Consider the following 57,671-nt stretch of genomic DNA (forward strand, 5'->3'; position numbering starts at 1 on the left):
ATTTGGAACGCTTTTACGAATTGTCGCGTAAAGTTCTTTCGCCTCTGCTATTTCTTCTTTTGTTAAAGATGCAAAAATTGGTTCATCAATTTGGATGAATTTTGCACCAGCTTCGTGTAATTCAGTTAATAGCTGTACATAAGGAACAACTAGTTGATTTAAAATAGTAGCAAATTGCTCTTGTTTATATCCTTTTGCTAATTTTAAGAATGTATAAGGTCCTAATATAACTGGTTTTCCATCAACGCCTAATTCTTGTTTTGCTTCTTCGTATAAGCGAAGTGGTCGATTGTCTTTTAAAGAAATCTTCAATCCTTCTTCATATTCTGGAACAATATAATGATAGTTTGTGTTAAACCATTTTGTCATTTCGGAAGCAACGTGATCTTTAGAGCCACGTGCCATTGCAAAATATACATCAAGATAAGAAGTGAACTCTGAAAAACGAGATGGAATAAAGCCAAGCATGTAGGCTGTGTCCAGCACATGATCATAATATGTAAAGTCGCCAATTGGAACTAAATTGATTCCTTTTTCTTGCTGAGCTTTCACATGTTGAAGACGAATTTCTTTCATTGTTGTTGAAAAGTGCTGCTCATCAATCTTATTTGACCAAAAAGCTTCCAACGTTTTTTTCCATTCTCTGTGTAACCCAATTCGTGGATACCCTAAATTACTTGTTTGAATTGCCATTTAAAATTCCTCCCTAATTGAAAGTAAGCATTTCCGTTTACTCGGAAATGCATGTAACGAAAAGTATAAAGGTACAGAAAATAGCCCTCTCTTCTCGTTCATAACACCTAATCATCATCCGTGAGTCTATCAGTGTTGTTAAAATAGGCAGGTCTCCTGGCTTATGCTTCATATGACTTCTTTCACCTTCCCGTTTTCACAGTGGTATAGAAAAGAAGTCTCTGCACTTACAGTGGCGGGACCGCGTTGGAATTTCACCAAACTTCCCTTTTCAACACGAACTCAGAAATGTCGTGTACCTATTTTCCTTTTGAAAGGAATTTAACAAGCGAATATGATATTGAAACAAATTCTAACATAATTTTTTGAATTTTGTCTACTGTTTTAAAATAAGAATATTTATAAAATCATAATTTTCACCATTATGAAAATTATGATTTTATAAATGGGATGGAATCAAAGGTTCTATGTTTGTTTTCAACATGAATGATGAGGATTTATGTCTAAATAAGAGAGAAGAAATAATAAAGGGCATAAGGCGGTGGATGGTAGGGAGAATGATCAGTGAGGAAAATCCCCACTGATAAAGTGTCAATTTACATTCATTCCTATTTCTGAAAGGCGACCAGCACTTGCATCTTTATGGAGTTCATTTAACCAACGTAATTCAACAGTAATATGTTCAATAACACTGTTTAAAATATAAAGCTGTGCACGTGGAACATTTTCCTTGCTATGTTCGTATATGGATTGCATCGTATGTAAATATTGAATTGTGTCATCTCTCTTTTTTTCTAAAATAGGAATGATTGTTTTTTCATCACCAAAGTGAGAGAAGGATAGTGCTGAATAGATTGGTTTATATATTTGGTTTTTTGCCTCGAATTGCTTTAAAAGCAGTGTATGGAAAAATTCTCTTCCAGTTTCAGTTATATGGAAAATTGTCTTATCTGGTCGATTGGTATCTCGTACAACATTTGTAACCGCAATTGCCCCTTGTTTCTCCAATTGTTCAAAGGCGTAATAGAGGGATCCTTTTGCGTATTTAATATAACAATTCATTTGTCGTTCTTTCATTATATGCTGCACTTCATATGGATGTTTATCTCCTTCGAGTAGCAAGCCGAGAATGACTAATTTCATGCTCACGCTGTCTCAACTCCTGTAATATAAACTTTATACATATTATAAACGGTATATCTCTTTATCGAAAGAGATATACCGTTTCATTTTGGTGTGTATTAACTTACCTGTTTCTGTTTTTTATTTGTTCCCGTTAAGAGACGTTCTTTACCCATCAGTATAATACAGATAATACTTAGAACAGCTGGGATAAGCGCCCAGCAAAATGTATCGGCAATAGATGTCCCAAGTGCTTGTTTAATTCCATCCAATATTTGAGGTGGAATTTTTTCAGTAGCATGTGGTGACAATAAAAAGCTTGTGTCTCCACCTGTTGGTACCATTTTTTCTAATTCTGGAGGGAAAACAGCTTTTAATTTATCAGTGAAAATCTGATTTTGAATCGTACCGAAAATTGTCACACCAAGAGTCATTCCAAGAGAACGGAAGAAAGAGTTTGTTGATGTAGCAGAGCCGCGATCTCTCATTTCTAAATTGTGAATAGAAGACATACTTAAAATAGAGAATGAGAAGCCAACTCCAAGCCCAGTTAGAATCATAAAGGTTGTTACGAGTGTACGTGATGTTTCTAGTGTTAATGTGCCAAGTGAATAAATCCCAAGTACAAAGAAAATTCCAGATACGATCATAATGTTACGGTAACTTGTTCGAGACGCCAATTGTCCACCTACTTGACTTCCGACTACAGAACCGACCATCATTGGTGTTAAAATTAATCCTGCATTAGATGCTGAACCGCCAAGAACGCCTTGGACAAAGATTGGAATGTAAACTGTACAAATAATAAAAGTTGCTCCATAGAAAAAGGCAACACCTTGGCTCGCTGCAAATAAGCGCTTTTTAAATAAATGGAAAGAAATAATTGGCTCTGTTGCTCGTCTTTCTACGAAGAAGAAGATAATAAGCATAATAGCAAAAGTAGCAAATAAGCCAAGAATCATATTAGAATTCCAAGCATATTCCTTACCACCAAGTTCTAGAGCAAACATTAAGCAAACAATGCTTATTACAAGTGTAATGGCACCAGCCCAATCGATTTTTTGTTTTCTATATTGTAGAGATTCTTTGTAGTACTTCGAGATGAAGAAGAAGGAAATAAGCCCTAATGGAATATTGATATAAAAGACCCAGTGCCAACTTATATAATCAGTAATATAAGCCCCTAATAAAGGACCGAATACGCTTGATGTTCCAAAAACTGCTCCAAATAGTCCAGTCATTTTCCCTCGTTTTTCCGGCGGGAATATATCATACATGATTGTGAATGCAATTGGCATTAAAGCGCCGCCACCAATTCCTTGAATCGCTCTATAGATACTTAACTGTTCAATACTTGCTGCTGTACCGCAAAGAATAGAACCAAGCAAAAAGAGAAGCAATCCACCGATATAAAAACGTTTACGTCCATACATATCAGATAATTTCCCGAAAATCGGCATCCCTGCCATTGTTGCTACCATATAAGCTGATGTGACCCAAACAAATTTATCAAATCCTCCTAGGTCTCCAACAATTGTCGCCATGGCAGTGGCAACGATTGTATTATCCATTGCTGCCATTAAAATACCAAGTAACAATCCAGCAACAACAAACTTTGTTTTACTTCCTTTGTTTTGAGATGCTTGTTCTTGCAAACATACCCCTCCTTTTATATAAGATCAACTGTTCTGTAGGAAAATCTTATTAGTAGTTCGTACTTTAGCATGTCTTTATGTAGGACTATAATTTCACTATTCCTTTTATAAGAGAAGATAGTGCCATAAAGAATAGAAAGCATAAATCATATTATAGTCAAATTTGACTAAAAGGCAAATTTTTTTATTTTATCCCGCTATTTTGGGGCAGTAATATTCCCACCTCAAGATTTAGCGAAAGCTCAGAGGTTAGGTGAGAGCTAATAATCAGTGGGGATGAAGAAAATCTCTACTGAATTAAAGTTTCACTTTATAGCTTTTAATATTGAAGAAACAAAAGGAATCTAGCGAATGAAGGAGTGTATAGCTATTTAAAATGGTTTTTTAATCACGTCGTCGAATAAGATAAAGAAGAAAGATAAAAATGTTGAAGACGTGTATTTTTATTGGAATAAATAGGGGAATGTTTTAAGGTGAACGAATTGGAGAAGGGTAGTTTATTATTTAGGAGAGCAGAATAAATTTGTACAGATAATACCATCTGGAATGAGGTGAATTGTGATTGTGAAAATGTGGGAAATAAGTCTAGATAAAGAATTGTTTCCGTTATCTTTACAACCTGTTATGTGGATGGAAGGTGGTTCTAAAGAAGTTACGAGCAAACAGTCCAATCCAAATGTAGCGGTAACATTACAAATTCGCAGTAAAAAAGAAAAGTGTTTTTCACAAGAAGTTGTTTATGATGTACATGAAATTCTTTTTATTCAATTAGAAGTTGAAAACATAGGAAGCGAAGAAATTTCTCGCGTAATCGTTAGTCATATGATTCGTGATCATTTTGCATATATCCCTAATACATTACAAACGAGTAAAGGGACGGGAGAGTTTTTATTCCAACTTGTAAGGTGGAGGATTGATGAATTACTACCAGGTGAAAAAGCTCAATTAATCTGTCAGGTGAAAGCATCACGTATACAAATCCCGTCTCATATTTCGTTACGTGCTACATACACATTTCAGCAGAAGGGCCGATTATATGGACCACTTCAAACAAAAGAAGCAATATTGATACAACAATAAAAAGGAGCCCCGGGAAGTGGGTTCCTTTTTTAATGCAAATTATGCTTCTTTAGTAATTCTTTTTGTTCCAGGCCTTTTTTTCCTACATAGTTATTTTTATATCCGAAGTATAAAATAAATAAGAAAGAAGCAACATTTATGATAGCATCAATTTGGTCATTTGTAATAAAAGAAAGCCCGAATGATTCAAATAATAGTTTTAATGATAAGAGAAATCCGGCTAAAAAACGAATGACGTCTGAAATATTTTCTCTTTGTAACATCTTTTTCTCCTTTCGGTAATGGATATATATTATATAAATACAAATTGAAAGACCGACATAAAACCTTTTTTTAGGTGGTAGAGAGCATCTGGCCATGCAGACCCTTTTCCTGCCCCATGCCAATTTAAAACAAAGAGAGAAAACAAGTAGCGGTCACTTTTCGTTCTTCATAGCATCGATTTATATGTTGGAAAATCAAAATAGATATATACTATATATATGAAATAGAAAAGAAAATGAATACAAGTTTAAGAGAGAAAATGTACGAAAAATACGTACATTTTTGTTTTGTAAAAAAATATTATTGATATAGAAGCATACAGTATGATTAGTAATGCAAGATGTATAGATGCTCAATCCTTTTTGCTTTACTTATAATTTATATTATATAAAAGGTATTCAGTTATTATTTTAGACGGTAACTTATCCAGGAGAGCGAAAATCATTAGAAGAGCTATGAAATAAAGTGAGAACTCAATCGTATAACATAGAGATTTAAAAAATAGAGAATTATAAAAGTTTCTTCGTAACAATTTCATCTCTTTTGTTACAAAAAAATGATATTTTGTAACAAAAGTCTTTAAAAATAGATTTAAACATCATATAATTGTAATGGATGTGTCAATACATTTTGCACAATGTCTTTTTATTTAAAAGTGTAGGGAAAACAATCTCTACACTTTTCCTTTTGAGGGAACAAAAAGAATATTTGTAAATTGTTGCAAGTAAACCTTTACACTGTGTAAAATGAACAAGAAAAGATTGATAGAAAGAGAGAAGGGGAATGGTAGAATGATAGACGTGAGGAGCCGACGATCACCTTTGATCAGGTGGCTAGTTATAATTGCTATTGCAATTAGTGCTATCGCGGCGGGGTTTTTCATATTTCAATCCTTTACATCACCTGCAAGAGCTGTAGCCACTCAGGTAAACCCAATCCAGCTTGCTAGTGAACAGGTAAAAGTTGAGTTGGATAAAAAAGCACCGGTGAAATTTAATGGGGAAGTACGCAAAGTTGCATACTTAACTTTTGATGATGGGCCGAGTGAATTTCAAAAAGAAATTTTAGATATCTTAAAGAAAAATGAAATAAAAGGAACATTTTTTATGATTGGTGGAAACATCCCTTCTCATACAGAGAGTGTGAAACGTTTAGTAAAGGAAGGACATTATCCAGGTGTTCATAGCATGACACATGATTATGCCAAACTGTATAAACAAGGACAGTTTGTAGAAGAGATGAAACAAGCGCAGAAAATTGTGAAAGATGTTACAGGGATGGAACCTAAGCTTGTTCGTTGCCCGTACGGAAGTATGCCAGGGCTTAATCAAGCATTGCGGGACCAAATGGCAACAGTAAATATGAAAGAATGGGACTGGACTATTGATTCTTTAGATTGGAAATTACCAGGGAATCCGAATGGTGTAGTACAAAATGTCATTTCAGGGGCTAAACAAGAACGTGAAGTCATTTTAATGCATGAAAAAAAACAAACTGTACAAGCATTGCAAACAATTATTGATGATCTTCGTAAAAAAGGGTATGAGTTTGAAGTGTATGAAGAAGCTGCTCATTTTCCATTAAATTTTTGGCATGATGATCGTATATAAGTAGGAGGAAAAAAAGTTGAAATATAATAAAATAGCAATTGTAGCGGCTTTATCTATGACATTATTAGCTGGTTGTTTCGGACCAAAACCAGAAGAGGAATTATATGTAGCATTTGAAAATGCTGCGAAGCAAGAAAAGCCAATGTTTGAAGACGCGAAAAAATTAGAGGCATTAGAAAAAGAAGGCCAAACATTATACGGTCAAATCGTGCAAGAAGGAAAAGATAATAATCAAGCTGCGAAAGAAAAATTAGATCAAGCAATGAAAAATACAGCAGAACGTGGAAAAGTAATTGATAAAGAAAAAGAAGCATTAAACAAAGCACAAGAAGAAGTGAAATCGGTTGATAAATATGTGAAAAAAATCGAGAATGGTAAGTTAAAAGAACAAGCAGACAAAGTAAAGAATACTTACGAAAAACGATATGAGTCTTTTAAGAAGATGTATGACAACTATAGTAAATCATTAAAGTTAGAAAAAGAATTATTCACAATGCTTCAAGATAAAGGAGCAAAATTAAAAGATATTAGTGAGAAAGTAAAAACGGTGAACCAATCTTATAAAGATATTGATGCTGAAAAAGATAAGTTCAACGAATATACAAAATCATATAATACAGAAAAAGTAGCATTTTATAAACAAGCGAACATTAAAATAAAAGAAGAGAAGAAATAAAGCAGGTTGGCCATTATGGCCAAGCCTGCTTTATTTCTTTGTATACGTACGCCGATACCAAGGAATTGGTTCGCTTAATTTTTTTTCCTGTTTTAGCGCTTCCGGCCCAATAAAATCTTGAAGCGTTTTTTTTGCTACTACTAAAGAAAGAGTTGTTTTGGGGTTTCTATAGGAAGATTCAAGGCTACCGAGATGTGGGAGAGTACTGAAATCATCTTTTGTAGGAGGGATATGGAAAAAATAGTCACCTAACCGAACGAGAACATCTGATTGTTGCTGACTAAAACGTGGATTCCTAGAGAAATGTAATCCTTCTTTTATTGCTTTCTTTTCACTAATTAAACGTTCTAAAGCAATCTTTTTCAACCAATATAAATATTTAGGATTTGTAGCAGCTTTGGCATGCCGGTTCACAATGAAAATAGATTGAGCTAATTGATCAATAGAATATTGTTTGTGTGATTGAGACTGTGGTTGTGAAGGTTTCATAGTGGGACCCCTTTCTAGTTTTTCAATATTATAGCATAAATAAAAGTAGTTTTTATTATATACAAAAAATGATTGTATACATTTTCAATATTAAAGCAATATTGTTACAAAAAACAACTATTTTGTATAATAGTGATAGGAATGATTTCTAGAAATTTGATAATGAAAGAGTGAGAAGTGTGAAAGATATATTGAAACAGCAATATGCCATTATTGATATTGGTTCAAATACAATGCGATTGGTGATTTATGAAAAACAAAATGGAGGCTTTTATAAGGAAGTTGAAAATACAAAGGTTGTTGCACGATTAAGAAATTATCTAATAGATGGTGTGTTAATACAAGAAGGGATGGATATACTGCTGCAAACATTACTTCAATTTCAAGAAAGTACAAGGTTTCACGGATTACATAATGTGCTTTGTGTTGCGACAGCAACAATTAGACAAGCAAAGAATCAAGAAGAAATAAAAAAACTTGTAGAAGGAAAAACTGATTTTGTGCTTAGGGTATTATCTGAATATGAAGAAGCACGCTATGGTTACTTAGCTGTGATGAATTCAACTTCTTTTACAGAAGGAGTTACTGTCGACATAGGTGGGGGAAGTACAGAGGTTACATATTTTCGGGACCGAGAAATTGTAGAATATTATAGCTTTCCTTTTGGAGCGCTTTCTTTAAAACAACAATTTATTCATCGTGAGACACCAACCACAGAAGAATTAGAAGAATTAAGAAGATATCTATGGTATCAATTTCAAACGTTACCTTGGTTAAAGGAAAAAAGACTACCCCTTATTGCTATAGGTGGGAGTGCTCGAAATATGGTGAAAATTCATCAAAATGCAATTTCTTATCCGATAGCAGGTTTGCATTTATATAAAATGAAGGAAGCAGATATAAGGGATGTAAGAGAGGAACTAGAAAGTCTTTCTTTTACAGAATTACAGAAGTTAGATGGGTTAGCAAAAGATCGAGCTGATACAATTATTCCAGCGATAGAAGTATTTTATATGCTAACAAATATTATACAAGCCCCATCATTTGTATTAAGCAGAAAAGGGTTACGAGAAGGTGTTTTCTATGAGGAACTTACAAAAAAATTAGGTATTTCTTATTATCCAAATGTAGTAGAGGAAAGTTTACACTTATTGTCCTATGAATATGAAATGGATATGAAATTTGTCGTTCAACTTATTAAGCAAGGAACGTTAATTTGTACACAACTTGAAGAGTCTGAAATTATTTCTTTTTCAGAAAAAGATTGGGGTATATTTTATCAAGCTGCCAAAGTATTTAATATCGGGAAATACATAGATACAGAAGCAAGCCGTCTGCATACATTCTATTTATTGGCGAATAAAACAATCGACGGCATGATGCATAAAGAACGTATTAGACTTGCACTCATCGCATCTTATAAGTCGAAAATGCTATTTAAACAGCACTTAACACCATTTGAAGGTTGGTTTGATAAGAGTGAACAGAAAAAAATTCGATTGTTAGGGGCAGTTTTACAATTTTCAGCTGCTTTAAATGTGAGACAAAGGGCGCTTATTGAAAAGATTAACGTAGAAAAAAATAAAGAGAAGCTTGTATTCCACATTGTTTGTAAACAATCAGCTTTAGCAGAAAAGGTACAAGCAGAAAAGCAGAAAAAGCAGTTAGAAAAAGCATTGAAGATGAATATTGATTTAATATTTGAAGAGGAATATTAAGTTGTACGGATGTCTTTACAAAAGTTTTACACTTCGATAAATTGGAATTTGTTACAATAAATGTAACTAAATTATATTGAAAAAGTTTCAAGGGAAGTGTGAGGGGAAATGGAATTGGAATTGGAATTGATGAAGGAAAGCTTTGTAAATTTGAATGATACTGCTTACTATAATAACCGTGAATTAAGCTGGCTTGCTTTTAATGAACGTGTGTTACAAGAGGCACAAGATGAAAGTAATCCACTTTTAGAAAGATTAAAGTTTATTAGTATTTTCAGTTCAAATTTGGATGAATTTTTTATGGTACGTGTTGCTGGATTAAAAGATCAAGTAAAAGCGGGCTTCAATCAACCAGAAAATAAGGCTGGATTAACACCAAAACAGCAGCTAAATAAAATTGCTACGAAAGCTCATGAATTGATGACAGTTCAGTATAATACATTTAAAAATACTGTGCTGCCAGCGCTTGGAATGGAAGGTATTGAGCCGTTAACATTTCAAGATTTAACGAAAGAGCAACGTGAGTTTATTGAAGAATATTTTGATGAACAAATTTTTCCAGTCTTAACACCTGTAGCGATAGATGCATATCGTCCGTTTCCGATGCTTTTAAATAAAAGTTTAAACTTAGCTACTATTCTCTATGATGAGAAACAGGTAGAGGAAGAGAACAGAACAAAGCTTGGTATTGTCCAAGTGCCTTCATTACTCGAGCGTTTTATTTTTTTGCCAAGTGAAGATCAAAAACATAAATTTATTTTATTAGAAGACGTAATTAGTAGTTTTACTCATAAATTATTTACAGGATATAAAGTATCCTCGGTCACTCGTTTTCGTATTACGCGTAATGCGGATTTGACAATACATGAAGAGGGTGCACGTGATTTATTGAAAGTAATTGAAAAAGAGTTAAAAAAACGTAAGTGGGGGACGGCTGTTCGTTTGGAAATTGGAAAAGAACACGTAGATGAAAGAGTTTTAGCTTTATTATATGAAGTGTTAGAGGTAAAGGATGAAGATGTATATATGATGGAGGGACCATTAGATTTAACATGTTTATTTTCCTTATACAAAAAATTAGCACCTTTATATGAACATCTTGTTTATCCAGCTCTTATTCCGCAACCGCCTCAAGATTTAGACGATGAAGAAGATGTATTTGAGAAAGCAATTGAGCACGATATTTTATTGCATCATCCATTTGAATCTTTTCAGCCAGTTGTTGATTTTGTGCGTGATGCGGCAGATGACCCGAATGTGCTGGCTATAAAACAAACGTTATATCGTGTAAGTGGAGATTCTCCGATTATTCAGGCATTAAAGACCGCAGCAGAGAAGGGGAAACAAGTAACAGTGCTTGTTGAATTAAAGGCTCGTTTTGATGAAGAAAATAATGTCCATTGGGCAAAGGAACTTGAACAAGCGGGTTGCCACGTTATTTATGGTGTAAGTCATTTGAAAACACATAGTAAAATTACACTTGTTGTACGAAGAAAAAACGGAAAAATCGAAAGATTTGTACATTTAGGGACAGGAAACTATAATGATGCGACTGCAAAGCTATATACGGATTTTGGCTATATTACATCCCGGAAAGATTTTGGAGTAGATGCAACAAATTTCTTTAATTATTTGAGCGGTTATACAACGAAACCTCATTTTCATCATTTGTCAGTGGCACCTTTTGATATACGCCAGCAATTTATGGAGCTAATAGATGAAGAGATTCGCTATCATAAGCAATATGGTAATGGACACATTATTGCTAAGATGAATTCATTAACAGATAAACCGTTGATTCAAAAGTTGTATGAGGCATCGCAGGCTGGAGTGAAGGTGGAACTTATCGTGAGAGGAACATGTTGCTTACGCCCTGGTATTCAAAATGTAAGTGAAAATATTAGGGTGATTAGTCTCGTTGGGCGCTACTTAGAACACAGCCGTATTTATTATTTCCATCATAATGGAGATGAAAAAATTTATTTATCTTCCGCTGACTGGATGACAAGGAATATGGAAAAGCGAGTAGAAATATCTTTTCCAATTCTAGGCCTTGAAATGAAGGCAAGAATAAACGCAATATTACAGCTTGTTTTAGCAGATAATGTAAAAACGCGTGAACAAAACAAAGATGGTGAATACTATTATGTAATCAATAATAGTTCGCAAGAGATTGATAGCCAAGTGAAATTATTTAAGATGGCTTATCAAAATACTGATGTAGAGTGATGTTTTGTATATATGAAATAGTTAATAATAACTTATGAGTAAGTACCTAGTACTAAGATTATAAGGATATTATATATGAATACAAATTGAAAAAAACGACATAACTCCTTTTTTTAGGTGGGAGAGAGCATCCAGCTATGCATAGGAGCGGTCAATCCCACTTCCTGCTCCGTGCAACGGTAAAACAAAGAGAGAAAACGAATGCAGATCACTTTTTGTTCTGTATAGTAGCGGATTATATATTGGAAAATCAAAATGGGTTCATATAGAAAAATGATCAAATAAAATTTCAATTAATAGAAATGAATGAAAAAAGCCTCTTATATAAATAAGGGGCCTTTTCATAGTTTTTGTTTATATCAATAATAATACGGCTGGCATGGCCCTCCGTAACAAGGAAACGGTGTTGGCGGATATGGAGGATAGTAAGATGGTCTAGGGCCGAATGCTAATGCTCCGCCAAGTAAGCCGCCAGCAAGTCCTGCTAAGAATGGAACACCGAAGAAGGGTAAGAAGCGTGAGTCACTTACTGGGCCAATGGGTCCTGAACGAACTAGATAGGGCTGAGGATATGGGTACATGTAAAAACCTCCTTTATTGGACTCATTGTTATCATATGGTGAAAAAGCATGGATGAGCGAGTACAAGAAAGGATATATGAGAAAATAGGCAATTATAGGTTACAGGTGCTGAAGGGTGAATACTGTAATTTCAGGCCTGGACAAAAAACGAAATGGAACACGTGTCCTTCCAAGACCGCGATTTACATAAAGGAGTAATTCTTGAATATGATAAAATCCCTCAATGTAATGTTTTGCTAGTGCTGGGGTAATGATCGCTCCTAAAAAGGGAAGTTGTACTTGTCCACCATGACTATGTCCAGAAAGTTGGAGGTTTACTGGGAAGTTTGCAATTTTAGGTGCTATATCAGGTTCATGTACGAGCACAATTGTATATAGCTCTTTTTGCACATGGTGTAATGTTACCTCGATTTCTGGTTTGCCAAGAAGCATGTCATCGATTCCGAAAATAGAAATTTCACTATTATCGAATAAACGAATACGTTTTTCGGTATTTTGTAATACTTCAAAACCTGCATCACTCATAATTTGACTATAGTATTCGGTTCCATACCCACCATGATCATGGTTTCCATAGATTGCAAATTTACCAAAGGGTGCACGAATATTTCGCAAAATTGAAGAAACAAAAGGAGTTTCGCTATATGTTTGGTAGTCATCGATTAAATCACCAGTAAAAAGGACAATATCAGGCGCAGCACTATTTATTTTTGAAACGATTGTTGAAAGGTGCTGGAGAGAAAAATAGTATCCTAAATGTAAATCACTAAATTGGACGATTTTCATACCGTGAAAGTTTTTGGGAATAAGTGGAGAACGAAGGGTATGATGTGTGAAAGAAAGAAAGTTCGGCTCTATATATTTTGCATAGTAATAGCCGAGACCAGCTGTAATACAAGTATAGAGACAAGTGCGTATTCCTGTTTTTATAAAGTTTCTTCTCGTTATTTGTTTCATAGGAATATGAGCGAACCTATAGTATACAAAAGGAAGTTTATAAGATATACAGGCAAATCATTATAGGTCACTTGGCTCTCCTTTCCATTTATTTCTTGTTCTAGAATTATATTTTGAGATATCGAAAAGTAGTATATATAAATACAAATTGAAAAACCGACAAAAACCTAATCTTTAGGTGGGAGAGAGCATCCGGCCATGCATAGAGGCAGTCAGATTTTTTTCCTGCCCCATGCTAAGTGAAAACAAAGAGAGAAAACAAGTGCGGGTCACTTTTTGTTCTGCATAGCAGTGGATTATATGTCGAAAAACCAAAATGGATTTATATAGATTATAAGAAATATGGCAATGAAAGTGATTTACTTATCTAAAGATATCAGAAAAATTTAAAAATATAAAGATTTCTATGAAATAAAGTGGTAAAATGAATGTGTATTCATTTTTAGGGAGGGGAAATTTTGAAAGAAAAAGTAGCGATTATAACAGGTGGTTCAAGCGGAATGGGAAAAGGGATGGCAGCTCGTTTTGCAAAGGAAGGAGCACGCGTTGTTATTACAGGGCGTACACAAGAAAAGCTGGAAGAAGCGAAAAAGGAGATTGAGCAATTTTCAGGACAAGTATTGACAGTACAAATGGATGTTCGAAATATAGAAGATATAAAAAATATGATTGAATATGTTGATGAAAAATTTGGACGCATTGATATTTTAGTAAATAATGCAGCAGGTAATTTTATTTGTCCTGCGGAAGATTTATCGATTAATGGTTGGAATGCGGTTATTAATATTGTGCTTAACGGAACTTTTTATTGTAGTCAAGCAGTAGGGAAGTATTGGATTGAGAAGGGCATAAAAGGAAATATCATTAATATGGTAGCAACGTATGCATGGGATGCAGGACCGGGTGTCATTCATTCTGCTGCGGCGAAAGCAGGTGTGTTGGCAATGACAAAAACGCTCGCTGTTGAGTGGGGGCGTAAATATGGTATTCGCGTCAATGCAATTGCTCCTGGACCAATTGAACGAACAGGTGGTGCGGATAAATTATGGATTTCAGAAGAGGCAGCCAATCGTACACTGCAAAGCGTCCCGCTTGGTCGGCTTGGTACGCCAGAAGAAATTGCGGGTTTAGCTTTTTATTTATGCTCTGATGAGGCAGCGTACATAAATGGAACGTGTATGACAATGGATGGTGGACAGCATTTGCATCAGTATCCATTTTAAAGGGATTATATAAAGTGAAACGTGGGGATTACTGCCCATGAATGTGAGGTAAAATGTGACGGATTTGTGACATATGAAAGAAAAGTGTTTACAACAGGTGTTTTATAAGGTATATTTAAGACCTCTTTTTTCTTCATAGTAGAATTGCTAATTCCCCTTAGCATTTTACCCCTCTAATCCCTTCAGGAAAACTGAAGGGATTTTTTATTATTTTTCTATACATACCGTGTTATAATTTTTGAAAAGTAAAGGGAGGGAAACATTTTGGTAGATGCATTAGATGTGATGAGTAATTTAGATAAAGTCCTTCCTTATTATCAAGCTATTTTTAGTGCTGATGAGCATACAGTAATTGGATATGAGGTAGTAGGACGTATCCAAACGGAAGAAGGGATACAAAGTCTTTCTTCTTTTTTTCATGATGATTCCATTCCAGGTGAATTTCAACTAGAGGCGGATAATGTCATAGTAGAAAAAGCATTAGAACGTTACTTGGAAACAGATCAAAAATTTTTATTGTTTATACATCGGGGTGCGAACATATTAATGAATGATGAAGATGAAAGTTTACTTCATTTGCTGTTAATGTATGAAAAAAAAGGATTGAACTTAGGGAATATCGTTTTAGAAATAACAGAGCATGATTGTAAGGAAGATATAGAACAATTTAATCACTTACTTATGTATTACCGTACATATGGCATTCAAATTTCAATTAATAAAGTAGGGACAGGTACGAGTAATCTAGAACGAATTAGTGTGCTGGCACCTGATATTTTAAAGGTGGACTTAACGAATTTAAGACAAACTGCACTTTTACAATCTTATCAAGATATTTTATATTCTTTGTCTTTATTAGCAAGAAGAATTGGTGCGACATTATTATATGAAGAAATTGATGCTTTTTACCAACTGCAATACGCTTGGAAAAATGGTGGAAGATATTATCAAGGGGATTATTTAAAAAAATGTTTACCTGATTTTATTGAAGCGGATATTTTAAAAGAACGTCTTGGTAATGAATGTCATCAATTTATTCAACATGAAAAGAAAAAACTACAAAAAATTTATCAATTAACGGAAACATTGCGTAATCAAGTTGGGAATGTTTTATCTAAGCAGAAAAAGAATGAAGACGTTAATGATTGGTTATTGCATTTTAGTCAACATGTATCGCATTATAGTTTTCGAATCTTTATTTGTAATGAAGACGGCTTTCAGCAATCAGGAAACATTATGAAAAAAGATGGTGAATGGATTGTTATGCCAGAGTATTATATGAAAAATTGGAGCTGGCGTCCGTATTTTTTAGAAAATATAATGAAAATGAGATTTGAAAATAAAGCAAGACTCTCTGATTTATATGCAGATATAGAAACAGGAGAGATGGTACGAACGTTTTCCTTTCCAATTGACGATGAACATTTTTTATTTATTGATTTGTCCTATGAATTTTTATACGAAGAAGATGTTTTATTTTAATGCACGAAGCAATTCGTGCATTTTTTTGTTTGTTTTTAGCATAAATTGGTAATAGTGAAAAAGATGGCAAAAATGCTGTCTATCATTGTAAAGATTTTACGAACGAAACCATCCCTTTCTTTACATAATCATTGTTACAATGAATACTACAAAGACAAGCTCTGTTAAAGGAAGGTGAGAAAATGAGAAAATATGGAATTTGGTTTGTTCTATTTTTATGTGTTGCCTTTCTAGTTGGGTATAGTGTTACAACGGTTCTTGGTAAAGAAGAAATAAAAGTGGATCGAAAAGAAGTGTTTACAACCATTCAAAAGGGATATGAGGTACAATTTTCAATTCGTGGGAAGCATTTATCAATGGGGAAGATGTATGATGCACTATCACCTTATTTTACAAATAACTTTCTTCAAGTTTTTACAGATGAAAATAGTAACGGTGACAAACAAAGTGGTGAACATTTACTTCCTACAAAAGAAGCTCCTTTTTCTTTTACTTCTCAAACAAAGTTAGCATTTGACGAAGAACATGGGCTTTTATACGTATATGAATGGGTGAAAAATGAACAATATCAAATTATCACGTTGCAAAAGGAAGAAGGGAAATGGAAATTAGCTGGTTATCATGAGAGTCAGGAGCTTTTAATAGAAATGAAAAAATTACAAGAGTTGAAAGAACAGGAATAGGTGAATCATTGCCTATTCCTGTTCTAGATTTAGTAACTGTTGTAATTTTTCAATTTGAAAACCAGAGACAACTTCCCCATCAATGACAACGGTTGGAGTTGAGTATGAGTTATAGTCATATAAAAGACGGTCGCGAGCAGCGGTATCCTTTTTGACATCAAATTCTTTGTATGTTATGTTGTTGTGTTTTAAGAATTCTTTTACAATGGTACATGGTGGGCAATCTGGTTGTGTATAAACCTCTATTTTTTTCATTATAAATCCTCCTCTTTTTCTGCTTTTTATTATATTCCGCAGCTACAAAAACCGCAATAAAGGAAAAAAAAGATTTCCTTTCCGCTTTTTACTTCTTTTTTCGACAAATTTTAGTTGAGTTTCTCGTCAAGAAGCTTTATCCTAGAGTGTGGAACATTTTTTCTGTTATGACGGATAGAATGAGTATAGCTGTAAAACCTATTGGTAGGAAGATTAGAGAAAGGGGAGATTTCATGTCTCTACTCCAAGGAATTTTAACTCGACTTGTTAGTCTACAAGAACAAGCTGAAAGCGGTGAAGTAGCACAACGCTATTTTGAAGTGAACGGTGAACGCAAATGTAGCGTGAAATTTTTCGATAAAAGTGAAATGTATGAGTTAGAAGTGTATCAGCAAGGCGAAAAGCCACAAGTGTATCAATTCGATAACATTGATATGGTTGCAATTGAGATCTACGATATTATTTCTTGATACATACAAAAAAGGTACCGCGAGAAGCGGTACCTTTTTTGGTGATTTTAATAATAACTTCATTCTTCATTAATGGGTAGTAAGAGGATAAGGAATTAAAGAAGATATGTGGAGATAACGATTTGTAAAAGCTTGATGGAAGTTTCACTTTATATGTATAAGATTTTTTGGTTCTTCCTACACTGGTATTAAAAGTTTGAAGGGAATGTGGAGTGTGGAACGATTACCAATTGTTGTTTGTCCAAAATGTCATATGTCATTTGAAATTGATCATGTGCTAACAGCTCAGTCTAATCAGAATGTAATTTATACTTGTCCAGCATGTAAGTATTCCATCCGAAATATAGAAACAAGTAAAGGATAATAAAGTCATATTTTCCTCTTTTGTCCCATACAATGAGAATGCAAAAAGTCTGTCTAATCGAAGGGACGTGACTATGTGGACGGTGAGCATCCATTTTATAATGTATCAGAGAGAAATATGAATTTTGAAACGGTTTTCTCACGCATCTGTAATTTTATTAAAAGAGATCCACGCAATTTATATCGACTGTCTATTGGAACTGATTCACAAGCACATCAAAAAGATACTCGTTTTATTACGGCAGTGCACATTCATCGTGTTGGGAAAGGAGCATGGGGATGTTTAAAACATAAAGCAGTACATAAAAGACCACCTACCTTACGTGAGAAAATATATTTAGAAACACAGTTTAGTCAAGAAGTCGCCTGTTTGTTTACACCGGAACATATAAGGCGGATATGGGAGATTTTACATCCATACGCTCATGAAGGAGCTGGATTTGTAATGGAAATTCACTTGGATATAGGAAATAATGGATTAACAAAAGAATTTATTTCGGATATGACAATGAAGGTGAAGGCGATGGGGCTGACTGCAAAAATTAAACCTGATGCTTATGCAGCTTTTAGTTATGCAAATCGATATACAAAGTGAAAAACTGAATTTTTTATCTATTAAACTAAGCGAATATTTTATATAATAAATAATAAGAAAAAAGCATAAGGAGAGGAGTATATGCAGACGGAAGTTACTTTAACAAACGAAGAAAAAAGCTTGCTGTTAGATATTTTATTTCGTCAAAACTACGCTACTGAAATTCTAGCTGTTGAGCTTACAGATATTGAAATTGGTTTAAAAAAAGCTGATATTTCCCAATATAGAAGAATTACAAGGTTATTTAATCGATTAAAAAATGAAGGATACTAAGAGCTACCAGAAAGGTAGTCTTTTTTTTGTGTTCTATGGTAAAATGAACTGTGTATCATTATTTTTTGTTGTAATAAATAAGGACAAAATAATAATATGAAAACGCTATCATAAGATATGAGTAGAAATGGGAAATAAAGTGAAACTTTTAGCCGTGGATATGATTAACTTCGAACAGTAAGGTTCTTATGAATAGTCTATTGGAGATCATGTTAGCAGGAAAAAGGGAGAAAAAGTGGGGGATATAAAATGATTAGTATTCCGAAAGATGAGTTTCAACAAGTTCTTGTAAAGGATTTAATGATTTCATCAGAAAAAGTTGCACATGTTCAAATTGGAAATAGCTTAGAACATGCTTTACTTGTTCTTGTAAAGTCTGGATATTCTGCGATTCCTGTTTTAGATCCCATGTATAAATTGCATGGATTAATAAGTACTGCGATGATTTTGGATGGTATTTTAGGGTTAGAACGCATTGAATTTGAAAAGCTTGAGGATATGAAAGTGGAGAATGTAATGAAAAAGGACATTCCGAATCTTGGACTTGAAGATTCATTTGCTAAAGCGTTAGAAATGACAATTGATCATCCATTTATTTGTGCTGTAAACAATGACGGGTACTTTGAAGGAATTTTAACAAGGCGTGCTATTTTAAAATTGTTGAACAAAAAAGTAAGACAGTATAATCGATAAAGAAGGGTAAGCGACTTCGAATAAAAAAGAAGTCGCTTTTTTATCATGCGTCTCTTTTCCATTGTGTATAGGGAACAGCGTCAACAAGTATAAAAGGTTAAGTGAAATGTCAATTTATCCAAGCTTCTTGAAAATAAAAATTAAATATCGCATGTTAGAGAATAGTGCAACATATATATTGAGCTTAGATGTAAGATAAGGAAAGAGGGAGAAAGTTGCAAATTGATGATTTTCAAATGATGGTTGTTTTAGCACAGGAATCCAATATGAGAAAAGCTGCGGAGCGCTTATTCGTTTCACAACCTGCACTCAGTCAACGATTACAATCAATGGAAAAACAGTGGGGAATGAAATTTTTTATCCGTTCTCAAAAAGGCCTGACAATTACACCAGAAGGGGAAAAAGTGGCCAATTATGCGAAAGATATGTTGCAAAGGGAAGAGGCAATTAAAAGTGAATTAGCAATCTATCGTACGGAAACATATGGGACATTAAAGATAGCTGTGGCATCTGTGATTGGACAATATTGGTTACCACCTGTTTTAAAGCGGTTTGTACAAAAATATCCATTTGTTAAAATTTCCCTTTTCACGGGATGGAGTAGTGAAGTACAGAAGCAATTCTATGAAGGGGATGTTCATGTAGCTATACTACGAGGGAAACAAGAATATAAAGGGTATAAACAGCAATTATTTGAGGATGAGCTGTATTTAGTTGACACAGAAATTAAAGATATTTCTATGTTGAAAGATACAAACAGACCGTTTATACAATTTAAAAGCGATTCCACATACTATGGACAAATACAAAATTGGTGGTATAGTTTATTTTCTAATCCTCCTAAACGAACGATTGTAGTTGATCAAATTGAAACATGTAAGCAGCTCGTTTTAAATGGAATTGGTTATGCGCTGTTGCCTTCTACTGTGTTAAAAGAAGTAAGAGAAAAGACATATAAAACGCCTGTTCAATTGACTCGAGAAACGTGGTTATTGACAAGCGATTCTGCAAGGCAACTTAAGCAAGTGCAAGCATTTTTAGATATTATAGAAGAAATTCAAATGGAAAAATAAGATTATTGTCTTGCTAGTAGCTCTTTCGTTTGGTAGAGTAACATTATAAATGGATTTAGGAGGCAACAAGCATGAAAATGATGGATGCAAACGAAATTATTTCGTTTATTCAAAAAAGCGAGAAGAAAACTCCTGTAAAGGTATACATAAAAGGGGATTTAAAAGAAGTAACATTCCCTGAAACAGTACAAGCATTTGTAAATAAAAAATCTGGTGTTTTATTTGGAGAATGGTCTGAGATTAAGACAATTCTTGAAGACAATAAAAAGCACGTTGTAGATTACGTTGTTGAAAACGACCGTCGTAATTCTGCTATTCCAATGCTTGATTTAAAAGGTATTAAAGCTCGTATTGAACCAGGTGCAATTATTCGTGACCATGTTGAAATCGGTGATAATGCAGTTATTATGATGAATGCAACGATTAATATCGGTGCAGTAATCGGTGAAGGTTCAATGATTGATATGAATGCAGTGCTTGGCGGACGTGCTACAGTAGGTAAAAACTGTCACGTTGGTGCTGGGGCAGTACTTGCAGGTGTGATCGAACCACCTTCTGCAAAACCAGTTATCGTTGAAGATGACGTTGTAATTGGTGCAAATGTAGTTGTCCTAGAAGGTGTTACAGTTGGTAAAGGCGCGGTTGTTGCAGCAGGTGCAGTTGTAACGGAAGATGTACCGCCATATACAGTGGTTGCAGGAACACCAGCTCGTGTTATTAAAGAAATTGATGAGAAGACAAAAGCAAAAACAGAAATTAAACAAGAACTTCGTCAATTAAACCCAGAAAAATAAAGTACAAAAGCGTAAGGGCAAATAGGCTCTTACGCTTTTTATAAAGTGAAACTTTTACGGGCAGTTGATCACCCACCTAACTTCTTTGCTTTCGCTGAATTTTGAGTTGGAGGTCTTACTGCCCGCGAATAGCGAGATAAATGGTGGTGGAGACATGACAGTCAGTAAATTTGTACAAATTCGTAGGGATTTACATAAGATTCCGGAGTTAGGGTTTAAGGAATGGAAAACACAACAATATATTTTAGATTATATTTATACTCTTCCTAAGGAATATATTGAAGTTAAAACATGGAAAACGGGCGTAATCGTTAAAGTGAATGGCAGAAATCCAAGGAAAACGATTGGTTATCGTGCAGATATTGATGGTTTACCGATTTCAGAGGAAACTGGGTATGAATTCGCTTCTATTCATGAAGGAATGATGCATGCATGTGGTCATGATGTGCATGCTACAATCGGCTTAGGACTCTTAACAGCGGTTGTAAATGACAGGATAGATGATAACCTTGTAGTTATTTTTCAACCGGCGGAGGAAGGACCAGGTGGCGCTTTACCTATGTTAGGAAGCGAAGAACTACAAGAGTGGAAGCCTGATATCATTCTAGGTCTTCATATCGCACCAGAGTATCCAGTGGGGACAATCGCAACAAAAGAAGGATTACTATTTGCAAATACATCGGAACTATATATTGATTTAAAAGGAAAAGGTGGACATGCAGCATATCCACATACTGCGAACGATATGATCGTTGCGGCAAGTCATCTTGTTACACAGCTTCAATCGGTTGTTAGTCGTAATGTGAATCCACTTGATAGTGCGGTTATTACAATTGGTAAAATTACAGGTGGTACAGTCCAAAACATTATTGCAGAAAAGTCTCGCCTAGAAGGGACAATTCGAACACTATCAGTTGAATCGATGAGACGAGTGAAGAGCAGAATAGAAGCGATTGTCACAGGTATCGAAGCAGCATTTCAATGTGAAGCTGTTATTGATTATGGAGCAATGTATCATCAAGTATATAATCATGAAGAGTTAACGCAAGAGTTTATGATGTTTGCATCTGAGCAAACGAATATGAATGTTGTTACATGTACAGAGGCGATGACAGGAGAAGATTTCGGGTATATGCTTCGTGATATCCCAGGATTTATGTTTTGGCTTGGGGTAGACTCAGAATATGGTTTACATCATGCAAAGCTACAACCGAAAGAAGAGGCAATCGAACAAACCATTTCGTTTTTAAATCAATATGTAAAATGGAAAGGGAACAGGGGTTAAAGCCTGTTCTTTTTATGTGGAAAATTATAATTTATGATGCATTTTTTTTGTAATTCTAACACAATACTTTATAATGGTAGGTGGAGGAACAAGTTGTTAGTAAGTTATTTTATAATAATTATCAAATAAAATTGACTAAAAACTAATTCCTCTTATATAATACAAGAGTAGACAATATATGATAAAAAATTTACGGAGGTTGATACATATGGCAGAACGTATGGTAGCAAAACAAGCGCCACGCTTTGAAATGGACGCTGTTATGCCAAACAAAGAATTTGGTAAAGTAAGTCTTGAAGAGGTTATGAAACAGGACAAATGGACGGTACTTTTCTTCTATCCAATGGACTTCACTTTCGTATGTCCAACAGAAATTATCGCACTTTCTGATCGTTATGATGAGTTCGAAGATTTAGATGCAGAAGTAATTGGTGTATCTACTGATACAATTCACACTCACTTAGCTTGGATTAACACTGACCGTACGAAAAACGGTTTAGGTGAATTAAAATACCCTCTAGCTGCTGATACAAACCATGTAGTATCTCGTGACTACGGTGTATTACTTGAAGAAGAAGGTATCGCACTTCGTGGTTTATTCATCATTAGCCCAGAAGGCGAATTAATGTACCAAGTTGTACATCACAACAACATTGGCCGTGAAGTTGACGAAGTAATTCGTGTTCTTCAAGCTCTTCAAACTGGTGGACTTTGCCCAGCAAACTGGAAACCAGGTCAAGCAACTTTAAACGTTTAATTTTATTGTGAAATATAGCAGGGTCTAACAATATTTTGTTAGGCCTTTCTCTACATTCGTAAGGGGGGAAAATCATGAAATTACGTCAACCAATGCCTTCTTTAGACGGTGCAACAACAGTGTTAAATGGAGAAGTAGTACGTGAATCACTAATTGGCGAAAAGCCAACACTTATTCATTTCTGGTCAGTTAGTTGTCACTTATGTAAAGAAGCAATGCCAGATATTAATAAATTCCGTGATGAATATAAAGAGCAATTAAATGTTGTTGCAGTTCATATGCCACGTTCAGAAGAAGATTTAAATCTTGAGCAAGTGGAAGCAGTTGCAAAAGAGCACGGAATATCCCAACCGATTTTGGTGGATAACCAACACAAGATTGCCGATGCATTTGAAAATCAATATGTACCAGCGTATTATGTATTTGATAAAAATGGTGTGCTTCGTCATTTCCAAGCAGGTGGAAGTGGAATGAAAATGCTAACAAAACGAGTAAATCGTGTGTTAGATGAAGCGAAAAAAGAAGCTGAATAAGATGGGAAGCTTTCTCTTTACATGCTAGATGACTTGGAAGGAGAAGTTTCTTTTGATATGTGCAAAGCCTCCTTTTCATTAGGAGGTTTTTGTTTTATTACGCTATTCATGGGTGGTAAGAGCTCCACCTCAACATGCAGCGAAAGTAAAGAAGGTAGGTGGGGGGGAGAAACCTCCATTGATTAAAATTTCACTTTATAAATAGTAGGATAAATGAGAAATGGGACGTGTACATACTAATTTAGAAATAAAAATCTTACTGAAGGAAATGGAACTGTATGTTTTAGTTTACTTTTTATGCGATAAATGTGTAAAATCAATGTGATATATAGAAAAAAGGGTGGGGAATCAGGTGCAGATTGGCAGTGCAATCTTGTGTTTCTTTTTATACGCATATGTTATTATTGCAGCAGTTTATTTCGGGATAAGTTTTTACGCATATCGCTTAACGAATAAACGAGGATATGAAGAAACATATAAATGGGTGAAAGGTTATTTATCACCAGTATTAGAGATTATGAATGGATTCGTTCTTTTTTTATTTATTGGTCTAATTGCCTTTTCGACAAGTCTAGTTGGAAATAAGACAACATTATTTGTAATTGGCGTCACTATTTTTATGCTTTTAGGAATTCGAATAGGAAATGCTGTGTTTTGGAATGAAAGGAAAATTGACGGATGGACAGGTATGCTGATTCCAAGTATGTTAGCAGCTATTGTTACGAATATAGAACATGAATATAATCAGTTACATTTTTGGTTAATCATCGTATTAACAATTCTTTCTGTCCTGTATATAAGTACAGCATTTTTAACGTATTGCGCAAATGAAAAAGGTGATTTTAATGGGATTCGATTTTTTCGGAGTCGAGCGTTATTTTGGAGTGTTCCCACGATGTTAGTCATTGGAATTATTGCACTTGTTGTAAATGGATATAACTTTGCAGGATGGCAAGTGTTTTTAGAGACCTGGTGGATATTTATTATTTCATTTTGTGCATTTTTAGGAGCAACTCATTATTTATTTCATCAACAGCATTATAAATGGGCGCTCTTATTTGCTTTTACACAGCTCTTATTTGCCTTTTTTGGTCAAGAAACATTATTATTTGTGTTTCAAACGTTTAGTTCGTTTGGAAATATTTTTGTTTTTGGTATGCTCATTTGTATTATTGCATTTTATTTGCAGCAGTATTTCTATATACAAAAGCAAAAATAAGTATACGTTGATTACTAGTCTTTGTGGCGAATATAAAGTATGCTACAATAAAAGTAGACAGGACTTGATGTTATTGGAGGAATTCATGTGAGTGAGAAAGAGAAAGAATTTGCTGTCATCGGACTTGGACGTTTTGGAGGCAGTATTTGTCGTGAATTAGCTCAATTAGGTATGGAAGTAATGGCAATTGATTCTGATGAAGACAAGATAAATGAATTTGCAAATATTGCTTCGCATGCAGTGATTGCAGATTCAACAGATGAAATGGTCTTAAAGAGCCTTGGAATTCGCAATTTCGATCATGTAGTTGTTGCGATTGGTGACAATTTAAATGCGAGTATTTTAACGACTCTTATTTTAAAAGAATTAGGCGTAAAAAATATTACTGTTAAGGCTCAAAATGATTATCATGAAAAAGTGTTAACTAAAATAGGGGCAGATCATATTGTCCATCCTGAACGCGATATGGGAAAACGAATTGCGAATAATATTGCTTCAAGTAACGTATTAGATTACTTAGAGCTTTCAGATGAGCATAGTATTGTAGAAATTATCGCAAATAAAAAAATTGATGGCCACTCTTTAATTGAACTAGATATTCGTGCGAAGTTTGGATTAAACATTGTGGCAATTAAGCGAGGGAAGGAAGTTATTGTTTCTCCTCGAGCTACAGAAAATATTCAATCAGGAGATATTTTAATTGTAATTGGTCATGATGATGAAGTGAATCGCTTTAAGCACTTCTTACGATAGGATATAATGTGAAATAAAAAAGGACAATGCTCGCAGCAAGCATTGTCCTTTTTTTATATTTCCATAATGATTGGTAAAATCATTGGACGGCGTTTTGTTTTTTCATACAAGAATGGTGCTAATGTATCTGTAATCTCATTTTTAATTTCAGACCATTGTGTTGTCTTTCGCTCCATTACTTTTTCTAAATGAGTAGTAATTAAAGTTTGTGCATCGTTGATTAAATCGCTACTCTCACGCATATAAACGAATCCACGAGAGATAATATCAGGTCCTGCTGCAACTTTAAATTCTTTCATATCAATGCTGACAACTACGATAACAAGTCCTTCTTCAGAAAGAATACGACGGTCGCGTAATACAATGTTACCAATATCACCAATGCCGTTTCCATCAATATAAACAGAGCCGGATGGGATTTTTCCAGCAACGTTTGCTTCATCTGAACGTAAGGCAAGAACATCACCATTGTCCATAATGAAGCAATTTTCTTCTGGAATACCACAATCGTTTGCCAATTTCATATGCATACGTTGCATGCGAAATTCACCATGAATTGGCATAAAGTATTTAGGTTTAATGAGACGTAGCATTAACTTCTGTTCTTCTTGTCCACCATGTCCACTTGTGTGAATGTTTGAAAGTTTACCATGAATAACATCAGCACCAGCACGGTATAACATATTAATTGTACGGCTTACGCTAACTGTATTCCCTGGAATTGGTGAAGAAGAGAAAACAACTGTATCACCAGGGATAATTTGAATTTGACGATGTGTACCGTTAGCAATACGAGAGAGTGCTGCCATTGGTTCCCCTTGACTACCTGTGCATAAAATAACAACTTTATTAGCTGGTAGGCGATTTAGTTGAGACGCTTCTATAAATGTATCTTTTGGACAACGAATATAACCAAGATTATGACCAATCTCAATTGCTGCTTCCATGCTTCGGCCAAATACAGCTACTTTACGATTGTTTTCAACAGCAGCTTCTACAACTTGTTGTAAACGATGAATATTGGACGCGAAGGTTGCAAAGATAATACGTCCTTCCACTTTGCGGAAAATATCTTGAATGCTATCACCGACGCGGCGTTCAGACATTGTAAAGTTAGGTACTTCACTATTGGTACTATCAGATAAGAGACAAAGGACACCGTCTTTACCGATTTCTGCCATTTTCGTTAAATCTGCTGGTTCCCCTACTGGTGTGAAATCAAATTTAAAGTCTCCCGTATGAACAATTTGCCCTTGCGGTGTTTTCACAACAACTCCATATGAATCTGGAATACTGTGCGTCGTACGGAAGAAGGAAACAGATGTCTTTTTGAATTTAATAACATCGTCTTCTTGAATTTCGTAAAGTTTTGCTTTACGAAGTAATCCGTGCTCTTCTAACTTGTTTTTAATTAAGGCGATTGCCAATTTCCCACCATAAATTGGGATGTTCACTTGGCGTAATAAATAAGGGATTCCACCGATATGATCTTCGTGACCATGTGTGATAAATAACCCTTTAATTTTATCTTCGTTTCGTACAAAATAAGTGTAATCAGGAATCACGTAATCGATTCCGAGAAGTTCGTCTTCTGGAAATTTAATTCCAGCATCAATTATAATAATTTCATCTTGAAATTGGACAGCATATGTATTTTTGCCGATTTCACCGAGTCCACCAAGAGCAAAAACGGCCGCCTGATCATTTTTTAGGAATTTCATAAATTATACGATCTCCGTTAATGTTAAATCAGCATTTTGCTTTTCGTATTCAAGATGAGCGCCAGTAACAGATTGGACAAACTCAATATTATATGCGAACTTTTGTAATTTTGTACGAACGTCTCTTTCAGATTCCGCTTCTAAATATAAAACTTTTGTATTTTCACGTACTGGAACCTCAGTCATTTTTTCTTGATAGAATACTTTAAAAATCATTGGGAAAACCTCTCCTTGTCTATGTTTTGCATTATCTGTTACCTATTATAAAGCAAATAGTCATGATTTTCATGTTTTTTCGAATGAGAATGAAGAAAAAGCCCGAAATGGGCACGATTTAAGCCATGGTCTTTTTACGGACTAAATCGTTTAAATATCGTTTTAACTTTTTCTTCAGCTTCTTCAGCATGATTACTCCTTCCTTTCCTTATTTCAAATATGCATACTTATTTTTTGTTTAGTCAGTAGTAACTCTTCATCTCTACATACTAGGAAATCATAGAAGAGAAATGAGGGAAGTGCTGTCCGGATATTCAAGGGTTTTATTGACTCGTGCAGATGTAATCTTATGTTACGTTTTTGGCTCTCACAGGCAGTATGCCCCCCAGTTATGAATATAGTATGAGATAGATTAGAAAAGAAAATTCATTCAAACAAACATCAATGTTCTTTTGATAGTATATGCATATTGTGCGAATAAGGTTAGGAAGTGAACGCTTTCTTCACAGATGTTTAATATGTTATACTTTTTTTTAGGATTTGAAAAGAAATAGTCAAGGTAGGAACATAGAAGGGCTAGAAAGGGTTTTGAAAATGAATGATAAAATCGTCTTTTTTGATATTGATGGAACATTACTAGATCATGATAAAAAAATTCCGCAATCTACAAGAGAAGCCGTGCGTATGTTGCAGGAAAAAGGAGTACATGTGGCAATTGCGACAGGGCGTGCGCCTTTCATGTTTGAAGATATTCGTAATGAACTTAATATTCATAATTATGTTAGTTTTAATGGCCAATATGTTGTATTTGAAGATGAGGTTATATTTAAAAATCCGCTACATTCTAATACGTTACATACATTTACAAGATTTGCAAAGCAAGAGGGATACCCGCTTGTTTATTTAGATCATAAGGATATGAAGGCAACAGTAGAATATCATGATTATGTAAAAGAAAGTTTCGGAAGTTTGGAGTTTGAACATCCAGTATATGAACCGGGTTTTTATGAAAAACGTGATATTTATCAAACGCTTCTTTTTTGCCAAGCAGGTGAAGAAGAAAAGTTTCTTCATGATTATCCAGATTTTCACTTTATTCGTTGGCATGCATATTCGATGGACATTATCCCAAATGGTGGTTCAAAAGCAAAGGGAATTGAAAAGTTTATTGAGAAATTAGGATTTAAACGTGAACAGGTCTATGCTTTTGGAGATGGGTTAAATGATTTAGAGATGATTGAAGCGGTAGGAACAGGTATTGTGATGGGGAATGGTCATGAGGATTTGAAAAAACTTGCTAATTATGTGACGAAAGATGTTAGTGAAGATGGGATTCTTCACGGCTTACAGTGGGCTCATTTATTGTAACAAAAGAGTATGGGAACCATTTCATTATAAAAAAAGCAGGAGCTAAAGCTTCTGCTTTTTTGTTATTTTATCTTTCGAATGGTTTTGCATCATCAGGGGATGCAAAAGGGTTTTCTTGATTAATGTGGTCATAGAACATTACGCCGTTTAAATGATCAATTTCATGTTGAAATACAATCGCTGGTAACCCTTTTAAACGTAATTTTACTTCTTCACCATCGATAGTAGTCGCTTTAACTGTGATTCGTGTGTAACGCGGAACGTAGCCGGGAACTTCACGATCTACAGATAGGCACCCTTCGCCGCCCGATAAGTATGTACGTTCAACGGAGTGACTAATAATTTTTGGATTGAATAAAGCATAGCTGTATAATGTCTCATTTGTATCAGTAACATGAACAGCAATCATTCTTTTTGAAATGCCAATTTGTGGTGCAGCAATCCCGATTCCTGGACGTAAATTATATTTTTCAACCATTTCAGGGTGTTGACTGTTTATTACAAGTTCGATCATTTCTTTAAGAGTACGTATATCTTCTTCACTTGCTGGCAGAGGTACTTCTTCTGCTACTGCTCGTAGAATGGGATTTCCTTCACGAATTACATCATTCATTGTAAGCATTCACAATCTCTCCTTTCTCCTTTAGTCTACCAAAGGAGCTGAAAAAAGTCATGATAAAGTACATAGCCTCTATATATAATTGGAGAGAATTAAGAGTATGCCGGGTGCGGCACTTTCTTCATCAGAGTTCGTTTAGTAAAAAGAAAAGACGGCATAGCCGCCTGTTTCTTTCTATAGTTGTTTTGTTTTACATTAACGAATGCAAGCAGCACCAACGATAATTAAAAGGATAAACAATACAACGATTAAGGCAAAGCCGCGTCCGGATCCTCCTCCGCAAGAACCTCCATAGCCATAGGAAGGATATGAACAAGTTGGATAGCAATATGTGTATCCGTACATGAGATGACCTCCTTTATCATTTCCCGCTAACACTGCGGTTATTATAATGTATGGGAGAGTGATTAGGAGTGTATAGACATTCGCCTAGAAAAGGAAGAAGCGATTGCATATTTTTGTTGTAAAGAGAGAAAAACTAAGAAGAATTAATCGTTTACATATTATTCTACGATGAAAAGATGGTTAAAAAGGGAATAATATAACAGTAGGTTATTGCTTACTAATACAGATGTGAAAATGAAAACACCTATGTACAGTGGAAACCTCAATGTTATTCATAAAAAAAAACGTAACCAAAGTAATTGACATCGTGATTAGAATAGTTGTAAACTAAAAAACGTGATCAAGATTGTATTAATATGTTTCTGAAAAAACATTAGTACAGATTGTTAGGTACACAAAATTATTCTCAACCGGCGAGGTTTCCTGTCGGTTTACATGGTTGCGTTTTCTTTCTAGCTAGTTGCTAGTGAAAGCGTTTCAGAATATGGTTCAAGAGAGGAAGAGGTGAACGGAATGGGTACTAAAACAAAAAAGACCCTATTTAATGTTGATGAGCAAATGAAAGCTATCGCAGCTCAATTTGAAACATTACAAATTTTAAATGAAAAAGGCGAAGTTGTGAATGAAGCAGCAATGCCTGAATTAACTGATGATCAATTAAAAGAATTAATGCGCCGTATGGTGTATACTCGCGTACTAGATCAACGTTCTATTTCTTTAAACCGTCAAGGACGTTTAGGTTTCTACGCACCAACAGCTGGACAAGAAGCTTCTCAATTAGCAAGTCATTTCGCACTTGAAGCAGAAGACTTCATCTTACCAGGATATCGTGACGTTCCACAATTAGTATGGCATGGTTTACCATTATACCAAGCATTCTTATTCTCTCGTGGACACTTCATGGGTAACCAAATGCCTGAAAATGTAAATGCACTTGCTCCACAAATCATCATCGGTGCGCAAATTATCCAAACTGCTGGTGTTGCGTTAGGTATGAAATTACGTGGTAAAAAATCTGTTGCAATTACTTACACAGGTGACGGCGGTGCTTCTCAAGGTGACTTCTACGAAGGTATGAACTTTGCAGGTGCATTCAAAGCTCCAGCAATCTTCGTTGTTCAAAACAACCGTTATGCAATTTCTACTCCAGTAGAAAAACAATCTGCAGCAAAAACTGTAGCGCAAAAAGCAGTAGCAGCAGGTATTTACGGAATTCAAGTAGACGGTATGGACCCATTAGCTGTATACGCAGCAACTGCTTTTGCTCGTGAGCGCGCAGTAAATGGCGAAGGTCCTACTTTAATCGAGACTTTAACATTCCGTTATGGTCCACATACAATGGCTGGTGATGACCCAACTCGTTACCGTACAAAAGATATCGAAAACGAATGGGAACAAAAAGATCCAATCGTACGCTTCCGTGCATTCTTAGAAAACAAAGGCCTATGGTCTCAAGAAGTAGAAGAAAAGGTAATCGAAGAAGCTAAAGAAGATATCAAACAAGCAATTGCTAAGGCTGACCAAGCTCCAAAACAAAAAGTTACTGATTTAATGGAAATCATGTACGAAAAAATGCCTTACAACTTAGCTGAACAGTATGAAATTTACAAAGAAAAGGAGTCGAAGTAAGCCATGGCTCAAATGACAATGATTCAAGCAATCACTGATGCTTTACGCGTTGAAATGAAAAATGACCCTAACGTACTTGTGTTTGGTGAAGACGTTGGTGTAAACGGCGGTGTATTCCGTGCTACTGAAGGTTTACAAGCTGAATTCGGTGAAGACCGTGTAATGGATACTCCACTTGCAGAGTCTGGTATTGGTGGACTTGCAGTTGGACTTGCACTTGAAGGATTCCGTCCAGTTCCAGAAATCCAATTCTTTGGTTTCGTTTATGAAGTAATGGATTCAATTTCTGGTCAATTAGCTCGTATGCGTTACCGTTCTGGTGGACGTTGGACTGCTCCAGTAACAGTTCGTTCTCCATTCGGTGGTGGTGTTCATACTCCTGAACTACATGCTGATAGCTTAGAAGGATTAGTGGCTCAACAACCTGGTCTAAAAGTTGTTATTCCATCTACTCCATACGATGCAAAAGGTCTTTTAATCTCTGCGATTCGTGACAACGATCCAGTTATCTACTTAGAGCATATGAAATTGTACCGTTCATTCCGTCAAGATGTACCAGAAGGCGAATACACAATTGATTTAGGTAAAGCTGATATCAAACGTGAAGGTACAGATGTATCTGTTATCGCTTACGGTGCTATGGTTCACGCTGCATTAAAAGCTGCTGAAGAACTTGAAAAAGAAGGTATCTCTTTAGAGGTTGTTGACTTACGTACAGTTCAACCATTAGATATCGAAACAATCATTGCTTCTGTTGAAAAAACAGGCCGCGTAGTTGTTGTTCAAGAAGCTCAAAAACAAGCTGGTATTGCAGCAAACGTTGTAGCGGAAATTAACGACCGTGCAATCTTAAACTTAGAAGCTCCAGTTGTACGTGTTGCAGCTGCTGATACAGTATTCCCATTCTCTCAAGCTGAGAGCGTATGGTTACCAAACCATAAAGATATTGTTGAAGCTGTTAACAAAGTAATGAACTTCTAATTTTAGTTTTTCATGTGCAAAAGAAATCAGCACATGCTGATTTCTTTTGTGCTTATTCCATAATAATGATATGAATCAGGGGGCTGAATTCCGTGGCATTTGAATTTAAACTACCAGATATCGGTGAAGGTATCCACGAAGGTGAAATCGTAAAATGGTTTATTAAACCAGGCGATGAAGTAAACGAAGACGACGTACTTCTTGAAGTACAAAATGATAAAGCAGTTGTAGAGATCCCTTCTCCAGTTAAAGGTAAAGTACTTGAAGTACTTGTAGAAGAAGGTACAGTTGCAGTGGTAGGAGATACTTTAATTAAGTTTGATGCTCCTGGATACGAAAACCTTAAATTTAAAGGTGACGACCATGACGATGCTCCAAAAGCAGAGGAAGCAAAAGCAGAAGCTCCAGTAGCAGCTACTTCAGCTCCAGCAGAAGCTGAAGAAGTAGTAAACGAGCGCGTAATTGCTATGCCATCTGTACGTAAGTACGCTCGTGAAAAAGGTGTAGACATTCATAAAGTAGCTGGCACTGGTAAAAATGGCCGCGTTGTAAAAGCTGACATCGATGCATTTGCAAATGGTGGACAAGCAGTAGCAGCAACTGAAGCTCCAGTAGCAGAAGCTCCAGCAGCAGCGAAAGAAGAAGCACCAAAAGCACAACCAATCCCAGCTGGTGAATACCCAGAAACTCGTGAGAAAATGAGCGGTATCCGTAAAGCAATTGCGAAAGCAATGGTTAACTCTAAACACACAGCTCCTCACGTAACATTAATGGACGAAGTAGATGTAACAGAACTTGTTGCTCACCGTAAAAAGTTCAAAGCTGTTGCAGCTGACAAAGGTATTAAATTAACTTACCTTCCATACGTTGTAAAAGCTTTAACATCTGCATTACGTGAATACCCAATGTTGAACACTTCTTTAGATGATGCATCTTCAGAAATCGTTCATAAACATTACTTCAACATCGGTATCGCAGCTGATACAGACAAAGGTCTATTGGTACCAGTTGTTAAAGATACAGATCGTAAGTCTATCTTCACAATCTCTAACGAGATCAATGAGCTTGCTGGTAAAGCACGTGACGGTCGTCTAGCTCCAGCAGAAATGAAAGGTGCTTCTTGCACAATCACAAACATTGGTTCTGCAGGTGGACAATGGTTCACTCCAGTTATTAATCACCCGGAGGTAGCAATCCTTGGTATTGGCCGTATCGCTGAGAAACCAGTTGTGAAAAACGGTGAAATCGTTGCAGCTCCAGTATTAGCATTATCTCTAAGCTTTGACCATCGTTTAATTGACGGCGCAACTGCTCAAAAAGCATTAAACCAAATTAAACGTTTATTGAACGACCCACAATTATTAGTAATGGAGGCGTAATAACAATGGTAGTAGGAGATTTCCCAATTGAATTAGATACAGTCGTTGTTGGTGCAGGTCCTGGTGGATATGTTGCAGCAATTCGTGCAGCACAATTAGGTCAAAAGGTAGCAATTATTGAAAAAGCTAACCTTGGTGGCGTATGCTTAAACGTTGGATGTATTCCTTCTAAAGCATTAATCAATGCAGGTCATCGTTATGAGAATGCAAAACATTCTGATGACATGGGTATCATTGCTGAGAACGTAACAGTTGACTTCACAAAAGTTCAAGAATGGAAAAACGGCGTAGTTAAGAAATTAACTGGCGGTGTTGAAGGCCTTCTTAAAGGTAACAAAGTTGAAATCATTCGCGGTGAAGCTTACTTCGTAGATGCTAACACATTACGTGTAATGACTGAAGATGCAGCTCAAACTTATACGTTTAAAAATGCTGTTCTTGCAACTGGTTCTACACCAATCGAAATTCCTGGATTCAAATATTCTAAACGCGTTATCAACTCTACAGGTGCTTTAAGCTTACCTGAAATTCCTAAAAAACTTGTTGTAATCGGCGGCGGTTACATCGGTATGGAATTAGGAACTGCATATGCTAACTTCGGTACTGAAGTTACTGTAGTAGAAGCTGGCGATGAAATTTTAGCTGGTTTTGAAAAAGCAATGAGCACAGTTGTTAAACGTGCTCTTCAGAAAAAAGGTAACGTAAACATCCATACAAAAGCTATGGCTAAAGGCGTTGAAGAAACAGAAACTGGCGTAAAAGTTAGCTTCGAAGTTAAAGGCGAAGTACAAACTGTAGAAGCAGATTATGTATTAGTAACTGTAGGTCGTCGTCCAAACACTCAAGAAATCGGTCTTGAGCAAGTTGGAGTTAAAATGACTGACCGTGGTATCATCGAAATCGATGAGCAATGCCGTACAAACGTACCAAACATCTATGCAATCGGTGATATCGTTCCTGGACCACCATTAGCTCACAAAGCTTCTTACGAAGGTAAAGTAGCTGTGGAAGCAATTAGTGGACATGCATCAGCTATCGATTACATCGGAATTCCTGCAGTATGCTTCACTGATCCAGAATTAGCATCTGTTGGTTACACTAAGAAACAAGCTCAAGAAGCTGGAATGGAAGTAGCGGTTTCTAAATTCCCATTCGCTGCAAACGGCCGTGCATTATCATTAAACAGCACAGACGGTTTCGTACAACTTGTAACTCGTAAAGAAGATGGTCTTCTTGTAGGTGCGCAAGTTGCAGGTGCAGGCGCTTCTGATATTATCTCTGAGATTGGTTTAGCTATCGAAGCTGGAATGACAGCAGAAGATATCGCTCAAACAATCCATGCTCACCCAACATTAGGTGAAATCACAATGGAAGCAGCGGAAGTTGCTCTTGGAATGCCAATTCACATTGTAAAATAATATGAAGTAGATAAAAAACCACTTTCTAGATATTAGAAGGTGGTTTTTTATTTTTTATGTTAGGTAAGCTTTTTTAATCTCCATGCTGGAAGGAAATAAAGTTATTAGGATGAAATAGAGGATTGAATTGGAGGAAAGAATAATATTATTAATAGAAGTTACATTTTATCTTCCCATTCGTAGATAGTAGTGTAGTAACCCACATTTAATGAAAGCAAAGAAGCTGTCAAGATAAGTGATCTATAAAATCTAAGTTCTCGGACTGAATAAAATTTCAGTGTATTATAGAAAAAATAAAAACAACAAATAAGAGGTGATTCTTCGTCACCTCTTATTTGCTATTTTTTATTGTTCATTTTTAAATTGGTACATTTCTGGGCTTATACTAGAGTCATTATACAGGAATAGTATGACATCAGGATTTAATTCTTTTAGATCTTTTATTATATTTTTACTAGCTGCAAATCGTGGATCGATAAATGTTATTTGTTCAAAATGCTGAGCAAATAAGGGATATGTTGCATCAGCATAAGAATCTTTGATAACTATAGCATGTAATTTGTTTTTTGCTTTCGAATTTAGGATATTAATTTGTGCATAGTCTGTTTGATAGACCGCAGCATAATTTGGTGCAGGTTGTTTTTTATCCTTTGCAAAGAACTCTTTCATTGGTACTTTAGTTGCTTGCTCAGATACAGGCCCAATATATACGGTGTAATCATCCCAAGCATTTGGATTTTGCTTTAATTGCACATAAGGGATTTGTTCAGGAGTTTTTATTAAATTATACAGTTGTTTATTCCAACTTCCAATAAAATCTCCATTAGGTTTTTCAGTAATGAATTTATAATTATCTGGATTTACTTTAGCATCTTTATATATCTTTGAGTGATCAGATATATAATTCATTGCATATTCATATCCATAAAAGGCACCTTTCATATTCCAATGATGGTCTGTTTTAAAGTATAAACTTTCTAACTGTTCACGGCTAAACTCTTTTTGGAAGAATGGCAGAACATCGATAACAGGAAAGTTTATATTATTTAATGCTTGTACAAGGTAATCGCGATGTTTTTGGTCATATCCACGATCTACGTAGGGTGGATATCTATATGAAAATGTCGTTAGTTTACTTGGTGCTAACATAAAATAAAACTCAGTTTTTGGAAACTGATTTCTTAAATTATCTAATTCATTTACAGATTGCTTCATTTGTTCACGTTCGTCAGTTTTTGTTGGTTCAGATAAAATAAAACCATCGTTTGCAACATATTTTTGATTTATAAATGTTCGGTTGAAGTGTATTTGTAAATTTGTATATGTTTTAATAAAGAAATCCCGAACTGCAATATGATCTGTAAAGTGTAACTCGGTATCTTTGAAGTATTTTCCTGATTTTAAACCATCTTTAGTTAAGACAGGATCAATAGCTAGATCCCTATTTTCAAAATTAGAAAAGGTTTTTTTATCCAAGTAAATAATTTTTCCAGTCCATATACACATTCCGAAAATAACAATTAAAAATCCTGTAATTAATATACGGTTGTTTAAATTTTTCATAGCTACCCCTCCTTTAAAAGCGGAAGTAAATAAATGGATTATACGTTGCATTTGTTAAATACATCATAACGATTATTAGCACACTTAAATAATAAAGTGGAGATAAAATTACTATCCTTTTTGTTGAAAGCATAGTTTTCAGCCAAGAAAAAATTGGAGCTGAAGTAACAATTGCCAGGAGAAAAATTCCCCAATAGTTCATGACATAGAAGTAACTCTTAATGTCTGTTAATGGTCCATTTATTCCAAACATTGTTTGGAGAAATTCAAAACAGTAAGCAAAATTATCAGCTCGGAAGAAAACCCATCCAATGATTACTAAAAACATAACGTATACATGTTGGACCGGGCGCCACATATTTTGTAACACTTTCTCAAAACCGGCTTTTTCTAAAGCAATGAGACATCCGTAATAAATTCCCCAAATCATAAATGTCCAACTAGCTCCATGCCAAAAACCTGTTAGTGCCCATACGATAAAAAGATTACGATAGACTTTCCAGCTGGATACTCGGTTTCCTCCAAGTGGAATATAGACATAATCGCGGAACCACGAACCAAGTGAAATGTGCCAACGACGCCAAAATTCAGAAATGGATTTTGAAATATATGGATAATTGAAATTCTCTAGAAAATCAAATCCAAACATTTTTCCTAATCCAATTGCCATATCACTATACCCAGAAAAATCAAAATAGATTTGTAGTGTATAAGCGATAGCACCAATCCAAGCGGTAGAAACACTCATGGTTGCTGGATCCATGGCGAAGATTTCATCGGCAATAGCGCCTAATTGATTAGCGATTAACACTTTTTTTCCTAATCCGATGATAAAACGTCGAACTCCTTCAGAGAATTTATCGGCATCAACTGTTCGGGTATGTAGTTGATGAGAAATTGTGTTATAACGAACGATTGGCCCAGCAACTAATTGAGGGAAAACAGTAAAGTACAATGCGAGATCAAAAATATTACGCTGAGCATCTACTTTCTTCTTATATATATCAATGATATAACTCATAGCGTGGAAAGTAAAAAAGGAAATACCAATCGGCAATGGAATCTTTTCTAATACAATGTTTGTATGAAACATTGTATTTATATTATCGATTAAGAAATTAGCATATTTAAAATAACCTAAAATAGCTGTGTTTATAATAATAGCTAAAGTTAAGAGCGTTTTTCTACTAAGTATAGTTGCTCTTTCTTTGGCAAGCCAAATACCAAACCAATAGTTTATAAAAATAGAAAAGAGCATGAGAAATACATATATTGGTTCTCCCCACGCATAAAATAATAAGCTAAATAATAGAAGAACAATATTTTGCAATTCTTTGCGAACAGTGTAATATACAAATAACACTGCAGGTAAAAACAAACATAAGAATAAGAGGTTACTAAATACCATTTATGTTAAGTCCTTTCTGTAAGTTCATAGGCAGTCAGTAAAATATTATATCACAATTATAGAAATATAAAGAGTTTAATCTTGCTATAATTATCTGTTTAATGGAAGTTCTTTGCTCTCATATGTAAAATCTTTTTTAAAAGAAGAAGCATCCTAGCTGTCCTTTAGATTTTGGACAGCTAGGATGCTTCTTACGTATATTATGTAATGATTTTTTTGAAATGCCCATATATATTGTAATAAACTAGGACATATGAAAGGGGGCAACGACTTGAAAATATCACTTGTTTCGATCTTTCATTTTATTATATGGGGCGGGTTTTCATTAGTGTTATTATTATCAAATCGTGATAAAGCACATTACAAAGTATTACTTTTTTTTATATTTTTTTATTTAGCTTATGTTATTGCACATTTTATGTTGCACTCCAGAAAAGAGGCAGTTTGTTGTACCATTGGAAATAGTATGTTCTTTTTTTTTATTAAATATCTCTTTTTCACAGGTTAGCGTTTATAAAAATACATTGTTCTTCCATTAAATAACCTTAATTCACCTTCTAATTTCTTGGCTAAAAAACGGCAGAATTCATTCGCTTTTCCTTTATCTCCAAATGTGGCAGTAGAAGGTAAGGAGATTTGAACGAAAGCTTGCTCGTTTTCTATTCCAACCCCCACATAAATAGAATTATATCGATCATGACTAGATTTTAGCTCAAGTGTAGTATCAGACGTATCAAGTATTTCGTATGGAAATGCAACGTTAGTATATGCATAGCTAACTTGCACACCGGTTTGGGAAGTAATTTCTTTATAATAACGAAAAAGTTGTTTTACATCTTCTAATGAGATAGCTTGTTGTTTAGATTTAGGTACAAGTTTAATAAATGCATGTTGCATAAAGATTTTCCTCCTGACGTAATATATATATTTATTTTAACACTGTTGTAAATTTTTTGACAATTAAAAAGGGATCATTCCTCGTTTTGTTTAATATATACAAGTAGAAAGTGTTGTGAAGAAAGGAGGGAGTAAATGTTTGAAAAATTGTATGATGAGCATGAAAGTGTGAAGGTACGATTTCTAGGATTTATGACACATGAGAACCGTTATGACTTTGGGGTCATTTATACAAATATGTTTTTTGGGAAACCTCTTGTCGTGTGCATGCAAACAGGGAGAGCAACTCTACTAGGACAAGATGATGTAGATAATGTTCAACATTTACAACAGGTCTTTAAATTACAATCGGAGGAGGAGGCGGATGATTTAGCACAGTTCTTTAAGTTTCTTGTACCACCTACTTCTTTACATGCTGAATATGAAGAATAAACAAAAGGGAACAGTCGTACTTATTAAGATATGACTGTTTTTTTGTTATTGTCTCATACTAATGTAAAATAAAATTTTTAATGTGTTATACTAAAAACCTATTGACGTAAAAAGTATAACATATTAAAATGAAGACAGAAAGTTAAGCGGTTACAAAAGTTTTTGGGATTATAAACTTAGGGGGAAATAAAAAATGGGAACAATCGTATGTCAAGATTGTGAAAGTACAATTGCACACTTCGAGGATGAGAAAGTAACGGTACTTTACGGGAAATGTGAATTTTGCGGATGTGATCACAAGGAGCATACAAAAGCCCAATAATATATAGGAATCTTGCAGCTGAAAAAGTTTTTAGGACCATAAACTTAGGGGGAAATGAAAAATGGGAACAATCGTATGTCAAGTTTGTGAAGGAACAATTGCACACTTTGAAGATGAAAAAACAACAGTACTTTATGGGAAATGTGGATCTCATTGTGAATGTGATCATAAAGAACATACAAAAGCCCAGTAATATATAGGAAGTTTATGAATATAAAGATTTGAAACTATAAATGAAACTCAGGGGGAAATAAAAAATGGGAACAATTGTATGTCAAGCCTGTGAAGGAACAATCGCACACTTTGAAGATGAAAAAACAACAGTACTTTACGGGAAATGTGGATCTTGCGGATGTGATCACAAGGAGCATACAAAAGCCCAATAATTAAAAAGGCGCCTGCACATCTGCAGGCGCCTTTTTTAATAGATTGTAGTTGTATGACCAACCGTTGCAACAATTGCATCGTCCCTGATGGGAATAAATTTGAGTGTTGTTTGTAGATTATTAACAGAAGTATGTTGACTCATAAGACGGCTATCTATTCGTGTAATAAAATCTGTTAAATATGCTGAGATAAAAGCATAAGGAATTCTTCGTTCATTTAATAAATAAATGATTTGTTCTTTTGTTTGTACTCCTACACCGTGCCCATAAAAAAAGAAATTGCCTAAATAAATGGCATTCTCTCCTTGCCACTCAACCGAAGCTGGATTTACTTGTGGGTTTTTAAAGTAAACAAGATCGCCAGGAACGATATCCCCACCGGTTTTTGTCACCAGTTTTAAATCTTGATCATAATCCCATGTATATAGTAGAAGGTTTGCGAATAAGTGATTAAAGATTTGGTCATCATATAGAGCTAAAAGTGCTTTGTAAAAAATAATAATCATTGCTGTTGCACATTCTGTTCCGTATTTTTTTCCGTTTTTAAAAATATCTCGTATCGCGACGGAGGGTGGTACATATGGGAGTAGTTGAAACCCTCCCAGTGGTGTCCTTTGCCAAAATTCAGGGTTACAATAGGACTCTTGGAATGTACGGAATTGAAGTCCGCTTTGAAAGAGTTCTAAGGCAGATGTAATAATATGAATTCGTAAATTTAGATCGAAAATGAGTTCATCAGCCGTTCGGAATGCATATATTTCTTGATTTCCAGCCATAATGGCTAATATTTGTTGTTTCTCAGTAGCGAACGGTTCGTTTTCACTCGTGATATAAGGATGTACAATAGAACGACCAATCACAATCATAACTGTATCCCCACCTATACGTTACATTCTTTAGTATGGTATGAGTAAAAGAAAAAATGGTGAAAAAAAAGCCTATCAAATGATAGGCTTATATTCTTTAATAACGCGTAATGTTTGTAATGTCATGTCTTCGGGACCTTGTACTGGCAGACCCGCTTCTAAATTTTTATGAATGTAATCTAAGTTTTCTTGTGTAATAATTTCACCTGGAGTAAAGATTGGAATCCCTGGTGGATAAACCATTACAAAATCAGCTATAATGCGGCCAGCAGCATTTTCAAATGGGATGACCTCTGTCTCTGAATAAAAAGCATCTCGAGGAGAGAGGGCAAGTACAGGGATTTCTGGAATTTCAACTTGTACTTGAACACCTTTGTCCGCTCTATCTTTAAATGTAGTTGCTAGTTTTTGTAAGGCCTGGATGAGAATGTTGGTTTCATCCTCTGTATCCCCTAATGTAACGAGGCATAGAATGTTATATAAGTCCGAAAGCTCGACTTCAATGTTGTAATGTTCTCTTAACCATAATTCTGCCTCATGACCTGTAATACCTAAATTTTTGACAGATACAATCAGTTTTGTTGGATCATAACTAAATGTTGCATCCGTACCTAACATTTCTTTACCAGGGCAGTATAGGTTTTCAATCTTATTTACAGTATTGCGGACATGTTCAGCTAACTGAATTGTTTTTGTGATTAATTCTTGTCCTTCAGTCGCAAGGCGTTTTCTGGCAACATCTAAAGAAGCCAATAGAATATAAGAAGTTGATGTTGTTGTAAGCATGCTAATAATAGATTGGACATGTTTTACATTCACAAGACCTTCTTTTACATTTAAAATAGAACTTTGTGTTAAGGATCCTCCTAATTTATGGACACTTGTTGCTGCCATATCTGCACCAGCTTGCATGGCTGACATCGGTAGTTCCTCATGAAAATGAATATGAACACCGTGAGCTTCATCTACTAATACAGGTATATCGTAGGAATGAGCTAATTTTACAATTTGTTGTAAGTCTGCAGCAAATCCGAAATACGTTGGGTTAATAACAAGTAATCCTTTTGCATCTGAATGCTCCTCAAGTGCTTTTTTTACAGATTGAATCGTAATCCCGTGTGAAATACCGAGCTTCGGATCAATTTCAGGATGAATGAAAATTGGTTTTGCACCTGAGAAAATAATGGCTGACATTACAGATTTATGAACGTTTCGTGGTACAAGGATTTTATCACCTGGGCCACAAACGCTCATCACCATTGTCATAATTGCACCGCTTGTTCCCTGGACGGAAAAGAAAGTATGATCTGCACCGAACGCAGTCGCTGCTAAGTCTTGAGCCTCTTTAATCATACCTTTTGGATGATGTAAATCATCGAGCGGCGCGATATTAATTAAATCAATTGCTAATGCGTTATGCCCAATAAATTCGCGAAACATAGGATCCATTCCTTGTCCTTTTTTATGACCTGGGATATGGAATTGAATTGGATTTCGCTTACTGTGCTCTACTAAAGCGGTAAACAATGGTGTTTTGTATTGGGACAATCTATACACCCCTTCTTCTTTGTAATATTTATTATGAATTGTTTTATGTTTATCTTGTTCAATAAGAAAGTTATTTCCCCTGTATAGTTATATAACCGTCTATAAGAACTTGAATTGTTCTACTTACCATTCAAAAATCTTGTCATGGAAGCTTCACTTTATTTTCAATAAAACAAAAGCATTATATCACCAATGATTATATATGTATAGGTAAAATTATTATTTTTATTATATGCATAATTAGTAGTAAGTTTATTCTTTTATTCGTAGGTAGGAAGCTCTTGGCCCAAGGTTCAGAGAAAACGAAGAGATACGTCGAATCCTACAGATAGAGTTATATTTCATCCTATTAGTTGCAGTCAATAATATCTACCTCTTAAAAATCAGTGAAAGCAAAGAAATTAGGTGGGGGATAGAATGTACGTAAAAGCCCGATTGATCAGGGCTCATAATTAGTGAAGAATGCGAAAGAAATGATTGGAATTTCACTTTATCAGTGGTTCAGTTTCAAACAAGAAAGAAGACATATGTCTTTTATTGCTCTGTTGTCTTCAATATGAAGGGAGACAATTCCATAATAAAAGAGAAATAGTGTATAATGCAAAGTGGCTATAGCAAAGAAGGTTGAAAGTTTTATTTTTAAGGTAGCATAATGGTAGAAAATAAAAATGGATGAGGTGTACATATGGAATATCAATATCCACTTGATTATGATTGGTCAAATGATGAGATGATTGCAATCGTGACATTCTATGAGGCAATTGAAAAGGCATATGAAAAAGGTATCGTTAGAGAAGAATTGATGAGATTATATCGTCGTTTTAAAGAAATTGTACCGTCGAAAGCAGAAGAGAAGAAAATTGATAAAGAGTTTCAAGAGGTAAGTGGTTACTCTATATATCGGGCAATTCAAAAAGCGAAAGAAGTAGAAGAACAAAAGATTGTAAAAGTATAAAATATTTTGAAAATTTAAATTCAAAGTGCTATAATGGGATAACAACTAAAAACGGACAATGTACATTGTCCGTTTTCTACTATCGATTACAAATTTTATATAAAGGAAGGAGTGATTGCATCGTAGCTTCAACCTTTGTAAGAAATTGTTCATCAGTAAGTGTTGAAAATTCTTCTGGTGAGATGTGAATACCTACTAGTAACTCTGCTTTTTTTATAGTGGCTAAGCGTTCAATCATTTTTTGTAATTCATTTGCTTCAAGCATGTTATGCGGTTTTACACCTGGTTTAGTATGGTCAATGGACCAAACGAAGTCATTTGGTATATTTGTTTTTAAATCATTTAAATGTCCTAAGAAGGCATGAGCCGCTTCCACTTTCTGTGGACACTCATAGATTAAACCAAAGTATATGAAAGCGTGGGTTCCCCATAAACCGATTTGAAAATGTGGTAACATTTTATAACCGCGTTTATTTGTTGAAAAAGCAACCCAAGTATCGTTTGGTGGATTGACTTTACGACGTGCGTGTTTCGCTACATGATAGAAGAAAGTTTCACCAGTTTGTTCTGATAAATAATGAGAAAATTGTTCGCCTAGAGCTTCTAATTTAGGATGAATGTTTGTTTTAATAGCATTCATTCGCTCTTCAAGGCCATCAACAGAAAAGACTGCAAAGTCCTTTTCTTTAAATGTTTGTAATGTCATGACTGTTCCTCCAACTCCTAGTTTGTTTTTAATTTTAGCATAGCTTGTACTATTCATAAAAAAATCAGCATAAAAAATTCACGTAAAAAAATATAATTTTGTTGCATAGATGATTTATCCAACATAATATAGTATAAAACAAAAAATCAGAAAATTGAGTTAATTACAGTCCAAGGGCAGACGAATATTGGGAGGAGGCAATAAAAATGAGACAGGTGATTAATGCGTTAAAGAGAACAGATGCTGAAAAAAGAATTCCGGTGCTAAGATTGGAGTTAGATTATGAATTAGCAACGCTATACGATGCAATGATGGAAAATGATAATCAGAAAAAAGAAGAGTGCGTGCAAAAATTAGAAGTACTAAGACTTGAAATGATTCGTTTAGAAGCGTAATAATAGTATATGTATAAAAAATAAGTTGGTGCGAACCTTATAAAGGGTTCGTTTTTTCTGTGAACAGTATAGATCGGAGTGTTTAAACATGCAAGAGGTATGGAAAGAAATCGATACAAATGCAAAGCAGTGGATTCGAGAAGCTGGCGAGCGTTTAATGGCATCATTGCAAAAGACACTTATTGTAGAGACAAAATCAAATGCAGCTGATTTAGTAACAAATATGGATCGAGAAACAGAACAGTTCTTGATTGGAAAAATTAAACAAACATTCCCAGATCATTATATTTTAGGAGAAGAAGGGTATGGAGATGAGGTTGCTTCTTCGGATGGAGTTGTTTGGTTAATTGATCCAATTGATGGTACGATGAATTTTGTTCATCAAAAAAGAAACTTTGCGATTTCAATTGGCATTTATGAGAACGGTATCGGAAAAATCGGTCTTGTCTATGATCCGGTTCATGAAGAACTGTATCATGCTGTAAAAGGTGAAGGAGCTTTTTGTAATGATACATCCATTCCTACTCTTGAGAAAAGTACAGTGGAGCATGGAATAATTGCGTTAAATGCAACTTGGCTCACTGATAATCCATTACTTAATATGGAGAAAATGATGCAGCTTGTGAAAGTGGCAAGAGGGACACGATCATATGGATGTGCAGCGCTAGAAATGGTCTATGTTGCAACCGGAAGATTGGATGCTTACGTGACGCCACGATTATCTCCTTGGGATTTTGGCGGTGGAATGATTATTGTAGAAGAAGTTGGTGGTAAGGTGACGACATTTGCTGGCACTACTCTTTCTATCGTGGAAAAAAGCAGTGTATTAGTTGCGAAGCCGGGAGTATATGAAGAGTTACTACCATTTGTATCACAGTAACAAAAAAAGTAAGAGGCCAAGAAGTAGCTTCTTACTTTTTACTGTTACTGTGATTTGCGCATTTTGCGTTTTGTTATAAATCCATATCCAACTGTAACAAATGTGCCAATAATGCAAATAATAATACCGATGGGACTATTTTCAGCAATCATAATTCCAATGCCAATTAAGAAAATAACACCGATAATAGCCGTTAATAAAAAGCGATATTGAATGTGTTCCATATCTTCACCCTCCAATTTCATTTTACTTTCACAAAAGTAAGAATACAACTATATTTTCATTCTTGATTTTATTTTGATTGCCATTGTATCACCTTCGCTCTTATAATAGAGAAGGATTAAAAAGACACTAGGAGTTGGACATGTTGAAAAAACGACAAGATTTACGCAATATAGCAATTATCGCCCACGTTGACCATGGTAAAACAACACTTGTTGACCAATTATTACGTCAAGCGGGGACGTTCCGTGCAAATGAGCACGTAGAAGAGCGTGCAATGGATTCAAATGATTTAGAAAGAGAACGCGGTATTACCATTTTAGCGAAAAATACAGCGATTCACTATGAAGATAAACGAATTAACATTTTAGATACACCTGGACACGCTGACTTCGGTGGTGAAGTAGAGCGTATTATGAAAATGGTTGATGGTGTTTTACTTGTTGTTGATGCATACGAAGGTTGTATGCCTCAAACACGATTTGTTTTAAAGAAAGCATTAGAACAAAACTTAACTCCGATCGTGGTTGTAAACAAAATTGACCGTGACTTTGCTCGTCCTGATGAAGTGGTTGACGAAGTAATTGACTTATTCATTGAGCTTGGTGCAAACGAAGATCAATTAGAGTTCCCTGTTGTATTCGCGTCAGCAATGAATGGAACAGCAAGCTTAGATTCAAATCCAGCAAATCAAGAAGAGAATATGAAATCATTATTTGACACAATCATTGAACATATTCCAGCACCAATTGATAATAGCGAAGAGCCACTTCAATTCCAAGTAGCACTTCTTGATTACAATGACTATGTTGGCCGTATTGGGGTTGGCCGTGTATTCCGCGGTACAATGAAAGTAGGACAACAAGTAGCATTAATGAAGGTTGACGGAAGTGTAAAACAATTCCGTGTAACTAAATTATTTGGTTACATTGGATTAAAACGCCAAGAAATTGAAGAAGCAAAAGCTGGAGACTTAGTAGCTGTTTCAGGTATGGAAGACATCAACGTTGGTGAAACAGTATGTCCAGTTGAGCATCAAGAGGCATTACCATTACTACGTATCGATGAGCCAACATTACAAATGACATTCCTTGTAAATAACAGTCCATTTGCAGGTCGTGAAGGTAAATATATTACATCTCGTAAAATTGAAGAGCGTCTTCGTGCACAGCTAGAAACAGATGTAAGCTTACGTGTAGATAACACAGATTCTCCTGATGCATGGATTGTATCTGGACGTGGAGAGTTACACTTATCAATCTTAATTGAGAACATGCGTCGTGAAGGATATGAATTACAAGTATCTAAACCAGAAGTAATTATTAAAGATGTTGATGGTGTAAGATGTGAGCCTGTAGAGCGTGTACAAATTGACGTGCCAGAAGAGTATACTGGTTCTATTATGGAGTCAATGGGTGCACGTAAAGGTGAAATGTTAGATATGGTGAATAACGGAAACGGTCAAGTTCGTCTTACGTTTATGGTTCCAGCACGTGGCCTAATTGGTTATACAACAGAGTTCTTAACTTTAACACGTGGTTACGGTATTTTAAACCATACATTCGATAGCTATCAGCCAGTACATGCTGGACAAGTTGGTGGACGTCGCCAAGGTGTTCTAGTTTCACTTGAAACAGGAAAAGCATCACAATACGGTATTATGCAAGTTGAAGATCGTGGTGTAATCTTTGTTGAACCAGGTACAGAAGTATATGCAGGTATGATTGTTGGGGAGCATACACGTGAGAATGATTTAACAGTTAACGTTGTAAAAATGAAACAACAAACTAACATTCGTTCTGCAACAAAAGACCAAACGTCAACAATGAAAAAACCTCGTATCATGACATTAGAAGAGTCATTAGAATACTTAAATGACGATGAGTACTGTGAAGTAACACCAGAATCAATCCGTCTTCGCAAAAAGATTCTTGATAAGAGCGAGCGCGAAAGAGCTGCTAAGAAAAAGAAATCTGTAGAAGCGTAAAAGATAAAGCTGCCTTTTCATTAAAAAGGCAGCTTTTTTAATTTATTTATTTTTCGAAAATTTAATCTTTTGTCTAGACAGTATTTTTTCTACAAGGTAATCTTATAGTAGACAACATAGAATTTAAAAATTAAGAAGTAAGGCGCTGCTAGTTAGTTGAATGAATTTGGCCGATATGGATTATTTTCTATCTTTATTTTAGATAGGGGGATTTATATTCATCTTTGCTAGATGAAGGGGAGAAGTATAATGCTAGAGAGAATGTCATTTTTTGCAAAGTTATACAATGTAGATGTGAATCCAGAAGTAGGGATGTGGCAGCTTTACGGTACAATGATTATACTAAGTGCACTCGTATATAAATTAGGATTTGCTAGGAAGTTACCGTTACTAAAAAACATTGTGATTTATGTATCCTTAGCAATTGGATGTACAGTTTTAACTTTTTTGGGAGTGTTTTTACCAGTAGGAGAAGGACTTGTTGTGACAGCGATTGTATTCGGTATTTATAGATTACGCTTACGCCAAGCAAAGCAACAAAGATTGGGTTAAAGGGGGGATGTTTCATGCGTTCTGTACAAGATGCGTTATATAATTGGCTAACAATTAAAACTGTCGCGGAAGCACGCCCGCATGATGCAGCTGCGCAAGAAACATATTTACTGTTTCATCACATGTTACATGAAGATCATCAATTAAGAGATATAACGGTGGAAAAAAAAGAAGATATGTATTTGGTTACATATGAACAAGAAGGAGAAAAATATTCTACAAGATTTCCGATAGAGCTTATAGATTGTTTCTTAGATCAAATGAAACGAGAGCCGGAGAAATATAAATAAGCCCTCATCTGAATGATTAAGGACTTATTTGACAGTTTACCACTCATCTTCTATTGTTTTATCACGATATAAGTGGAAATTTCCAGTTGCATGGCGTTCCATTGTACGTTCTGCAATACGTTCTGTGCATTCCATGCACATATATGTATGAATAGGACGGTTACGAAGCCTTTTGGCCATAGGATTTTCGTCATCTAACTCTTCTTTTTTATCACAAAGCATGCATTTGACTCTCATTTCGTCACCTCAATACAAATTCTATCGATATAAGTATATCATGTAAATTTGATATTTTTGAACTATAGGGGGAAAAAATAATATTTTCGCAATTCGAAAAATAAGTTATCATTAAGATAAATAAAATTTTGGAGGTGGAAATATGGCAAATGTAGTAGAACCTACATTGACAGATTCTTTAGTTCAATCTTTACGTGAAGGACGTATTATAACAATTGCAACAATTGATTTTGAAAAGGCTGTTCCGAATGTAAGTGCTATTTCATGGGTATATGCAATAAATGAGACAAGTATTCGATTTGCGATTGATCAACGCTCTCGTATTGCGGAAAATTTGCGCCATCATGCAGGGATTGTACTCACTGTAATGGCAAATGAATCTGTATTTTCCATTAGCGGTGAAGCAAAGATTTTAAAGGAGAGATTGGATGGCAGTCCACTCAAATTAACTGTAGTAGAAGTATCTGTTCAAGAAGTACGTGATGTTATGTTTTATGGAGCAAAGCTTGCTTCGGAACCAACATATGAAAAAACATATGATCCTCGTGCTGCTGAAACACTTGATAATCAAGTGTTAACGGCGATGAAAGAATTGTAGAAAAGTGGATGAACACTATGGTTGTTCATCCTTTTCTGCTATTTTAACCTGAGTGAATAAGGAATCTTTGCTGCATGTTAGAATATAAATTTTGACGAATGAATACGATACCTAGTTATGAATGAGAAAAATGATTAAAAAAAGTTTTAATTTATATGAATTTCGATTCTGCCTCGTTAATACATTACATATAATTATAACAATGGTTCGTCCATATCATGATTATGGATGAAACCCTTGTTCTACAAATTTAAAAGTGGAGTCAGGGGGTAACAGGTTGGATAAAATTTATGTGTTAGATACGAATGTACTTTTGCAGGATCCTTTATCTATTTTTTCTTTTGAAACAAATGAGGTAGTGATTCCAGCAGTTGTATTAGAAGAGGTTGATTCGAAAAAACGCTACATGGATGAAGTCGGACGAAATGCTCGTTATGTATCTAAATTGATAGATAAATTTCGCGAATTAGGAAAACTGCATGAGAGTATACCCCTTGAAAATGGAGGGACATTTCGTATTGAATTAAACCATCGCTCATTTGTTCAACTGCAAGATATTTTTGTTGAAAAAACAAACGATAATCGTATTTTAGCTGTTGCGAAAAATTTATTCTTAGAAGAGCAAGAGAAAGAGAATGGAAAGTCTGTCATTTTAGTAAGTAAAGATGTACTTGTGAGAGTAAAAGCAGATGCTCTTGGTTTACAAGCTGAAGATTATTTAAGTGATCGTGTAATTGAAGTAGAAAATATATATTCAGGTTTTTTAGAAGGTTACATATCAAAAGAACAGCTCAATTATTTTTATGAAAAAGGAGAATTTCCTTTATCGGAAATTGCAAATCATCCATTTTATCCAAATCAATTTATCGTGATGAAAGATGCATTAGGTGGTTCTAGCTCTGCACTTGGAATTGTTGATTATTCAGGGAAAAAAGTGAAGAAACTTATTTTTCATAATGAGCAAGTTTGGGGAATACGTCCACGGAATGTGCAGCAAATTATGGGATTAGAATTGTTGCTTCGTGAAGATATTCCACTCGTAACGTTAACAGGGAAAGCAGGAACTGGTAAAACATTACTCGCGTTAGCTGCTGGTCTTATGCAAACGGAGGATTTAGGATTGTACAAAAAACTCCTTGTTGCTCGGCCGATTGTTCCAGTTGGTAAGGATATCGGATATTTACCAGGAGAAAAAGAAGAAAAGTTAAGACCGTGGATGCAACCAATTTTCGATAATCTAGAGTATTTATTTAATACAAAAAAACCAGGCGAATTAGATGCGATTTTAGCGGGTATGGGTTCAATTGAAGTAGAGGCGCTTACTTATATACGAGGACGAAGTATTCCAGATCAATTTATTATTATTGATGAGGCGCAAAATTTAACGAAACATGAAGTGAAAACAATATTAACAAGGGTTGGAGAAAAAAGTAAAATTGTATTAATGGGAGATCCACAACAAATTGATCATCCTTACTTAGATGAATATAATAATGGTTTAACGTATGTTGTAGAGAAATTTAAAGAACAAAAAATTAGCGGACATGTAAAGTTTGTAAAAGGAGAGCGTTCTAATTTAGCACAACTAGCAGCGGACTTATTATAAAGTGAAACTTTAATCAGTGAGGGATTTCATCAACCGAAGTCTAACTGTTTTGCTGTTGTTAAATTTTGAGGTGGGAATACTTCTGACCGCAAAGAGTGGAAAAAAAGGAGTGGCTTTTGCCTACTCCTTTTTTAAATAATTGTAAACTTACGGATATTTCGAATTGGATTGTTTATATTAGAGCCGTCACCAAAGTAAAGGTGGACAGGTCCATCTTCTCGTAATGGTTTTCCATCTTTTGAAAATCCAAGAATAACATTGTTTGCTTCTTCTAATGAAAGTGTGATTGAATCATGCAATGTGTGGATTTCAACATGTGTTGCTTCAGCTGTAATTTCAGCATTTTTGAAAAAGGGATGAAGTGGTATGCCAAACGTTCCTGTAATAAGCTGTTCCTTTTTAAATTTTTTTACGCTTTTTTGAATAGGTGGAAAAGCGGCACCATCACGGATTTCACGATCCCAATGTTCGGAAGTGTGCTTGAGATAGTCTTCTAATTCTGATTTTTCTTCTTTCGTTTCGGTGAAGTAAGTTGTTAAATCTACTTTTCGATCATCAAAAATCCAAACGCTTGGGTCAAGTGTGATCGGAAAGCGTACTTTTCCATTTATAAATAAAATTTCACTCATTGTTGTTCCCCCATTTGTATTATGCTCCCACTTTTCAGTATAATAGCATTAGACACGATTGTCACAAAAAATGTTTCTATTGCAATTTATTAAAACTATCGCTAATATTAATAGATAGGATAGAAGAGTAGGACGGAAACGGAGGGAATCAATTTGGCGTCTGAGACAGTAGCAAATCATCAGGAAAAGGCACTTGCCCTTCTAAAAGCGGATGCGGAGAAGATTTTAAGACTTATTAAGGTGCAAATGGACCACCTTACGATGCCGCAATGTCCATTATATGAAGAAGTGTTGGACACGCAAATGTTTGGACTATCCCGTGAAGTTGACTTTGCGGTTCGTCTTGGTCTTATTACAGAAGAGCAAGGGAAAGAAATGTTAGGAGAGCTCGAACGGGAATTATCAGCACTTCATGAAGCATTTACAAACAAACAATAATAAAGGGTTCAAATAAGGGGGCTCAAACTGACTAAGTTTGAGCTTTTTATTTGTATAATAAAGCAGGAAGAATTCCAATACATATGGAATACAACAATTAAACTGAAAACAGAAAGAGGATATTGAATGAAAAAAGTATGGAAGTCAATGGATTATTCATTATTGCTTCCTCTTGTTATTTTATGTGTACTGGGAGTTATAATGGTATACAGTTCTAGCTCTATTGTAGCAATTACAAGGCATGAAAAACCGGCCGATTTCTTTTTTAATAAGCAATTATTAGCTCTAGCTATTGGAACCGTAGGGTTAGGAATTATCGTTGCTATTCCGTACCACGTTTGGAGAAAACGAATTGTTTTGTTATTAATGATGACAGGTAGTATTGGATTGCTAGCGTTAGCATTATTGATTGGAAAGAAAGTAAATGGTGCGCAAGCATGGGTGCTTGGTATACAGCCCGCTGAATTTGTTAAAATTGCTATCATTATTGTACTCGCGCGTTTCTTTGCGAGAAGGCAAGAAACTGATACTTCAGTTTGGAAGGGATCAGCAGGTACGATTATGTTTATAGGATTAATATTGTTTTTAATTCGTAAACAAAATGATTTAGGAACAGTTTTGTTAATCATAGGTATTGTCGGAATTATGTTTCTTTGTTCAGGGATTCCGATTAACAAGTGGATAAAGCGTCTTGCATTAAGCACAATTGTATGGATTCCGCTTTTATACTTAGTTGGTAATTATGCATTGAAACCTTATCAAAAAGCACGTTTTGCGGTGTTTTTAAATCCATTTGATGATCCACAGGGTGATGGATTTCAGCTGGTGAATTCCTTTATTGGAATTGCTTCAGGTGGACTGAATGGTAGAGGACTTAGTAATAGTATACAAAAATTTGGGTATTTACCTGAGCCGCATACAGACTTTATTATGGCGATCATATCTGAGGAACTTGGTTTTGTCGGTGTAGCGATTGTTTTAATTAGTTTGTTACTTATTATTATTCGTGCATTGCGAATTGCTCAAAAGTGTAAGGATCCATTTGGAAGTTTAATTGCTATAGGTATTGCTAGCCTGTTTGGGGTGCAAACGTTTGTTAACATTGGTGGTATGTCTGGGCTAATGCCTCTTACTGGTGTGCCTTTGCCGTTTGTCAGTTATGGTGGTAGTTCTTTAATGGCGAATCTATTTGCAATGGGTATATTGTTGAACTTAGGGAGTTATGTGAAACGACAAGAGAAGCAACAAAAAGAAATATATGAGAAAAAACAACAAGGTGAGCCACATCTTGTTGTTGTGAAATAAAAAGGTTTTGTGTTTGATGACACAAAACCTTTTTATTATGTTGTTTTTTAATAAGTTATACTTTGTTTGGTTTAAATAACAATAGTGTGTCATAAATATTTTAATGTGTTATACAATAAAACTGTCAGAAAAAGAAGAGTTGTGCTATACTATTTTTGTGAAACAAATTGATCAGAAAACTTATCATTTGTTAAAAAATAAGGTATGATGTATAAAAATAAGGTGAAGCTTTCCGAGTATAGTTTAGAAAAGAAAGTGAAGAACTTCACGCTTTTAGAGCGTGTACCTATTTAATCTCTAAAGTGGTAGGAAAGTAGAGGGGGAAAATCATGACAAAGCTGCAACGTATTCAAAAAGTTTTAGTAGCTAACCGTGGAGAAATTGCAATTCGTGTATTCCGAGCTTGTTCAGAACTTGGATTAAATACAGTTGCAATTTATTCAAAAGAGGATAGCGGTTCTTACCATCGCTATAAAGCGGATGAATCTTATTTAGTGGGAGAAGGCAAAAAACCAATCGATGCTTACCTTGATATTGAAGGTATTATTGAGATTGCAAAAAGCAATCACGTGGATGCAATTCACCCTGGATATGGTTTCTTGTCAGAAAATATCCAATTTGCTAGACGTTGTGAAGAAGAAGGAATTATCTTTATCGGACCAAAGAGCAAACATTTAGATATGTTTGGAGATAAAGTAAAAGCAAGAACACAAGCGCAATTAGCAAATATTCCAGTTATTCCGGGCAGCGATGGACCTATTAATTCACTAGAAGAAGTTGAAGAGTTTGCTAAGAAGTATGATTACCCGATAATTATTAAAGCATCACTTGGTGGTGGTGGCCGCGGTATGCGTATTGTACGTAGCGGTGATGAATTAAAAGAATCTTATGATCGTGCAAAATCAGAAGCGAAAGCAGCTTTTGGTAATGATGAAGTGTATGTTGAAAAATTCGTTGAAAAACCTAAACATATAGAAGTTCAAATATTAGCAGATGAAGAAGGAAATGTTGTGCATTTATATGAGCGTGATTGCTCTGTACAACGTCGTCATCAAAAAGTAGTTGAAATTGCGCCAAGCGTGTCACTTTCAGATGATCTTCGTCATCGTATTTGTGAAGCAGCGGTACAGTTAACGAAAAATGTAAATTATTTAAATGCTGGTACGGTTGAGTTCCTTGTAAAAGGCGATGACTTTTATTTCATTGAAGTAAATCCACGTGTTCAAGTAGAACATACAATTACAGAGATGATTACAGGCATTGATATTGTTCAGTCACAAATTTTAATTGCAGATGGACACGCTTTACATAGCCCAATCGTAAGTATACCAAAACAAGAAGACGTTATTGTGCATGGTTATGCGATTCAATCTCGTGTAACAACAGAAGATCCGCTTAATAATTTTATGCCTGATACAGGGAAAATTATGGCGTATCGTTCTGGTGGTGGTTTTGGCGTTCGTCTTGACACAGGTAACAGTTTCCAAGGGGCTGTTATTACACCGTACTATGATTCATTACTTGTAAAAGTAACAACTTGGGCGCTTACATTTGAACAAGCAGCTGCGAAAATGGAGCGCAACTTAAAAGAGTTTCGTATTCGTGGGATTAAAACAAACATTCCATTCTTAGAGAATGTAGTAAAACATAAAAACTTCTTGTCAGGGGAATATGATACGTCATTTATTGATGCATCACCTGAACTGTTCGTGTTTCCAAAACGTAAAGATCGTGGAACAAAGATGTTAAGTTATGTTGGTACGGTAACAGTAAATGGTTTCCCAGGAGTAGGGAAGAAAGAGAAGCCAATTTTCCCAGATGCACGTATACCAAATGTAAAACATTATGAATCGATTCAAGATGGAACAAAACAAATTTTAGACGAACGCGGAGCGGATGGATTAGTAAAATGGGTGCAAGATCAAAAACGTGTACTTTTAACAGATACAACATTCCGAGATGCACACCAATCATTACTTGCAACACGGATTCGTACAAAAGATTTAAACCAAATTGCTGAACCGACAGCTAGAATGTTACCGAATTTATTCTCAGCGGAAATGTGGGGCGGTGCAACGTTTGATGTTGCGTATCGTTTCTTAAAAGAAGATCCATGGGAACGATTATTAGAACTTCGTGAAAGAATGCCAAATGTTTTATTCCAAATGCTTCTTCGTTCATCAAATGCGGTTGGTTATAAAAACTATCCAGATAATTTAATTCAAAAATTTGTAGAATGTTCAGCGCAAGCTGGTATCGATGTATTCCGTATTTTTGATAGCTTAAACTGGGTGGAAGGTATGAGAGTTGCAATTGATGCTGTAAGAGAGAGTGGCAAAATTGCAGAGGCAACAATGTGTTATACAGGGGATATCCATGACCCAATGCGCAGTAAATATGACTTAAATTATTATAAAAACTTAGCGAAAGAATTGGAAGCGTCAGGAGCACATATTCTAGGTATTAAAGATATGGCTGGATTATTAAAACCAAATGCAGCCTATGATTTAGTTTCTGCTTTAAAAGAAACGGTATCGATTCCGATTCACCTTCATACGCATGATACAAGTGGAAATGGTGTTTTAACGTATACGAAAGCAATTGAAGCAGGTGTTGATATTGTCGATGTAGCTGTAAGCTCAATGGCAGGTCTAACATCACAACCAAGTGCAAATACGTTATATTATGCGCTAGGTGGAAATGAAAGACAACCAGATGTTAATGTGAATTCATTAGAAAAACTTTCACATTACTGGGAGGATGTTCGTAAATATTATGCACCATTTGAAAGTGGTATGAATGCACCTCATACAGAGGTATATATGCATGAAATGCCAGGTGGCCAATATAGTAACCTTCAACAACAAGCGAAAGCAGTTGGTTTAGGAGACCGATTTGATGAAGTGAAAGTGATGTATCGCCGTGTAAATGATATGTTTGGTGATATTGTAAAAGTAACACCATCATCAAAAGTTGTTGGCGACATGGCGCTATTTATGGTACAAAATCACCTTACAGAACAAGACATTTTTGAGCGTGGACATTCTTTAGATTTCCCAGGTTCTGTTGTGGAAATGTTCTCTGGAGATCTTGGACAACCATATGGTGGCTTCCCGAAAGAATTACAAAAAATCATTTTAAAAGGGAAAGAGCCATTAACAGTAAGACCAGGGGAATTGTTAGAACCAGTGGACTTCGATGCTTTAAAAGAAGAGTTGTTCCATAAACTTGGACGTGAAGTAACGATTTTTGATGTTGTTGCATATGCATTATATCCAAAAGTATTTATGGATTATGAAAAAGTCGCTGGGCTTTATGGAAACGTGTCTGTACTCGATACGCCAACATTCTTCTATGGTATGAGGCTTGGTGAAGAAATTGGTGTGGAAATTGAACGTGGTAAAACATTAATGGTTAAATTAGTATCAATTGGTGAACCACAACCAGATGGGACACGTGTACTTTACTTTGAATTTAACGGGCAACCGCGTGAAATTGTTGTGAAAGATGAAGGTGTTAAATCAACAGTCGCGCAGCGTGTGAAAGGGAATCGTGAGAATCCAAATCATATTAGTGCAACAATGCCGGGAACGGTCATTAAAGTTGTTGTAAATGAAGGTGATGAAGTGAAAAAAGGCGATTCCATGGCAATTACAGAAGCGATGAAGATGGAAACGACGGTTCAGGCGCCATTCAATGGAAAAGTGAAGAAAGTATATGTAAAAGATGGAGATGCGATTCAAACAGGCGATTTACTTATTGAACTAGAACAATAATAATAAAGAAAAGAGTTGCTTGAAGGCAGCTCTTTTCTTTATATAAAAATAATAACTTGCCACAGTGGCAAGTTATTAAAACGATTGTTTATTTTGCGTTGTAGTTGATGGGTGTGCCTCTTTTGCATTTGCTGTGCTTCGTGTACCTAACATGACTAAATAGCATAATACAGCAAAGAGACAAGAAATAAAGAGTGAATGTAACAATGCCATTGATAAACTTGCATTAGTATAAACGACTAAAATACCAACAACTGCTTGAAGTGTAACGAGAATAAATGAGATAATCCATCCCCAATATACAACCTGGTGCTGTTTATAGTGACGAATAGCAACAATCATTGCGTATAGGATCCAAGCAAATATTAATATTGCGGCAACCCTGTGTCCCATTTGAACCCATTCATGCAATTGAGTAGGCCATGGTCTGTTTTTACTACAAAGTGGAAAGTCTGGACAAGCTAAACTTGCA

At 35.2% G+C, this 57,671-nt stretch carries 63 protein-coding genes and 1 riboswitch (2 of these 64 running past the window's edge); of the genes, 41 read left to right on the plus strand and 22 right to left on the minus strand.

Features of this window, described 5'->3' with window-relative positions:
- The 3 genes from metE to MHH71_RS23540 form a co-directional block, all read right to left on the minus strand.
- Window positions 1–693 carry the 5' end (the start) of a 5-methyltetrahydropteroyltriglutamate--homocysteine S-methyltransferase gene (gene metE, locus MHH71_RS23530; protein WP_006095826.1) on the minus strand. The gene continues 1,596 nt to the left of window position 1, outside the view, so 693 of the gene's 2,289 nt are visible here — the first part of the coding sequence; its start codon is at window positions 691–693; its stop codon lies off the left edge, out of view.
- A 129-nt stretch (window positions 694–822) separates the two neighbouring features.
- A riboswitch (cobalamin riboswitch) is annotated at window positions 823–1,011 on the minus strand.
- A 273-nt stretch (window positions 1,012–1,284) separates the two neighbouring features.
- On the minus strand, window positions 1,285–1,842 hold the full coding sequence (locus MHH71_RS23535) for a PadR family transcriptional regulator (RefSeq protein WP_033797255.1): 558 nt from the start codon (window positions 1,840–1,842) through the stop codon (window positions 1,285–1,287).
- Window positions 1,843–1,934: 92 nt separating this feature from the next.
- The gene (locus MHH71_RS23540) at window positions 1,935–3,470 is read right to left on the minus strand and encodes an MDR family MFS transporter (RefSeq protein ID WP_006095825.1); all 1,536 of its coding nucleotides are present in this window, start codon (window positions 3,468–3,470) and stop codon (window positions 1,935–1,937) included.
- A gap of 564 nt (window positions 3,471–4,034) precedes the next feature.
- Here MHH71_RS23540 and MHH71_RS23545 point away from each other — a divergent pair.
- Complete coding sequence (locus MHH71_RS23545; protein WP_029426891.1) at window positions 4,035–4,550, plus strand: hypothetical protein; 516 nt, start codon at window positions 4,035–4,037, stop codon at window positions 4,548–4,550.
- A 29-nt stretch (window positions 4,551–4,579) separates the two neighbouring features.
- On the opposite strand, the gene MHH71_RS23550 is transcribed toward MHH71_RS23545, so the two are convergent.
- A complete protein-coding gene (locus MHH71_RS23550) occupies window positions 4,580–4,813 on the minus strand; it encodes a phage holin (protein ID WP_003199911.1) in 234 nt (77 codons plus the stop codon).
- A 792-nt stretch (window positions 4,814–5,605) separates the two neighbouring features.
- Between MHH71_RS23550 and MHH71_RS23555 the strand changes: the two genes are divergently transcribed.
- Both MHH71_RS23555 and MHH71_RS23560 read left to right on the plus strand, forming a co-directional pair.
- Window positions 5,606–6,424 (plus strand): peptidoglycan-N-acetylglucosamine deacetylase, encoded by an 819-nt coding sequence (locus MHH71_RS23555; RefSeq protein WP_018780872.1) that lies wholly within the window; start codon window positions 5,606–5,608, stop codon window positions 6,422–6,424.
- 55 nt (window positions 6,425–6,479) lie between these two features.
- Entirely contained in the window at window positions 6,480–7,100 is a 621-nt protein-coding gene (locus tag MHH71_RS23560; protein ID WP_050774439.1) for a YkyA family protein, read from the plus strand.
- Window positions 7,101–7,130: 30 nt separating this feature from the next.
- On the opposite strand, the gene MHH71_RS23565 is transcribed toward MHH71_RS23560, so the two are convergent.
- The gene (locus MHH71_RS23565) at window positions 7,131–7,589 is read right to left on the minus strand and encodes a YkyB family protein (RefSeq protein ID WP_006095822.1); all 459 of its coding nucleotides are present in this window, start codon (window positions 7,587–7,589) and stop codon (window positions 7,131–7,133) included.
- A 179-nt stretch (window positions 7,590–7,768) separates the two neighbouring features.
- Here MHH71_RS23565 and MHH71_RS23570 point away from each other — a divergent pair, with 179 nt between their 5' ends.
- Entirely contained in the window at window positions 7,769–9,307 is a 1,539-nt protein-coding gene (locus tag MHH71_RS23570) for a Ppx/GppA family phosphatase (RefSeq protein ID WP_033799076.1), read from the plus strand.
- A gap of 120 nt (window positions 9,308–9,427) precedes the next feature.
- A complete protein-coding gene (locus tag MHH71_RS23575; protein ID WP_033799702.1) occupies window positions 9,428–11,536 on the plus strand; it encodes an RNA degradosome polyphosphate kinase in 2,109 nt (702 codons plus the stop codon).
- Between the two features lie 359 nt (window positions 11,537–11,895).
- Here the strand turns inward: MHH71_RS23575 and MHH71_RS23580 are convergent, their stop codons facing one another.
- Together MHH71_RS23580 and MHH71_RS23585 are read right to left on the minus strand one after the other, a co-directional pair.
- Entirely contained in the window at window positions 11,896–12,117 is a 222-nt protein-coding gene (locus MHH71_RS23580; protein WP_003208297.1) for a hypothetical protein, read from the minus strand.
- 99 nt (window positions 12,118–12,216) lie between these two features.
- Window positions 12,217–13,074, minus strand: a complete 858-nt coding sequence (locus MHH71_RS23585; protein WP_006095819.1) for a metallophosphoesterase — start codon at window positions 13,072–13,074, stop codon at window positions 12,217–12,219.
- Window positions 13,075–13,532: 458 nt separating this feature from the next.
- Between MHH71_RS23585 and fadH the strand changes: the two genes are divergently transcribed.
- From fadH to MHH71_RS23600, 3 genes are all read left to right on the plus strand, one after another.
- Window positions 13,533–14,297, plus strand: a complete 765-nt coding sequence (fadH, locus tag MHH71_RS23590) for a 2,4-dienoyl-CoA reductase (RefSeq protein WP_003199919.1) — start codon at window positions 13,533–13,535, stop codon at window positions 14,295–14,297.
- 264 nt (window positions 14,298–14,561) lie between these two features.
- Complete coding sequence (locus tag MHH71_RS23595) at window positions 14,562–15,779, plus strand: EAL domain-containing protein (RefSeq protein ID WP_003199920.1); 1,218 nt, start codon at window positions 14,562–14,564, stop codon at window positions 15,777–15,779.
- A 182-nt stretch (window positions 15,780–15,961) separates the two neighbouring features.
- Window positions 15,962–16,462, plus strand: a complete 501-nt coding sequence (locus MHH71_RS23600; RefSeq protein ID WP_003199921.1) for a DUF3993 domain-containing protein — start codon at window positions 15,962–15,964, stop codon at window positions 16,460–16,462.
- A 12-nt stretch (window positions 16,463–16,474) separates the two neighbouring features.
- Here MHH71_RS23600 and MHH71_RS23605 read toward each other — a convergent pair whose 3' ends face one another.
- Window positions 16,475–16,717: a glutaredoxin family protein gene (locus MHH71_RS23605; RefSeq protein WP_006095818.1), complete on the minus strand. Its 243-nt coding sequence runs from the start codon at window positions 16,715–16,717 to the stop codon at window positions 16,475–16,477.
- Between the two features lie 233 nt (window positions 16,718–16,950).
- Here MHH71_RS23605 and MHH71_RS23610 point away from each other — a divergent pair, with 233 nt between their 5' ends.
- The 12 genes from MHH71_RS23610 (at window position 16,951) to MHH71_RS23665 (ending at window position 25,525) form a co-directional block, all read left to right on the plus strand.
- Window positions 16,951–17,187, plus strand: a complete 237-nt coding sequence (locus MHH71_RS23610) for a YkuJ family protein (RefSeq protein ID WP_000055151.1) — start codon at window positions 16,951–16,953, stop codon at window positions 17,185–17,187.
- Between the two features lie 214 nt (window positions 17,188–17,401).
- A complete protein-coding gene (locus tag MHH71_RS23615) occupies window positions 17,402–17,551 on the plus strand; it encodes a hypothetical protein (protein ID WP_042511459.1) in 150 nt (49 codons plus the stop codon).
- A 75-nt stretch (window positions 17,552–17,626) separates the two neighbouring features.
- Window positions 17,627–18,145 (plus strand): ribonuclease H-like YkuK family protein, encoded by a 519-nt coding sequence (locus MHH71_RS23620; protein ID WP_003199924.1) that lies wholly within the window; start codon window positions 17,627–17,629, stop codon window positions 18,143–18,145.
- 81 nt (window positions 18,146–18,226) lie between these two features.
- On the plus strand, window positions 18,227–18,418 hold the full coding sequence (abbA, locus tag MHH71_RS23625; RefSeq protein WP_003199925.1) for an antirepressor AbbA: 192 nt from the start codon (window positions 18,227–18,229) through the stop codon (window positions 18,416–18,418).
- Between the two features lie 249 nt (window positions 18,419–18,667).
- The gene (gene cbpB / locus MHH71_RS23630) at window positions 18,668–19,111 is read left to right on the plus strand and encodes a cyclic-di-AMP-binding protein CbpB (protein WP_003199926.1); all 444 of its coding nucleotides are present in this window, start codon (window positions 18,668–18,670) and stop codon (window positions 19,109–19,111) included.
- A gap of 215 nt (window positions 19,112–19,326) precedes the next feature.
- On the plus strand, window positions 19,327–20,184 hold the full coding sequence (locus MHH71_RS23635) for a LysR family transcriptional regulator (protein WP_003199927.1): 858 nt from the start codon (window positions 19,327–19,329) through the stop codon (window positions 20,182–20,184).
- A 71-nt stretch (window positions 20,185–20,255) separates the two neighbouring features.
- Window positions 20,256–20,978: a 2,3,4,5-tetrahydropyridine-2,6-dicarboxylate N-acetyltransferase gene (gene dapD, locus MHH71_RS23640; RefSeq protein WP_003199928.1), complete on the plus strand. Its 723-nt coding sequence runs from the start codon at window positions 20,256–20,258 to the stop codon at window positions 20,976–20,978.
- A gap of 154 nt (window positions 20,979–21,132) precedes the next feature.
- Window positions 21,133–22,263 carry an N-acetyldiaminopimelate deacetylase gene (locus tag MHH71_RS23645; protein WP_003199931.1) on the plus strand — a complete coding sequence of 377 codons (1,131 nt, stop codon included), beginning with the start codon at window positions 21,133–21,135 and terminating at the stop codon, window positions 22,261–22,263.
- Window positions 22,264–22,471: 208 nt separating this feature from the next.
- Complete coding sequence (locus tag MHH71_RS23650; protein WP_003199933.1) at window positions 22,472–23,020, plus strand: peroxiredoxin; 549 nt, start codon at window positions 22,472–22,474, stop codon at window positions 23,018–23,020.
- Window positions 23,021–23,094: 74 nt separating this feature from the next.
- Window positions 23,095–23,553: a TlpA disulfide reductase family protein gene (locus MHH71_RS23655; protein ID WP_003208302.1), complete on the plus strand. Its 459-nt coding sequence runs from the start codon at window positions 23,095–23,097 to the stop codon at window positions 23,551–23,553.
- A gap of 352 nt (window positions 23,554–23,905) precedes the next feature.
- Window positions 23,906–24,772, plus strand: a complete 867-nt coding sequence (locus tag MHH71_RS23660) for a cytochrome d ubiquinol oxidase subunit II (protein ID WP_016116081.1) — start codon at window positions 23,906–23,908, stop codon at window positions 24,770–24,772.
- 87 nt (window positions 24,773–24,859) lie between these two features.
- Window positions 24,860–25,525, plus strand: a complete 666-nt coding sequence (locus tag MHH71_RS23665) for a potassium channel family protein (protein ID WP_003199938.1) — start codon at window positions 24,860–24,862, stop codon at window positions 25,523–25,525.
- A gap of 53 nt (window positions 25,526–25,578) precedes the next feature.
- Here MHH71_RS23665 and rnjA read toward each other — a convergent pair whose 3' ends face one another.
- Both rnjA and MHH71_RS23675 read right to left on the minus strand, forming a co-directional pair.
- Window positions 25,579–27,246 carry a ribonuclease J1 gene (rnjA, locus tag MHH71_RS23670; RefSeq protein ID WP_003199940.1) on the minus strand — a complete coding sequence of 556 codons (1,668 nt, stop codon included), beginning with the start codon at window positions 27,244–27,246 and terminating at the stop codon, window positions 25,579–25,581.
- A 3-nt stretch (window positions 27,247–27,249) separates the two neighbouring features.
- Complete coding sequence (locus MHH71_RS23675) at window positions 27,250–27,462, minus strand: DNA-dependent RNA polymerase subunit epsilon (RefSeq protein WP_003199941.1); 213 nt, start codon at window positions 27,460–27,462, stop codon at window positions 27,250–27,252.
- A 594-nt stretch (window positions 27,463–28,056) separates the two neighbouring features.
- On the opposite strand from MHH71_RS23675, the gene MHH71_RS23680 reads away from it, so the two are divergent.
- Window positions 28,057–28,830: a Cof-type HAD-IIB family hydrolase gene (locus MHH71_RS23680; RefSeq protein WP_033799075.1), complete on the plus strand. Its 774-nt coding sequence runs from the start codon at window positions 28,057–28,059 to the stop codon at window positions 28,828–28,830.
- Window positions 28,831–28,897: 67 nt separating this feature from the next.
- Here the strand turns inward: MHH71_RS23680 and def are convergent, their stop codons facing one another.
- On the minus strand, window positions 28,898–29,452 hold the full coding sequence (gene def / locus MHH71_RS23685) for a peptide deformylase (RefSeq protein ID WP_003199945.1): 555 nt from the start codon (window positions 29,450–29,452) through the stop codon (window positions 28,898–28,900).
- A 192-nt stretch (window positions 29,453–29,644) separates the two neighbouring features.
- Window positions 29,645–29,794, minus strand: a complete 150-nt coding sequence (locus MHH71_RS23690) for a YjcZ family sporulation protein (RefSeq protein WP_018764787.1) — start codon at window positions 29,792–29,794, stop codon at window positions 29,645–29,647.
- Window positions 29,795–30,307: 513 nt separating this feature from the next.
- On the opposite strand from MHH71_RS23690, the gene pdhA reads away from it, so the two are divergent.
- The 4 genes from pdhA to lpdA all read left to right on the plus strand — a co-directional run bounded on the left by pdhA (window position 30,308) and on the right by lpdA (window position 35,201).
- The gene (pdhA, locus tag MHH71_RS23695) at window positions 30,308–31,423 is read left to right on the plus strand and encodes a pyruvate dehydrogenase E1 component subunit alpha (RefSeq protein WP_000536894.1); all 1,116 of its coding nucleotides are present in this window, start codon (window positions 30,308–30,310) and stop codon (window positions 31,421–31,423) included.
- Between the two features lie 3 nt (window positions 31,424–31,426).
- Window positions 31,427–32,404 carry a pyruvate dehydrogenase complex E1 component subunit beta gene (gene pdhB / locus MHH71_RS23700; RefSeq protein ID WP_000068166.1) on the plus strand — a complete coding sequence of 326 codons (978 nt, stop codon included), beginning with the start codon at window positions 31,427–31,429 and terminating at the stop codon, window positions 32,402–32,404.
- 92 nt (window positions 32,405–32,496) lie between these two features.
- Entirely contained in the window at window positions 32,497–33,783 is a 1,287-nt protein-coding gene (locus tag MHH71_RS23705; RefSeq protein WP_006095815.1) for a dihydrolipoamide acetyltransferase family protein, read from the plus strand.
- Between the two features lie 5 nt (window positions 33,784–33,788).
- Complete coding sequence (gene lpdA, locus MHH71_RS23710) at window positions 33,789–35,201, plus strand: dihydrolipoyl dehydrogenase (protein ID WP_006095814.1); 1,413 nt, start codon at window positions 33,789–33,791, stop codon at window positions 35,199–35,201.
- 345 nt (window positions 35,202–35,546) lie between these two features.
- Here lpdA and MHH71_RS23715 read toward each other — a convergent pair whose 3' ends face one another.
- Window positions 35,547–36,764: a DHHW family protein gene (locus MHH71_RS23715; RefSeq protein ID WP_006095813.1), complete on the minus strand. Its 1,218-nt coding sequence runs from the start codon at window positions 36,762–36,764 to the stop codon at window positions 35,547–35,549.
- Window positions 36,765–36,777: 13 nt separating this feature from the next.
- Window positions 36,778–38,172, minus strand: coding sequence for an MBOAT family O-acyltransferase (locus tag MHH71_RS23720; protein WP_003199957.1), 1,395 nt, complete (start codon window positions 38,170–38,172; stop codon window positions 36,778–36,780).
- Window positions 38,173–38,443: 271 nt separating this feature from the next.
- Here MHH71_RS23720 and MHH71_RS23725 point away from each other — a divergent pair, with 271 nt between their 5' ends.
- Window positions 38,444–38,680, plus strand: coding sequence for a hypothetical protein (locus tag MHH71_RS23725; protein WP_018764783.1), 237 nt, complete (start codon window positions 38,444–38,446; stop codon window positions 38,678–38,680).
- On the opposite strand, the gene MHH71_RS23730 is transcribed toward MHH71_RS23725, so the two are convergent.
- The gene (locus MHH71_RS23730; protein WP_006095812.1) at window positions 38,677–39,069 is read right to left on the minus strand and encodes a DUF1885 family protein; all 393 of its coding nucleotides are present in this window, start codon (window positions 39,067–39,069) and stop codon (window positions 38,677–38,679) included. The genes MHH71_RS23725 and MHH71_RS23730 overlap by 4 nt on opposite strands.
- Window positions 39,070–39,204: 135 nt before the next feature.
- On the opposite strand from MHH71_RS23730, the gene MHH71_RS23735 reads away from it, so the two are divergent.
- The 4 genes from MHH71_RS23735 (at window position 39,205) to MHH71_RS23750 (ending at window position 40,209) form a co-directional block, all read left to right on the plus strand.
- Window positions 39,205–39,501 carry a DUF3055 domain-containing protein gene (locus MHH71_RS23735; RefSeq protein ID WP_003199960.1) on the plus strand — a complete coding sequence of 99 codons (297 nt, stop codon included), beginning with the start codon at window positions 39,205–39,207 and terminating at the stop codon, window positions 39,499–39,501.
- Window positions 39,502–39,694: 193 nt separating this feature from the next.
- Window positions 39,695–39,823, plus strand: coding sequence for a GapA-binding peptide SR1P (locus MHH71_RS23740; protein ID WP_003199961.1), 129 nt, complete (start codon window positions 39,695–39,697; stop codon window positions 39,821–39,823).
- 61 nt (window positions 39,824–39,884) lie between these two features.
- The gene (locus MHH71_RS23745) at window positions 39,885–40,016 is read left to right on the plus strand and encodes a GapA-binding peptide SR1P (protein ID WP_006095811.1); all 132 of its coding nucleotides are present in this window, start codon (window positions 39,885–39,887) and stop codon (window positions 40,014–40,016) included.
- A gap of 64 nt (window positions 40,017–40,080) precedes the next feature.
- A complete protein-coding gene (locus tag MHH71_RS23750; RefSeq protein ID WP_006095810.1) occupies window positions 40,081–40,209 on the plus strand; it encodes a GapA-binding peptide SR1P in 129 nt (42 codons plus the stop codon).
- Window positions 40,210–40,244: 35 nt separating this feature from the next.
- Here the strand turns inward: MHH71_RS23750 and MHH71_RS23755 are convergent, their stop codons facing one another.
- Window positions 40,245–41,075 (minus strand): protein-glutamine gamma-glutamyltransferase, encoded by an 831-nt coding sequence (locus MHH71_RS23755; protein ID WP_006095809.1) that lies wholly within the window; start codon window positions 41,073–41,075, stop codon window positions 40,245–40,247.
- 75 nt (window positions 41,076–41,150) lie between these two features.
- Window positions 41,151–42,623: an aminotransferase class I/II-fold pyridoxal phosphate-dependent enzyme gene (locus MHH71_RS23760; protein WP_016116071.1), complete on the minus strand. Its 1,473-nt coding sequence runs from the start codon at window positions 42,621–42,623 to the stop codon at window positions 41,151–41,153.
- Window positions 42,624–43,308: 685 nt separating this feature from the next.
- On the opposite strand from MHH71_RS23760, the gene MHH71_RS23765 reads away from it, so the two are divergent.
- Complete coding sequence (locus MHH71_RS23765) at window positions 43,309–43,578, plus strand: UPF0223 family protein (protein WP_003199680.1); 270 nt, start codon at window positions 43,309–43,311, stop codon at window positions 43,576–43,578.
- Between the two features lie 79 nt (window positions 43,579–43,657).
- Here the strand turns inward: MHH71_RS23765 and MHH71_RS23770 are convergent, their stop codons facing one another.
- Window positions 43,658–44,284 carry a YktB family protein gene (locus tag MHH71_RS23770; protein WP_018780883.1) on the minus strand — a complete coding sequence of 209 codons (627 nt, stop codon included), beginning with the start codon at window positions 44,282–44,284 and terminating at the stop codon, window positions 43,658–43,660.
- A 206-nt stretch (window positions 44,285–44,490) separates the two neighbouring features.
- Between MHH71_RS23770 and MHH71_RS23775 the strand changes: the two genes are divergently transcribed.
- The gene (locus tag MHH71_RS23775) at window positions 44,491–44,679 is read left to right on the plus strand and encodes a hypothetical protein (RefSeq protein WP_001250169.1); all 189 of its coding nucleotides are present in this window, start codon (window positions 44,491–44,493) and stop codon (window positions 44,677–44,679) included.
- An 88-nt stretch (window positions 44,680–44,767) separates the two neighbouring features.
- Window positions 44,768–45,559, plus strand: coding sequence for an inositol monophosphatase family protein (locus MHH71_RS23780; protein ID WP_006095808.1), 792 nt, complete (start codon window positions 44,768–44,770; stop codon window positions 45,557–45,559).
- 44 nt (window positions 45,560–45,603) lie between these two features.
- Here MHH71_RS23780 and MHH71_RS23785 read toward each other — a convergent pair whose 3' ends face one another.
- Window positions 45,604–45,783 (minus strand): DUF5325 family protein, encoded by a 180-nt coding sequence (locus MHH71_RS23785; protein WP_000400124.1) that lies wholly within the window; start codon window positions 45,781–45,783, stop codon window positions 45,604–45,606.
- Window positions 45,784–45,923: 140 nt separating this feature from the next.
- Between MHH71_RS23785 and typA the strand changes: the two genes are divergently transcribed.
- The 3 genes from typA (at window position 45,924) to MHH71_RS23800 (ending at window position 48,610) form a co-directional block, all read left to right on the plus strand.
- Window positions 45,924–47,768, plus strand: a complete 1,845-nt coding sequence (typA, locus tag MHH71_RS23790) for a translational GTPase TypA (protein ID WP_006095807.1) — start codon at window positions 45,924–45,926, stop codon at window positions 47,766–47,768.
- A gap of 249 nt (window positions 47,769–48,017) precedes the next feature.
- Entirely contained in the window at window positions 48,018–48,320 is a 303-nt protein-coding gene (locus tag MHH71_RS23795; protein WP_006095806.1) for a YlaH-like family protein, read from the plus strand.
- Window positions 48,321–48,334: 14 nt separating this feature from the next.
- Window positions 48,335–48,610 (plus strand): hypothetical protein, encoded by a 276-nt coding sequence (locus MHH71_RS23800; RefSeq protein ID WP_006095805.1) that lies wholly within the window; start codon window positions 48,335–48,337, stop codon window positions 48,608–48,610.
- A 36-nt stretch (window positions 48,611–48,646) separates the two neighbouring features.
- On the opposite strand, the gene MHH71_RS23805 is transcribed toward MHH71_RS23800, so the two are convergent.
- Entirely contained in the window at window positions 48,647–48,847 is a 201-nt protein-coding gene (locus tag MHH71_RS23805) for a YlaI family protein (RefSeq protein WP_016116066.1), read from the minus strand.
- A gap of 142 nt (window positions 48,848–48,989) precedes the next feature.
- Here MHH71_RS23805 and MHH71_RS23810 point away from each other — a divergent pair, with 142 nt between their 5' ends.
- Together MHH71_RS23810 and MHH71_RS23815 are read left to right on the plus strand one after the other, a co-directional pair.
- Window positions 48,990–49,445, plus strand: a complete 456-nt coding sequence (locus MHH71_RS23810) for a pyridoxamine 5'-phosphate oxidase family protein (protein WP_006095803.1) — start codon at window positions 48,990–48,992, stop codon at window positions 49,443–49,445.
- Window positions 49,446–49,722: 277 nt separating this feature from the next.
- Complete coding sequence (locus MHH71_RS23815; protein ID WP_018764776.1) at window positions 49,723–51,051, plus strand: PhoH family protein; 1,329 nt, start codon at window positions 49,723–49,725, stop codon at window positions 51,049–51,051.
- A 131-nt stretch (window positions 51,052–51,182) separates the two neighbouring features.
- Here MHH71_RS23815 and MHH71_RS23820 read toward each other — a convergent pair whose 3' ends face one another.
- Complete coding sequence (locus MHH71_RS23820; protein WP_006095802.1) at window positions 51,183–51,680, minus strand: hypothetical protein; 498 nt, start codon at window positions 51,678–51,680, stop codon at window positions 51,183–51,185.
- Window positions 51,681–51,833: 153 nt separating this feature from the next.
- On the opposite strand from MHH71_RS23820, the gene MHH71_RS23825 reads away from it, so the two are divergent.
- From MHH71_RS23825 to pyc, 3 genes are all read left to right on the plus strand, one after another.
- A complete protein-coding gene (locus MHH71_RS23825) occupies window positions 51,834–52,118 on the plus strand; it encodes a YlaN family protein (RefSeq protein ID WP_006095801.1) in 285 nt (94 codons plus the stop codon).
- 126 nt (window positions 52,119–52,244) lie between these two features.
- Window positions 52,245–53,423 carry an FtsW/RodA/SpoVE family cell cycle protein gene (locus MHH71_RS23830; protein WP_006095800.1) on the plus strand — a complete coding sequence of 393 codons (1,179 nt, stop codon included), beginning with the start codon at window positions 52,245–52,247 and terminating at the stop codon, window positions 53,421–53,423.
- Between the two features lie 329 nt (window positions 53,424–53,752).
- Window positions 53,753–57,199 (plus strand): pyruvate carboxylase, encoded by a 3,447-nt coding sequence (gene pyc, locus MHH71_RS23835; protein ID WP_006095799.1) that lies wholly within the window; start codon window positions 53,753–53,755, stop codon window positions 57,197–57,199.
- Between the two features lie 75 nt (window positions 57,200–57,274).
- Here the strand turns inward: pyc and MHH71_RS23840 are convergent, their stop codons facing one another.
- Window positions 57,275–57,671, minus strand: the end of a protein-coding gene (locus MHH71_RS23840) for a COX15/CtaA family protein (protein ID WP_006095798.1). Its footprint extends 551 nt past the window's final position; 397 of the gene's 948 nt are visible here — the last part of the coding sequence; the start codon falls outside the window, past its right edge — the gene reads right to left on this strand; its stop codon occupies window positions 57,275–57,277.

Source organism: Bacillus sp. FSL H8-0534 (genome assembly GCF_038005885.1).
Classification (GTDB): Bacteria; Bacillota; Bacilli; order Bacillales; family Bacillaceae_G; genus Bacillus_A; species Bacillus_A pseudomycoides.

Coding starts and splice junctions, on each gene's coding strand:
- MHH71_RS23735 (WP_003199960.1), top strand. CDS start 39,205: ATGTTTGAAAAATTGTATGATGAGCATGAAAGTGTGAAGGTACGATTT.
- MHH71_RS23755 (WP_006095809.1), bottom strand. CDS start 41,075: ATGATTGTGATTGGTCGTTCTATTGTACATCCTTATATCACGAGTGAA.
- MHH71_RS23605 (WP_006095818.1), bottom strand. CDS start 16,717: ATGAAAAAAATAGAGGTTTATACACAACCAGATTGCCCACCATGTACC.
- MHH71_RS23810 (WP_006095803.1), top strand. CDS start 48,990: ATGGCAAATGTAGTAGAACCTACATTGACAGATTCTTTAGTTCAATCT.
- cbpB (WP_003199926.1), top strand. CDS start 18,668: ATGATTAGTATTCCGAAAGATGAGTTTCAACAAGTTCTTGTAAAGGAT.
- MHH71_RS23585 (WP_006095819.1), bottom strand. CDS start 13,074: ATGAAACAAATAACGAGAAGAAACTTTATAAAAACAGGAATACGCACT.
- MHH71_RS23795 (WP_006095806.1), top strand. CDS start 48,018: ATGCTAGAGAGAATGTCATTTTTTGCAAAGTTATACAATGTAGATGTG.
- MHH71_RS23785 (WP_000400124.1), bottom strand. CDS start 45,783: ATGGAACACATTCAATATCGCTTTTTATTAACGGCTATTATCGGTGTT.
- MHH71_RS23745 (WP_006095811.1), top strand. CDS start 39,885: ATGGGAACAATCGTATGTCAAGTTTGTGAAGGAACAATTGCACACTTT.
- pyc (WP_006095799.1), top strand. CDS start 53,753: ATGACAAAGCTGCAACGTATTCAAAAAGTTTTAGTAGCTAACCGTGGA.
- MHH71_RS23690 (WP_018764787.1), bottom strand. CDS start 29,794: ATGTACGGATACACATATTGCTATCCAACTTGTTCATATCCTTCCTAT.
- MHH71_RS23830 (WP_006095800.1), top strand. CDS start 52,245: ATGAAAAAAGTATGGAAGTCAATGGATTATTCATTATTGCTTCCTCTT.
- MHH71_RS23645 (WP_003199931.1), top strand. CDS start 21,133: ATGACAGTCAGTAAATTTGTACAAATTCGTAGGGATTTACATAAGATT.
- MHH71_RS23770 (WP_018780883.1), bottom strand. CDS start 44,284: ATGACATTACAAACATTTAAAGAAAAGGACTTTGCAGTCTTTTCTGTT.
- lpdA (WP_006095814.1), top strand. CDS start 33,789: ATGGTAGTAGGAGATTTCCCAATTGAATTAGATACAGTCGTTGTTGGT.
- MHH71_RS23650 (WP_003199933.1), top strand. CDS start 22,472: ATGGCAGAACGTATGGTAGCAAAACAAGCGCCACGCTTTGAAATGGAC.
- MHH71_RS23600 (WP_003199921.1), top strand. CDS start 15,962: ATGAGAAAATATGGAATTTGGTTTGTTCTATTTTTATGTGTTGCCTTT.
- MHH71_RS23555 (WP_018780872.1), top strand. CDS start 5,606: ATGATAGACGTGAGGAGCCGACGATCACCTTTGATCAGGTGGCTAGTT.
- MHH71_RS23750 (WP_006095810.1), top strand. CDS start 40,081: ATGGGAACAATTGTATGTCAAGCCTGTGAAGGAACAATCGCACACTTT.
- MHH71_RS23610 (WP_000055151.1), top strand. CDS start 16,951: ATGTCTCTACTCCAAGGAATTTTAACTCGACTTGTTAGTCTACAAGAA.
- abbA (WP_003199925.1), top strand. CDS start 18,227: ATGCAGACGGAAGTTACTTTAACAAACGAAGAAAAAAGCTTGCTGTTA.
- MHH71_RS23565 (WP_006095822.1), bottom strand. CDS start 7,589: ATGAAACCTTCACAACCACAGTCTCAATCACACAAACAATATTCTATT.
- MHH71_RS23780 (WP_006095808.1), top strand. CDS start 44,768: ATGCAAGAGGTATGGAAAGAAATCGATACAAATGCAAAGCAGTGGATT.
- MHH71_RS23805 (WP_016116066.1), bottom strand. CDS start 48,847: ATGAGAGTCAAATGCATGCTTTGTGATAAAAAAGAAGAGTTAGATGAC.
- MHH71_RS23775 (WP_001250169.1), top strand. CDS start 44,491: ATGAGACAGGTGATTAATGCGTTAAAGAGAACAGATGCTGAAAAAAGA.
- MHH71_RS23730 (WP_006095812.1), bottom strand. CDS start 39,069: ATGCAACATGCATTTATTAAACTTGTACCTAAATCTAAACAACAAGCT.
- MHH71_RS23560 (WP_050774439.1), top strand. CDS start 6,480: ATGACATTATTAGCTGGTTGTTTCGGACCAAAACCAGAAGAGGAATTA.
- MHH71_RS23715 (WP_006095813.1), bottom strand. CDS start 36,764: ATGAAAAATTTAAACAACCGTATATTAATTACAGGATTTTTAATTGTT.
- MHH71_RS23550 (WP_003199911.1), bottom strand. CDS start 4,813: ATGTTACAAAGAGAAAATATTTCAGACGTCATTCGTTTTTTAGCCGGA.
- def (WP_003199945.1), bottom strand. CDS start 29,452: ATGCTTACAATGAATGATGTAATTCGTGAAGGAAATCCCATTCTACGA.
- MHH71_RS23800 (WP_006095805.1), top strand. CDS start 48,335: ATGCGTTCTGTACAAGATGCGTTATATAATTGGCTAACAATTAAAACT.
- MHH71_RS23740 (WP_003199961.1), top strand. CDS start 39,695: ATGGGAACAATCGTATGTCAAGATTGTGAAAGTACAATTGCACACTTC.
- typA (WP_006095807.1), top strand. CDS start 45,924: ATGTTGAAAAAACGACAAGATTTACGCAATATAGCAATTATCGCCCAC.
- MHH71_RS23580 (WP_003208297.1), bottom strand. CDS start 12,117: ATGTACCCATATCCTCAGCCCTATCTAGTTCGTTCAGGACCCATTGGC.
- MHH71_RS23765 (WP_003199680.1), top strand. CDS start 43,309: ATGGAATATCAATATCCACTTGATTATGATTGGTCAAATGATGAGATG.
- MHH71_RS23675 (WP_003199941.1), bottom strand. CDS start 27,462: ATGATTTTTAAAGTATTCTATCAAGAAAAAATGACTGAGGTTCCAGTA.
- rnjA (WP_003199940.1), bottom strand. CDS start 27,246: ATGAAATTCCTAAAAAATGATCAGGCGGCCGTTTTTGCTCTTGGTGGA.
- MHH71_RS23720 (WP_003199957.1), bottom strand. CDS start 38,172: ATGGTATTTAGTAACCTCTTATTCTTATGTTTGTTTTTACCTGCAGTG.
- pdhA (WP_000536894.1), top strand. CDS start 30,308: ATGGGTACTAAAACAAAAAAGACCCTATTTAATGTTGATGAGCAAATG.
- dapD (WP_003199928.1), top strand. CDS start 20,256: ATGAAAATGATGGATGCAAACGAAATTATTTCGTTTATTCAAAAAAGC.
- MHH71_RS23820 (WP_006095802.1), bottom strand. CDS start 51,680: ATGAGTGAAATTTTATTTATAAATGGAAAAGTACGCTTTCCGATCACA.
- pdhB (WP_000068166.1), top strand. CDS start 31,427: ATGGCTCAAATGACAATGATTCAAGCAATCACTGATGCTTTACGCGTT.
- MHH71_RS23655 (WP_003208302.1), top strand. CDS start 23,095: ATGAAATTACGTCAACCAATGCCTTCTTTAGACGGTGCAACAACAGTG.
- MHH71_RS23680 (WP_033799075.1), top strand. CDS start 28,057: ATGAATGATAAAATCGTCTTTTTTGATATTGATGGAACATTACTAGAT.